Here is a 55,066-nt window from a genome sequence, read left to right as displayed (position 1 = left end):
CTCGCGGTGCGGACGCTCATGGAGGACGGCCCGCAGCTGCGCGGCATCGTCGACCGGATCGACGTCGCCCCCGACGGGGCGCTGCGGGTGGTCGACTACAAGACCGGGAAGTCGCCGAACCCCGGCTTCGAGGGCTCGGCGCTGTTCCAGATGCGGTTCTACGCCTACGTGCTCTGGCGCGAGCGCGGCGTGCTGCCCAAGCTGCTGCAGCTCGTCTACCTCGGCGACGGGCAGATCCTCCGGCACGCGCCGTCCGAGGCCGAGATGCGGACCCTGGAGCTGCGGCTGCGCTCGCTGTGGGCGCAGGTCGAGGAGGCGGCGCGCACGGGCGAGTGGCGGCCCCGGAAGTCCCGGCTGTGCGACTGGTGCGCGCACCGCGCGGTGTGCCCCGCCTGGGGCGGGACGCCGCCGGAGGTGCCCGAGGGCGCCGTGGAGCGGGCGATCGGGATCGCGCCGGCGGCGCAGGCGTCCTGACCCCCGTCGGGCGCGAGCGGGCCCGGCACCGCGATGCCCGGGGCCCCTGGCGCTGCGCTAGGGCTGGCGGCGCGCCGCCAGCACCGGGGCCAGCGCGGCGACCAGCCGGCGCGCTGACAGGCCATCGGGGTCGTGGTCCGGGTTGTGCTCGACGAGCGTCATCCCCGCGAACCGCGGGTCCGCCACGAGCGGCTCGAGCACCGCGACGAGCACGTCGAGCGTGAGCCCCCGGCCGTACTGCGGGACGTCGGCGCCGGGCAGCAGCAGCGCGTCGAGGACATCGACGTCCACGTGGACCAGGAACGGGCGACCGCCCGGCCCGGTGACCGCGGCGAGCGCGCGGGCGGCCGCTCCGTCGGGGTCGGCGGCCACGTCGGCGGCCGGGATCCGTGGGCTCGGCACGACGCCGTGCACGTCCTCGTCGTCGTCGGCGAACCCCACGAAGCACAGCGCGTCCGCGTCGAGCAGCGGCCGGCGCCCTCCCAGGCCGGCGAGCGCGTCGACCGTCCCCGGCAGGTCGAGCAGGTGCGCCACGCCCATCGAGTCGAGGATCGGCTCCTCGGGGTGGTCGGCGGGCAGCTGCAGGTCCTGACCGCCGTCGACGTACACCAGCCCGACGTCGCCGTGCGCCGCCACGGCCGCGGCGACGAGCGGGATCGCCAGCGTGCACTCGCCGCCGAGCACGAGCGGCGTCTCCCCCGCGGCCAGCACGCCGGCGAGCGCGTCGCGGGCGTCCCGGAGCACCGCGGCGACGCCGTCGACGTCGTGCGGCGCAGGGGGCCGCGGCGCGGTGGGGTCCGGTCGCGGCGTGCCCGACGCGCGCCACCGCGCGACCGGCCGGTCGCCGTGGTCGGTGACCGACGCGCCGGCGGAGGCCAGGGCGTCGACGAGGCCGGCGGCCCGCAGCGCGGCAGGACCCTTCTCGAGGCCGGGCCAGTGCGCCGCCCGGCTCGACGGCACGCCGAGGACGCCCCAGTGCCGGTCGCGGCCCGCCGTCATGGCACGACCGTAGGGCCGGGGGTCGCCGCCGGCCTGGTCGGGTCCCGTCGGCCGGCCGCGCAGCCCCGCGTGCGGGCGTCGCCGCCCCGCCGGATCAGCCCAGCAGGTCGAGCACCGCGCCCGAGCGGATCCGCGTGAAGTCGTCGATCGACACGTCGGCCAGCGACCCGGTCTTGTTCAGCCCGTCGATGTCGGGCAGCTCGCGGAACACCTCGACGGCGAGCACGCGCGCCCCGGCGGCCACGCCGGACGTGATGCCGGTCGGCGAGTCCTCCACGACCACGCAGTCCGCGATGTCGACGCCCAGCCGCTCGGCCGCGAGCAGGTACGGCTGCGGGTCCGGCTTGGGGCGCTCGACCTCGTCGCCGGCGACGACGGTGGCGAACACGCCCGCGACCCGCGCGAACGGCTCGGCGAGCTCGGTGTAGGACGAGGTCACCAGCGCCTGCGGGACACCGGCAGCGGCCAGCGCCGCGAGCAGCTCGCGGCCGCCCGCCTGCCACGGGGTGTCCTCGGCGACGGCCGCGGCGACCCGCTTGTTGAGGAAGTCGACGATCTCATCGACGCTCAGGCCGACGCCCCGGTCCTGCAGGATCTGGCCGGAGACCTTCATCGGGTTGCCGACGAGGGTCAGGCCGTCCTCGTGCGTCCAGGTGCCGCCCCAGGACTCGACCAGCTCGGTCTCGGCCGCCATCCAGAGGGGCTCGGTGTTGACCAGGGTGCCGTCCATGTCCCAGAGGACGGCGGCGGGCAGGGCGGGTCGGGCGTCGTTCACGGCGTGCGGCTCCGGGGTCGTGCGGGTGGTGTGCTGCCCTCGACGGTACCCGGGGTCGGTGAACGGGGGTGAACGGCGGGTGTCGCTACTCCCCGACCGCGCCGTCGACCGCCTCGCGCAGCAGGTCGGCGTGCCCGTTGTGCCGGGCGTACTCCTCGATCATGTGGGTGAGGATCCACCGCAGGTGCGGGGTGCGGCCGTCGGGCCAGGCGCGCGCGGCCGCCGCCGCGAGCCCGCCCGCCGCGAGGGCCGCCGCGACGTCCGCGCGGGACCGCTCGACGGCCGCGCGCCAGAGCGCGCGGAGCTCCTCCGGGTCGTCCTCCGCGGCGGGGTGCCACTCCCAGTCCCGGTCCGCCGACCAGTCGACGGAGGCCCACGGCTCGGCCCGGTCGCGCCCGTGCAGCGCCCGGGAGAACCAGTCGTCCTCGACGTACGCGAGGTGCTTGAGCAGGCCGCCGAGCGTCATGGTCGACGCGCCGACGGTGGCGGCCAGCCCGGCGGCGTCGAGCCCGCGGGTCTTCCACTCCAGGGTGGCGCGGTGGAAGTCGAGGAAGCCGAGCAGGGTCTGCACCTCGTCGCCGTCCGGGACGGGCTCGGTGCGGCCTTCCCCGTCCACCACCGGCGCGAGGTCCGCGACCGGCTCGGCCGGGATGTCGAGCTCGCGGGCCGCGGCGGAGATCCGCCGGGCGAGGTCGAGGTCGCGGTCGGTCAGCCCGGCGACGTCGTGCGAGACCAGGTGCACGCCGACGGCGGGGTACCGCAGGTCGACGTCCGGGTGGTGGTCGGCCGCGTCGGCGAGCTCGCCGATCGCGTCGACCAGCTCGACCCCGGCCGCGAACGACCCCGTGCGGAACCGCGCGTGCACGCCGTCCGGTCCGACCCGCCAGTCGGCGACGCCGTCGGCCGCCCGGAACTCCTCCGCCGTGATCCGCCCGCCCATGCGGCCCACGCTAGCGGCGCGGGGGTCGGCCGTCGCCCCCCGGCGGGACGGCCCGCCTGCGGCCCGTCCCACCGGGACCGCTGCCGGTCACCCCCAGTCGTCGACCCAGAGGTCGTGCGGCTGCGGCCGCCCTCGCCCGGTCTCGACGAGCTCGCGCAGGCTGAGCAGGAACGTCGCCCACTTGGTGCTGCAATGGTGCAGGAACTCGACCGGCTCGGCCCAGCCCTCGTGCGTGAACAGCACGACGGTCACGTCCCCGGACGCCCGCAGCCGGAAGTCGACGTGCGTGCCGACCCACTCCGCGGGGCCCTGCGCGACCCGCCAGCGCACCCGCGCCCCCGGGACGGCGTCGACGACCTCCACGACGTAGGGCTCGTCGGCGCCGCGGAAGGCGAGCTCCAGCCGCCCGCCGGGACCCCCGTCGCCGTGGGTGTCCGTGGTCCACCATCCCGCGACGCCCTCGGCCGTGGCCAGCGCCTCGTACACGTCCGCCGTCGCGGCGCGCACGCCGAGCCGGTGCCGGATGTCGACCATGTCAGTCCTCCTCCGTCGTCGCCGCCGGCGGCCGCGCGACCGCCGGTTCGTCCTGCTCCTGCGCGTCCCGCTCCCGCTGGATCGCCTCGGCGATCCCGGCGATCCGCCGCAGGCGCGCGTCCCAGGTGCGCCCGACCGCGTCGAGCTGCGCGGCCGCCCGGGCGAGCTGGGCGTCGTCCACGCGATACCGCCGCTCCCGGCCCTCGGTCACGCCGTGCACGAGGCCGGCGCGGTCGAGGACCGCGAGGTGCTTGGCGACTGCCTGCCGGGTGACCGGCACCGCCGCGCTGAGGCTCGTGGCGGTGCCGCCGCCGTCGGCGAGCAGCGCGTCGAGCAGCCGCCTCCGGGTCGGGTCGCCGACCGCGGACCACAGGGCGTCGTCGACGCTCACGGCGCGACCGCCAGCCGGTCGAGGTACGCCGCCAGCCGCGGGACGAAGTGGTCCCAGCCCTGGACGTGGTCCGCGTACCGCTCCTCCAGGACGGCGACCTCCCAGCCCCGCTCGCGGAACCCGGTCTCGGTCAGCGTGAGCCGCGTGCCGGTGGCGGTGGGCTCCAGGGCGAAGGTCACCAGCAGCGACGTCGCCGCCGTGGCCGCCTCGCCGGGACCGTGCGTCCAGCGGAACGAGAACGTGCGCGGCGGGTCGGCCTCGACGACGGTCAGCCGCTCGACGACGGCACCCGCCTCGCCGCGCCGCCCGAAGACGAGCTCGCCCTCGGCGCCGGCGACGGGCTCGCCGAGCACGGCGTCGTCCGGCCACCACTCCCGGAGGTGCTCGGGCCGGCTCACGACCTCGTACACGACCTCCGGGGTCGCGGCGACGTGGATCTTCCGCTCGATGGTGCCCGGCTCGGTGTCTCGGCGTTCCACGGTGCCTCCTCGCATCGGATGCAACATTTGGTTGCACGTCAGCGTAGGACCAGCGCGCACGACGCGCAACTCGTGGTTGCGGTCCGGCCAGCGCCGTGCGCGCTCCGAGGGGCATCGCGGCGCGGTCCCGGGGACGATGGGGCGATGGCCTCCCCCGCGCCGCGCCGCGCACCCCGCCTGCTCATCGCCCACGCGGCCGTCGTCGCCGTCGTGACCGTGCTGCTCGTCGTGCTCGCCTCGCGGCCGGTCGAGGACGCCAACATCGGCGCCGGGCTGGCGCTCCTCGCCACGCTGCCGTTCGGCCTGCCCTGGACCCTCGGCCTGCTGCTCGGTCCGACCACGTGGGCCACGGCCACGGTGGTGGCGCTGGCGGTCGGCTGCGCGTGGCTGAACGTCGTGCTGCACGCGCTGCTCCGGGTGCACCTGCGCCGGCGGGCCGCCGCCCGCACCGCCGGCGCGGACGCCGCCGCCTCGCGCTGAGCCCGGGCGGGCGGCCGACCGGTCCCCGCCGAGCCCCGCCCGCCGGGCGACGTCCCGGGTGCGTGGCGGCGCACCGCGGGCGACGCTGGGCACGATGACCGACCGCACCGCCCTCGACCCCGAGCCCGGACCGCCCCCCGCCGCCCGCCGCCTGCCCCGCTTCCGCGCCGTCGGCACGGCGACCTCGCGGTTCCTCGCCGCCCGGCCCTGGCTCACCCGCGCCGTCCGCACGACGGGTGCGGCGGTGATCGCCTGGGTCCTCGTGCGGTTCGTGCCCGGCCCGTGGAGCGACTACCCGTACTACGCCCCGCTGGGCGCGGTCATCGCCACCTCGGTGACGGTCCGGGGCACGACGCGGCGGTCGGTCCAGTCCGTCCTGGCCATCGCGCTGGGCGCGGTCGTCGCGCGGCTGGTCGACGCGCTCGACCTGCCGGGCGTCGCAGGGCTGGCGCTGGTGGTGCTCGTGGGGGTGCTGCTCTCCGGGTGGCGGCTGCTCGGCGACATGGGCTCGTGGGTCCCGACCGCGGCGCTGTTCGTGCTGATCATCGGGAACGCCGACCCGGTCGGGTACATCTCGGCCTACGTCGGGCTGACGCTGTTCGGCGCGCTCGTCGGCGTCGCTGTGAACCTCGTGGTCCCGCCGCTCCCGCTGACCCCGGCGGAGCGCTCGCTCGACCGGCTCCGGGCGGTCGCGAGCGAGCACCTCGACGCGCTCGCGGCGGCGGTCCGCGACGACGACGCGCCCCTGCCGCCGGACCGCCCGCTCCGGGCGGCGCGGGCCGATGCGCAGGCGGCGGTGGCCGACGCGCAGGAGGCGGCGCGCGGCAACTGGACCGCCCGGCACTACCGCTCCTGGCGGCAGCGGCAGGACCGGCACGCCGAGTCGATGGACGCCGCCGCCGTGGTGGCGCTGGACGTCCGGCGGGCTGTCGCGACGTCGCGGACCGTCGCCGCGACCGGTGCGACACCGCCCGAGGAGCGCGACGTGCACCTGCCGATCGCGGCGCACGCCGGCGACCAGGAGCGGGCCGACGCGGTCCGCGAGGGCACCGCGCGTGCGATCGAGGCCGGTGCAGCCCTCGTGCGGGCACTGCGGCCCGACGGCCCGGGTGCGGGCACGGAGGACGCCGACGACGCGGACCACGCGGCGGCGGAGCTCGCGCGGGCCCTCGACGACCTGCAGGAGGCGGTGGCGGCGGACCGCGCCACGGCCGCGGGCGCGACCCGGCCCGCCGACGGGGTCGTGGTGGCCCTGACGCCGCTGCTCACCGGCTGACGGCCGCCCACCGCCGCTGTCGCCCGTTCCCGGGTGGCCGACCGGGTCGGGTTCCCGGACGCGGGTGAACGGCGGGCGACGACTCGCCCACGGAACGGTGCCCCTGGTGCGTGACGGCGGGGTCGCGAGGACGGTGGGCGCCGTGGACGCTGCAACCGTCATCCTCGTGCTGGTGGTCGTCGTCGCGCTCGCGTTCGACTTCACGAACGGGTTCCACGACACGGCGAACGCGATGGCCACGTCCATCGCCACGCACGCGCTGCCCCCCAGGGCGGCCGTGACCCTCTCCGCGGTGCTCAACCTGGTGGGCGCCTTCCTCTCCGTCGAGGTGGCGCTGACCGTCACCAACGCCGTCGTGCGGATCCAGGAGCCCGACGGCGCCCCCAGCCCCGACCTCGTGCAGGACGGGGGCGAGGCGCTGCTGCTCATCGTGCTGACCGGGCTGGTCGGGGCGATCGTCTGGAACCTGCTGACCTGGCTGCTCGGCCTGCCGTCGAGCTCGTCGCACGCGCTGTTCGGCGGGCTGATCGGCGCGACGGTCGCCGGGCTCGGCTGGGGCGCGGTGCACTGGACGGGCGACGGCGGCGAGCCGGACGGGATCCTCGGCAAGGTCGTGGTCCCCGCGGTGGCGTCGCCCGTCATCGCGGGCGTGGTCGCGGCGACGGGCACCTGGTTCGTGTACCGGATCACCGTCGGCGTCGCCGCGCGGTACACCGAGCGCGGGTTCCGCTGGGGCCAGATCGGCTCCGCCTCGCTGGTGTCGCTCGCGCACGGCACGAACGACGCGCAGAAGACGATGGGCGTGATCACGCTCGCGCTCATCGCCTCCGGCCACTGGACCAGCACGACGGCGATCCCGCTGTGGGTCAAGGTCTGCTGCGCGCTCGCCATCGCGCTCGGCACCTACCTCGGCGGGTGGCGGATCATCCGCACGCTCGGCAAGGGCCTCATCGACATCGCCCCGCCGCAGGGCATGGCCGCCGAGACCGCCTCCGCCGCGACGATCCTGGTGTCCAGCCACCTCGGCCTGCCGCTGTCCACGACCCAGGTCACGACCGGGTCGGTGCTCGGCGCGGGCGTGGGCCGGCCGGGCGCCACCGTGCGGTGGCGCGTCGCGGGTCGGATGGGCGTCGCGTGGCTCATCACGATGCCCGCGGCCGGCCTGGTCGGTGCCGCGACGTGGTTCCTCGCGCACGTGCTGGGCGGCGGGGTGCTCGGAGCGGTCGCGGTGGTCCTGGTGCTGGTCGCGCTGAGCGCCGCGATGTACGTGCGGTCGCGGCGGGACGCCGTGCACGCGGGCAACGTCAACGACGACTGGCAGGAGCCGGCGCGCGAGCGCCGCCCGGCCACGACGGGAGGGGTGCGCTGATGCTGGCGACCGAGACGGGGATGCTCGGCCAGGTGCTGCTGGTGTCGCTGGTGCTGGGCGCCGGCCTGCCGATCCTGTTCGGGCTCGGCCTCCGGGCCTCGGCGTGGGGCGCGGGCGGCGACGCCGAGGAGCACGCCGCCGGGGAGGCGCCGCGTCCGCACCCGCTCGGGCGGCTCCTCGCGGTGCTGTGCTTCGCGCTCGCCGTGGCCGGGGTGGTGCTCGGCATCACCGTCGTCGTGGCGTCCGGGCTCGGCTACGAGGTGAGCCTCGGCGGCGGGCCGCTGCTGATCGAGAAGTCGTGAGGAGCGCGTCATGACCGGCACCGAGACGGGCGCCTGGCCCACGCGGGTGCTCCGCTGGCTGCGCGCGGGGTACCCCGCCGGCGTGCCCCAGCAGGACTACGTGGTGCTGCTGGGGCTGCTGCGGCGGTCCCTCACCGACGTCGAGGTGCACCAGATCGCGGGCGACCTCGCCGTGCTGGCCAGCCGCGGCGCGGAGATCACGACCGCCGACGTCGAGCGGATGGTCGGGGCGGCGACGCTCGACGCGGCGTCCGAGGAGGACGTGGCGCGGGTGTCGGCGCACCTCGCACGGGGCGGGTGGCCGCTCGCGGGGCCGGACGCACCCGGGTAGGTGCCCGCGCGACACCCCCGCCGAGCCGCGGCCGGAGGCCCACCCACCGGGCCGGAGGCGTCCGGTAGGTGGCAGCAGGAACCAGCCCGCGGGGGCTCCTCCCCCGGCTAGCGTGGCGGCATGTTCGAGCTCACGGCGACCTCGGTCGCGTTCGTCCTCGTCGCGTGGCTCGTGCCGGCCGCCGTCGTCGCGCTGGTCCTCTACGCGGTCGTGCGCCGCGGGGTGCGCGACGGGATGCTCGACGCGCGGCGGGTCGACGCGCAGGAGGCGGCGGAGCGCCGGGCGCGCGCGGCCGGCGACGGACCGGCCGGGGCTGCCCCGCCGCACCCCGGGACGCCGCCCGCCTGAGCCGGGTGCCGGGTCAGCCCGCCGCGACCTCGCGGACCAGGACCACGCTGTCGTAGGTCTTGTCCGGCCACCGGATGACGTCGCGCTCGGTGAAACCCCAGCGCCGGTACAGGTCGAGCAGGTCGCCGGCCGGCTCGGCCGTGTCGATGCCGATCGCCGTCACCCCGTGCGCGGCGGCGTGGGCCAGCGCCGCGTCCCGGAGCCGGCGGGCCAGCCCCCGCCCGCGGTGCGCGGGGTCGACGGCCATCTGGTTGAGCCAGCCCCGGCCGGGTGCGGCAGCCTCGGGCGTCAACCCCTGGAGGTACCGGGCGGGAGGCAGGGACAGCGTGAGGGTCCCGACCGGCGCCCCGCCGTCGGCCAGGACGAACGTCGGCCCCGCCGCGGCGCGCCACCGGGTCAGCTCGACGTCCTGGGTGGCCGCGGTGAAGTTGAGGCCGCGCTCGGCGAGCCCGGCGTACGAGCGGTGCAGCAGCTCGGTCAGCGCCTCGGCGTCGGACGGCACGTAGCGGCGCAGGTCGAGGGGCACGTCGGCCACGGTACCCAGGCGCGGGCCGGACTCCGGCACCGACGGACGGCACCTACGGACGCGGGTCGACGCGCCGCCACGGCTTCGCGTCGCGGCGGGCCCCCGTCCCGGCCGCGCACCGCGGGCAGACCCGCCCGACGGCGTCCGCGTGCCGACCCGTGGCGGGCTGCACGTCCGCCCACCGCACGTGCGGGAACCGCTCGAGCGCCGAGCGGTGCAGCGACAGCCCGCACACCGTCTCGTTGCGCCCGGGTTCCCAGGCGTGCACCTCCCCGGCGGGGACGCGGACGCCGTCAGGGTCGGTCCACCGGCTGGACGCGGCGACTGCCGCGGATCGCGGACGGGGCACCCGACCGACGCTAGCCCGGGGCGGGGGCGCCGGCACGTGGGCGGACCGGCGCCCCGAAGGCGGTACCGCGCGGGCGGGTGCGGCGCTGGCCCGCGCCCGGCCGGCCGGTGCCGTGCCGGCCGGTGCCGGAGGGCCGGACCCGCGCACCGCTGGTCGTCAGACCGCGGGCGTCGCCCCGTCCCGCACGAACCGCACCGTGCGGTCGGCGACGGACACCTCGTCGAGCCGCACCCGGACGTCGGTCCCGAGCGGCAGCGCGGCGCCCGCCACGCGCCCGCGCACGGCGGGGTCCCGGAGCTGCACGACGCCGGCTTCGCCGTCGTCCCGCACGTCGACGACCACGCCGTCGAACTCCTCGCCGACGCGGGAGGACAGCAGCGCCGCCTCGACGAGGTCGACGCAGCCCCGCTCGTAGGCGGACGCGCGCCGGTCTCCCGCCGCCATCAGCGCGGGCAGGTCCGGCAGCGCCTCCCGCGCCCACGCCGGCACCTCGACGCCGGCGGACACGGCCAGGCACACCTCACCGACGAACCGGTCGACCAGCCGCCGGAGCGGCGCCGTGGCGTGCGCGTAGGGGGCGCCGATCGCGGCGTGCAGCGGCTGCTCGGGCGGCGCACCGTCGAACGCGACGTACGCGGCGCCGCGGAGCAGCGTGGTCGCCTCGGTGAGCAGGGCGGCGTGCGCGGGGACGCCGGCGTCGAGCGCGCGGACGACCGTGGCGTGTTCGACGCCCGCGGGCCACGCGACCCCCAGCGCGCGGGCCGAGGACCGCAGGCGCTCCACGTCGCGCGGGTCGGCCGGCGGCAGGGTGCGCAGGACCCCGACCCGGGCGTCGAGCATCAGACCCGCCGCGCACATGCCGGTGAGCAGCGACACCTGGGCGTTCCACTCCTCGACCGGCAGGGTCGCCCGGCTGGTGAGGGTCCACCGCCCCCGGGCGTCGACCTCGACGACCTGCTCGGGCGTCGGCAGGGTCAGCCCGCCGCGCGCGACCTCGGCGGCCTGCCGCAGCCGGCCGACGGCGCGGAGCAGGACCAGGGTGTCGTCGGCGGTGCCGTCGTCGAGCGCCCGCTGCGCGCCCTCGTAGGTGAGCTGGGCGCGGCTGCGGACGGTCGCGCGGCGGACGTCGACGTCGGTCGCCGTGCCGTCGGCGTCCAGGTCGATCTGCCACAGCAGCGCGGGGGCGTCCTGGCCGGGGAGGAGGCTCGCGGCACCCTCGGACAGCTCCGGCGGGTGCAGCGGGGTGCGACCGTCGGGGGCGTACAGCGTGACGACGCGGCGGCGGGCCTCGGCGTCGACGGCGCCGCCCGGGCGGACCCAGGCGGCCACGTCGGCGATGGCGTACCGCACCCGGTAACCGGCCCCGCGGCGCTCGAGGTGCACGGCCTGGTCCAGGTCCCGGGAGCCCTCGGGGTCGACGGTGACGAAGGGGACGTCGGTCGCGTCGACGCGGGCGGGCGCACCGGCGGGGGCCGCGTCCGGGCCGGCGGCGAGCACGGCGTCGACCTCGGCGCGCACGTCGGCCGGGAACGAGGCGGGGACGTCGAGCTCGGCGCGCAGGGCGTCGAGGCCGGCGCGGACGTCGGCGTCGACCCGGCGGGTGTCGTCGGCGGCGGTCGGCGCGGGGCGGAGGCGGACGTGGCGTCGGGGCACGCGGCGAGCCTAGGGCGGGACGCAGCCGGGTGCTCGGGCTGCTGGGGTCGGCGTCGGCGTCGGCGTCGAGGGCACCACGTGATCAGGCGTCGCCCGCTCCCGTCAGCCCGAGCGCGGCCAGCATCGCGGGTACACGCACGGCCAGAGCCGCCCACATCACGTCGTCGTTGACCTTGTCGTAGTGGTGCGCGACCAGGTTCCGCATCCGCGAGATGGCGACCCACGGGACCTCGTCGTGGGTCGCCTTGTACGACTCGGGCAGCTTCTCGACCACGGTCGCGACCTTGATCAGCACACGTTCCCCGGCGTTGCGCAGCATCCTGCCCTCCGGTGTGTCGGCGAGGTACGCGTCGCGTCCCCGGTCGACCACGTACCGCGCCTCCAGCCCGAACGTCCGGAGGTCGGCGAGACGTCGGGCGACCCGCTCCTGGTCCGTCACAGGGCGACCGACTCGCCGCGGGCGCGGTCGGCCACCGCTCCGCTCGATCCCGCCGAGACGACGTCGACCGGAACGGTGAGCAGCTCCTCGAGGTCCGACTGCAGCGCGAGCAGGTCGACGATGTCCCGCCCGTCCTCGAACGCGACCATCAGGTCCAGGTCGGACCCCGGCGCGTCGGTGCCGTGAGCCACCGACCCGAAGACCGCCGCGTCGCTGCCGCCGTGCTTGCGGACAGCCGCTGCGACCGCGGCGCGCCTGCGCTCCAGCGCCACGGACGGCCGGAGCGGCAGCGCGGCGAGCAGTGCCGCTGCCGACGCCTCGGTGGCAGGTCTGCGTCCGGACTCGATGGCCGAGATGAGCGGTTGCGCCACGCCGGACGACTGCGACAACGCGCGCTGCGACAGGCCCAGCAGCGCCCGCCGCGCTCGGACCAGGTCACCGACCGGTCGATCGCTCATGCCCCCACGATAACAACGACGTGATCACGCGTCATCGCCCTGCGGACGCCACCGCGCCGAGGCCCTGGAGCTCCAGGACCGCGGAGCGGACGGCCGCCGCCGGCACCGCGTCGCCCGCCGCCAGCGCGGCCGCGACGGCGGGTGGGACGTCCGGGTCGGAGCACAGCACGACGGGAGCGTCGGCCACGGACGTCGGCAGCCGTCCGTGGCTGCCGGCGACGCGCGCCGGGTCGAGCGGGGTGGTCGACATGGTGTACCGCAGCCCGAGCTTCTTCTTCACCAGGTTCAGCCCCGCACGGGCCTTCGCGGCGCCGTCGGCGAAGAACAGCTCGGCGGGGTCGTAGCCCGGCTTGCGGTGGATGTCGACGCCGCGGGCGTAGTCGGGCGCCCGGTCGTCGTCGAGCCAGAAGGAGTACGTGAACCACGCCCCCGGCTCGGCCACGACGACGAGCTCGCCGGACCGCTCGTGGTCGAGGCCGTACCGCGCCTGCGCCGCGCGGTCGAGCACCTCGTCGACCCCCGGGACTCCCCGGAGCAGCGCCGCGACCCGGGGGACGTCGGCGGGGTCGGCGACGTAGACGTGCGCGACCTGGTGGTCGGCGACGGCGAACGCGCGCGAGGTCCACGGGTCGAGCTGCTCGCCGTTGGCCTGGGTGTAGACGTGCAGCAGCCCCTCCTCGCGGAGCAGCCGGTTGAGGTGCACCGGCCGGGACGCCGGCTCGATGCCGTACTCCGACACCGCGAGCACCGTGGTGCCGCGCGCCTCGGCGTCGTCCAGCAGCGGGGTCAGGGCGCGGTCGAGCTCGGCCGCCGCGGCGTCGGCTCGCGGGTCCAGCGGCCCGAACCGCTGCAGGTCGTAGTCGAGGTGCGGGACGTACGCCAGGGTGAGGTCCGTGGACCGGGTCGCCATGAGGTGCCGGGTGGCGGCCACGATCCACTCCGTCGACGCGATCGACGCGGTGGGCCCCCAGTACTGGAACAGCGGGAAGTCGCCGAGCCGCTCCACGAGCTCGTCGTGCAGGGCGGGCGGTCGCACGTAGGCGTCCGGCGACTTGCGGCCGTCCGCGTGGTAGACCGGCCGGGGCGTGACGGTCACGTCGGTGGACATCCCCATCGCGTACCACCAGCAGACGTTGGCCGCGGTGTACCCGGGCTCGGCCCGCCGCGCGGTCTCCCAGACCTTCTCCCCCGCGACCAGCCGGTTGTGCTGCCGCCAGAGGTGCACCTCCCCGAGGTCGCGGAAGTACCAGCCGTTGCCGACGATCCCGTGCCCCGAGGGCGCGAGGCCGGTGAGCATCGTCGACTGCACGGAGCAGGTGACGGCGGGGAGCACGGTGCGCAGGCCGGCGCGCCAGCCGCCGTCGGCGAGCCGGGACAGCCGCGGCATGTGCGCGAGGGCGCGCGGGGTGAGCCCGACGACGTCGAGCAGGAGCAGGGGCCTCATGCGGTCCTCCGGGTGGTGAGGTCGTGGCCGGCCGCGTCCGAGCCGGTGCCCGCGTCCGCGTCCCACCACGACGCGAGGTCGAGGTGGTCGACGGCCCAGCGCAGCTCGGCGGCGATGCCGGCCACGAGGTCGTCGGCGGCGCGTGCCGCGAGGTCGTCGGGGAGGACGGCCCAGGTGTAGGTCTCGACGTCCAGGTGGGCGGCGTCGCCGTGCGGGCCGCGCAGGACGGCGGTGACGGCGTCGCGCAGGACGTCGGTGGTGGCCTGGAGGGGGGCCGCGGGCCGGGCGTGCAGCGGGACGTGCACGTGCACCCGCCAGGGACCGGCGCCGGGCAGGCCGCGGTCGGGGTCGAGCGCGTCCGGCAGGTCGTCGGCGGGGTGCACGGCTCCCCCGCTGCGCTCGCGCACCTGGTGCAGGTACCGCGGCTCGGCGAACCGGGCGACGGCGGCCCGCGTCGCCGGGTCGGCGGGGTCCGCCACGTGCAGGGCGGCCGACGCCTGCACCTTGACCACCCGGAGCCCGGCCTGCCGGATGCGCCGCACGGCGGCGACCGGGTCGGCGAACGACACGGCGAGGTGGCAGGTGTCGAGGCAGACGCCGACGTGCTCGGGGTCGATCATCCCGGGGCCGGTGCCGAGGCGGGGCTCGAGCCAGCCCACGACGTCGGCGACGGTGTCGAGGACGCAGCCGGGCTCGGGCTCGACCGCGAGCCGCACGGTGCGGCCGGTCCGGGCGGCCAGGTCGCGCAGCCCCGCGGAGACCGCGGCGAGGGCGGCGGTGGCCGCGGCGTCGTCGACGGCGGACCACGGCTCGCGCCAGGCGAGCGGGAGGGTCGAGATGGAGCCGTCGACGCCGTCGGGGAGCAGGTCGGCCAGCACCTCCGCGCACGCCAGCGTGTACGCGGCGCGGGCCGGGTCCGCCCAGGTCGGGGCGTACACGGCGTGCTTGACCACCTCGGCGTGGAAGCCGCCGTACGGGAAGGCGTTGAGGGTGTGCACGGTCAGCCGGTGCGCGGCGAGCGCGGACCGGAGCCGGTCGCGGTCGTCGCGGCTCGCGGCCAGCCGGTGCGCGAGGTCGGCGGGCAGCCACAGGCCGACGCCGAGCGTGTCGAGCCCGGCGGCCTCGCGCACGGGCCCGGCGTACCGGTCGAGCTGGGCCAGGACGCCGTCGAGGTCCTCGGCCGGGTGGACGTTGGTGCAGTACGACAGCGGCATCGTCACGCGCGCACCCCCCGCAGCACGGAGGAGCCCTCGAAGGTCGCCGGCGCCGGGACCTCCCCCGCGACGAACCCGGGGACGGGGTCGAGCACGAGGTTGCCGGACTGCCCGTAGAACTCAACCGGGTTGCGCCAGAGCACGCGGTCGACGTCGTCCTCGGTGAAGCCCTGCTCCAGCATGGTCATGCCGGTGCGCCACGTCTTGAGCGGGTCGGACCGGCCCCAGTCGGCCGCGGAGTTCACGATCATCCGCTCGGTGCCGTACTCCCGCAGGATCGCGACCATGCGGGTCTCGTCCATCTTGGTGTCGGGGTAGATCGAGAACCCGGCCCAGGCGCCCGCGTCGCGCACGGCGGCGACGGTCGTCTCGTTGAGGTGGTCGACGAGGACGCGCTCCGCGGGCAGGCCCGACTCGCGGACGACGTCGAGGGTGCGCCGGGTGCCGGCCTGCTTGTCCCGGTGCGGGGTGTGCACGAGGACCGGCAGGTCCGCGTCGAGCGCGAGGGCCAGCTGCCGGGTGAACGCCTCGTCCTCGGCCGGGGTCATCGCGTCGTAGCCGACCTCGCCGACCGCGACGACCCCGTCCTTCGCGAGGTACCGCGGGATGAGGTCGAGGACCTCGGTGCACCGCGGGTCGTTCGCCTCCTTCGGGTTGAGCGCGATGGTCGCGTGGTGCCGGATGCCGAACTGCGCGGCCCGGAACCGCTCCCAGCCGAGCAGCGCGTCGAAGTAGTCGACGAACGAGCCGACGCTGGTACGCGGCTGGCCCAGCCAGAAGGCCGGCTCGACGAGCGCGCGGACGCCGGCGGCGTACATGGCCTCGTAGTCGTCGGTGGTGCGGCTGGTCATGTGGACGTGCGGGTCGAAGATGCGCATCACGGCTCCTCGGTCTCGGTGGTGCGTGCGGGGGCGCCGGGCTCCGCCGGCGTGGTCAGACGGGCCAGGTCCCCGGGCACGGCGCGCCCGGCGGCGCGACGCTCGGCGGCGAGGTCGCGGGCCATGCGGGCGAGCTCGGCGTCGGCGCGGTCGTCCAGCCCGGCGACCGCGTCGAGGCTGGTGCCCTGGAAGACGAGCTTCACCACGGCGTGCCGCCAGGTGTGCTGGTCCAGGTGCGCCGCGGCGAACGGACCGACGGCGGCGGCCACGAGCGAGGTGTCGTTGGCCCGCAGCGCGTCGGCGGCCAGGTCGCGGCCGAGGGCGACGACGGGTCCCGGCAGGGCGCCGGACGTCGACACCGCCAGGGCGTCGAGGCCGCGGAGGACGCCGCGCCGCTCGGCGGTGTCGCCCTCGCGGTACAGGTCGGCGAGGTGCGCGGCCAGCCGGTCGGCGTCGCCGCGGTGCGCGTCGGCGAGGGCCAGGACGACGGCGGCGCGGCCGGCGTCGTCGACGGTCCCGTGCACGACGCCGGCCGGGTCGGTCGCGGGACGCAGCGGGGTCCGGCCGACCCGCCGGCCCACCAGCGGGAACACCCGGTCGGCGGTCCGGGGGTCGCGGCGCAGCTCGGCGAGGGCGTCGGCGAGCCACCCCGCGTGCGGGGCCCGGGCCGCGGCGACGACCGCGGTGACCGGCGGCGGGGCGGCCGGGGGTGCGGGGTCGGGGGCGGTCGCGCCGGCTGACCCGGGCGGGGCGGCGGTCGGTGCGGCGGGGTCGGACGACGTCGTCGGCGTCACGGTGTCACTCCCTCTCAGCGAGCGGGTCGGGGCTGGGGTGCGGGGTCGGGCAGGGGTGCGGAGTCGGACGCGAAGCCGAGGGCGCCGAGCCGCGCCCACGCCCCCCGGATCGCGGCGGCCGCGTCGGCGACCTGCCGCGGCGCGTCCCACGAGTGCCGGGGCAGCTCGACGGCGACCACCCCGCCGTACCCGGCCGGGTCCACGGCGGCCGCGGCGAGCGCCGACAGCGCTGCGGGCAGGTCGAGGTCGCCCTCGCCGAACGGCCGGTGGTCGTGGTGGGTGCGCGGCATGTCGTCGATCTGCACGTGGGCCAGGGCCGGGCCGGCGGCGGCGAGAGCCCCGGCGACGCCGGCCGGCTCGACGACGAGGCAGTGCCCGACGTCGACCGTCAGGCCCAGCGCGGCCGGGTCCCCGAGGTCGGCGCGCAGCCGCAGGGCGTCGGCGACGGTCTCGACGTGCATCCCGGGCTCGGGCTCGAGGGCCAGCCGGACGCCGTGCTCCGCGGCGTGCCGCAGGAGGCCGGGCAGGCGGTCGTGCAGCCGGTCGTCCGCCTCGGCCGACGTCACCCCGGCCGAGCGCACGCCGGAGAACAGCTGGACGACGGGCGCACCGAGCGCGGCGGCGACCTCGACCGCCCGGCGCAGGTAGGCGAGCCGCGGCGCCGCGTCGGCGTCGACGAGGGCGGGCGCGTGCTTCCGGCGGGGGTCGAGCAGGTACCGGGTGCCGGTCTCGATGACGACCCGCATCCCCCTGCCGTCCTGCGCGCGGGCGAGCCGGTGCCGGAGCGCGGCGAGGCCGGCGGCGGGCGCCCAGGGGTCGAGGTGCGGGAAGCCGAGGGTGAGCGCGACGGCGTCGTAGCCGTGCTCCTCCAGCAGGTCGAGCGCCACGGGCAGGGGGTGGTCGCCGAGGCCGTTCGTGCCGTAGCCGAGCGCGAACGGCAGAGGCGCCAGGTCTTCGGCACCCGGTCCGGGGCCCGAGCTCACGTCTCGCTCACCGCCCGCGGGCCCGTCGCCCGGCGGAGCAGCGCGCCCGCCGCGGCGACGGCGCCGAGCGCGAGCGCCGCGCCGGGGTGGCCGGCACGAGCGGTCCACGCGGCCTGCAGCGGGATCATCGCGCGGATGCCGGCGCCGGTCGCCGCGCGGGCGGCCGGGGCGGTCGGGGTCCGCGCGGCCTGCGCCTGCGCGGGGACGCACTGGGCGAGGTAGGCGGCGATGGCCACCCAGGTCACCCAGCCCGCGCCCCGCCCGGCGGACCTCCCGCCCTTTCCGGTGGAAGGTTGTGCCGGACTCGCCCTGGGCGTGTCGGTCAGGAGTCTCCACTCGACGGGGACGGAGGCGCCCGCGAGGGCCGCCCCGGCCACTCCGAGCGAGCCCGCGGCCACCGTGGCCGCCGTCGCGCGGGTGCTGCCGTGCACCTCGCCGCGGGACAGCACCGTGACCCCCGCGGTGTGCGCGGCCACCGCCGCCGCGGCCGGGGCGGCGGCCCGCAGGCGCCCCACCCCCGCGCCGAGCAGCACGTCGAGGCCCCGGCACGCCGCCATCGCGGCCGGGCCGGCGATGGTGTCCTTGAGCCGGGCGTCGTAGAGCCAGACGGCCACGGCGAGCGGCACGGCCACCGCCAGGGCGCGTCGCCCGCCACCCGCCGCGGCGAGGGCGAGCCCGGCCGCGCCGAGCCCCCCGGCCACCGTCAGCGCGTGCCGCGGGGCGATCCGACCCGACGGGATCGGGCGCTCGGGGCGCTCCACGGCGTCGACCCCATGGTCCGCCCAGTCGTTCAGCGCCATGCCGCCCGCGTACAGGCACGCCGAGGCGAGCGGCAGCACCGCGCGGCGGCCGGTCAGCGGGTGCCCGGCAGCCGAGGCCCCCGCCACCGTGTCCCCGAGCACCGTCAGGACGGCGGGCGCGCGCACCAGCTCGAGGTGGTCGCGCACGCGGGCGGGCAGCCCGGACCGCGCGGACGGGGACGGCTGCGGGCCCGGGTCGTCCGCCGCGGGCCGGCCGTCGAGCGAGCGGACCACCGGCACGGCGGTCGCCACGCCCGCGCTGGCCGGCGCAGGCTCCCCCGGCACGCTCTCCCCCGGCGCGGCCGCCCCCAGCACGGCCACACCCCCGGCGCCCGCCCGCACCGACCCGGCCGGCACGCCCGCCGTCACGCCGCCAGCCCCTGGGCCCAGCGCACGAGGTCGCCGGCCTGGTCCGCGGCCGCGTGCCGGTCGGAGCCCCACGGGTCCTTGAAGAAGAACCCGAGCTCCGGCACCACCCCGGCCGCACCGCCGGCGTGTGCCAGGGCGAGCAGCCGGGCGAGGTCGAGCACCATCGGTGCCGCGAGCATGGAGTCGTACGCGGACCACGTGGTCTGCAGGGTGATCCGCGAGCCGAGGAACCCCTCGGCGTGCACGTGGTCCCAGGCCACCTTGACGTCCCCGAGGTCGGGCACGTGGTCGATGTGCAGCGGCGTCACGTCGGAGCCGGTGAGGTCGCGCAGCCCGCGGGTCTTGGAGGCGAGCTTGGACCGCACGGCCTCGGGGTCGGCGAGGGTGGCGCCGTCGCCGCCGCCGAGCAGGTTGGTCCCGGCCCAGGACAGCACCCGCAGGCCCCGGTCGGCGAACGCCGGCGCGAGCACCGTGCGCAGCCAGGTCTGCCCGGTCTTGCCGTCCTGCCCCGCGACGGGCACGCCGGCCTCGGCGGCGAGGGCCTGCAGGGCGGGCAGCCCCAGGCCGGCGGACGGCGTGAACCCGGCGTAGGACGCGCCCGCGAGCACGGCGGCGTACGCGGCGACGGACGACGGCGGCAGCACGACGCGCCCGGGCTCCTGCACCGCCGCGACGAGGGCCGCCGGGTCGTCGTGGGCGGGGGTCGGGTGCGCGGGCGGCTCGGTGGACGACACGTCGACGACCACGACCCGCGCGAGGTCGTGCCGCGCGGCGAACCCGGTGATGTCCCCGGCCAGCCGCTCGGCGACCTGCTGCTGCGACCCGCCCGGGACCAGGGGGCCGCGGTGCCCGGGCCTGACCTCCGCGTCGGCGGCGTCGAGGGCGTGCGCGGTGGCGGCGAGCAGCGCCGCCGGGATCATCCCGGCGTCGACGAGCGCCTCGGCGCGCTTGGCCAGCGACACGTCGCTGACGTCGTGCCCGCCGACGACGAGGTCGCCCCACCCGGGCAGCGGCAGGCCGTCGAAGGCCGGCGCCGCCGTGACGCAGCCCGCGGCCCCGGCGTGCCCGGCGGCGAGCGCGGCGAGGCCGAGCGCGGCGGTCGTGCCGACCGACCCGCGCGCGCCCACGAGCCAGAGCCCGGTGCGCGCGCGGGCGTCGGCGGTCACGCGTCGCCCTTGGTCGAGAACGCCGCGTCGAAGGCGGCCTCCGGGGCGTCGAACGCGAGCCGCTTGACGAACGCCAGGGCCTCCGGCGCGCCGAGCAGCCGGTCCATGCCGGCGTCCTCCCACTCGACGGAGATCGGGCCGGTGTAGCCGATGGTGTTGAGCACCCGGAACGCGTCCTCCCAGGGGACGTCGCCGTGGCCGGTCGAGATGAAGTCCCAGCCGCGCCGCGGGTCCGCCCACGGCAGGTGCGAGCCGAGCCGGCCGTTGCGGCCGTTGCCCATCCGCTTCTTCGTGTCCTTGCAGTCGACGTGGTAGATCCGGTCCCGGAAGTCCCAGAGGAACGCGACCGGGTCGAGGTCCTGCCAGACCATGTGGCTCGGGTCCCAGTTCAGGCCGAACGCCTCGCGGTGCCCGATCGCCTCCAGGGTGCGGACCGTCGTCCAGTAGTCGTACGCGATCTCGCTCGGGTGCACCTCGTGTGCGAACCGCACGCCGACCTCGTCGAACACGTCGAGGATCGGGTTCCACCGGTCGGCGAAGTCCTGGTACCCCGCCTCGATCACCGCGGCCGGCACGGGCGGGAACATCGCCACGTACTTCCAGATCGACGACCCGGTGAAGCCGACGACCGTGTCGACGCCGAGCTTCGCCGCGATCCGCGCGGTGTGCTGGAGCTCCTCGGCGGCGCGCTGCCGAACGCCCTCGGGGTCGCCGTCGCCCCACACCCGCGCGGACAGCATGTCCTGGTGCCGCAGGTCGATGGGGTCGTCGCAGACGGCCTGGCCCTTGAGGTGGTTGGAGATGGCCCAGACCTTGAGGCCGTACCGGTCCAGGATCTCCAGCCGGGAGGCGACGTACGCCTCGTCGTCCCAGCGCCACGGGTCGAGGTGGTCGCCCCAGCAGGCGATCTCGAGGCCGTCGTAGCCCCACTCGGACGCGAGCCGGGCCACCTCCTCGAACGGCAGGTCGGCCCACTGGCCGGTGAACAGGGTGATCGGGCGGGTCATGTCGGTCTCCTCGTCGAGAGCGGAACGTCGATGCTGCGGGGCGCCGGGGCGCGGCGTCCAGGGGTGGGGGCGGCTCAGGTCATGTCGTGGCCCCCTGGCGGGCGAGGGCGTCGGCGACGGCGGCGTCGACCGCGCGCTGGTGCCGCGCCTTCCGCCGGCGGCCGGCGAGGACGCGCAGGGCGACGAGCGCGACGACCAGCGCGAGCGCGCCGATCAGGGCCCACGGGACGGCCCACGCGGCGGCGGACGCCGTGACGCCGGGGACGGCGGGCGCTGCGTCGGCGGCCGCGGCGCCGGGCAGCGCGACCACCTCGCCGCCGAGGGCGATCGTGGCGGTGGTCCGCACCAGCGGCCACACGCCGTCGACCCGGACGCTGCGCTGCACGGACGCGCCGGGGATGAGCTCGGGGACGTCGACGGCGGCGGCACGGGCCCGGCCGAGGCCGAACAGCCCCGCGACCTGCACCTGCTCGGTCGGCGCGACGCGCGAGTTGCCGGTGTTCGTCACGGTGAACGTCACGGTCGCGGCGCCCGGGGCGACCGGGTTGCCGCCGGCGTCGTAGTCGACGCGCAGGCCCGAGACCGCCAGCGCCGGCGCCAGGTCGCCCTGCACCCGCAGGTGCACGCGGGAACCCAGCCGCCGGTCGACCGAGACGCCCGCGGCGTTCTCGACCAGCAGGCTGGACACGATGCCCGCGGCGTAGTCGCCGGGCTGGGCGTCCTCGGGGACGGTCAGGGTGAACGGGACCTCGGCGGCGGCGCCGGGCTCGAGGACGATCTCGGGCGTCTCGACCTGCACCCAGGCGCCGAGCGCGGTCGACTCCTCCCCCGCGCCCAGCACGTCGAGGGTGCCGTCGGCGGTGAGGAAGCCGTCGGCGGCGTACACGTCGAGGGCGAGCGGGGCGTCGCCCTTGTTCGTCACGACGAGGGCGTCGGCGAGGGTCCCGCCGGGCGGCAGGGAGTACGCGAAGTTCGGGCGGGCGGCGCCGTGCACGGTGTCGGCCGGGCGCACGCCCCAGGTGACCTGGGTGCTCGCGGCGGCGGGGTCCGCGGCGGCGGGGTCGGCGGCCGGGTCGGCCGGGGCCGGGTCCGCGGCGGCGGGCGCCACCAACGGGACCGTGCGCGCGGCCGGGGCTGCACCGACGGCGGGCAGCGCGCCGCCCAGCGCGAGGGCGACGGCGGCCGCCAGCGCGGCGAGGGCGGCGGGGACGCGGGTCGGGGTCACGGCGGGGCCTCCGGGTCGACGGTGACGACGGGTGCGGGGGTGGTGCGGGGCGGAGCGGCCGGCGCGGGCCGGCGGGTGGTCCGGCCGGGTGGTGCCGCCCCCGCCCGCCCGGGACGAGGACCGGGCGGGCGGGGACGGGGACTGCGGGTCGGCGTCAGCTGAGCGCGGTGAGCGTCAGCGTGGCCGTGTAGGTGCCCTGCGGGGCGTCGAGCGGGAGCTGCAGGTCGAGGTCGGCCCCGACCAGGGACGAGCCGCGGGCGTGCCCGGTCTCGGCCTCGGCGAGGGTGCGGGCCACGGACAGGCCGTCGCCCTCCTCGAACCCGGACGGCACCGCGGGCCCGGCCACAGCGTCGCCGCCGTTCTCGAGCACCTCGGGCGTCCAGCCCAGGTACTTCGACGACAGGGTCTCGCCCCCGGCGACGAAGTCGCTGACCTGCGCGGTGATGGACCACTCCGGGTCGCCCGCGCGGGTGTCCTGCACGCGCACCGGGACGATCTCGCCGGTGGCCCGGTACCGGTCCTCGAGCTCCTCGGCGACGCCGAGGTTGACGAGGCCGGAGGTGCCCTCGAGCGACCAGACGAGCTCGCCCGCCCGCTGCTCCGGCACGGTGACGGCCAGGGCCTGGTCGCCGGCGGCCACGGAGCCCGGCGCCTCGCCGGTGTGGTCGCCGTCGACGCCGCCCGCGGTGTTGCCCGGGCCGAACGCGGCGGCCGGGTCGTTGTCCGCGAGCCGGATGGTGCCGAGGACCGTGGTGCCGGCGACCCGCAGGTTCGCGGTGTTGCCGGTGAGCACCAGGTCGCCGCCCACGGTGTTGCCGAACGTGTCGGCCGCGCCGTCGGCGGTGGCGCCGACCAGGACGTCCCGGCTGGAGCCGGTGACCGACAGGGTGCCGCCGACGACGGCCCCGGCCACGTTCACGCCCCAGTCGGAGTCGGCGATCGCCACCTCGCCCTTCACGCCGGTCTGCAGCAGGTCGACGTAGGTCGCCGCCTGCGTGGTCAGACCGCCCCCGATGGACGAGCCGGTCACCTCGACGTCGAGACCGCCGGCCGCCACGCTGCCGCCGACCTCGAGGTCGTTGAGGTAGAGGAAACCGACGCGCGAGCCCGTCGTGTAGGCGCTGACGTCGCCGTCGACCCGGGTGCCGTCCAGCAGGACGCCGTACGCGTCGGTGGCGACGACGTCGCCGGTGACGGTCACCGACGTGGCGTCGAGCCAGGCGTCGGCGCCGACGGTGATGGAGCCCTCGACGGTGGCACCGGCGAGGACGCAGTCCGCGCCGGCCGGGACGACGAGGTCGCCGGTGATGGTCTGGTCCCCCAGGTCGGTGGTGCAGTCGGTCGAGGCCGCCTGCGCCACCGTGCTGCCGAGGGCCACGAGCCCGAACGCGCCCACCAGCGCGGCGGGCACCGAGTAGATCCGCTTCATGTCCGTGTCTCCTTCTCGCTCAGCCGCGCAGGCCGGCGATGGCGTCGTAGCTGCGGTCCGCGTTGCCGAGGGAGTTCAGCGGGTTCGGCGGCTCGGCGACCGTCGAGGCGTTGTCCTGCTCGTACAGCCCGAAGTGCTGGCCGCGCGTGCGGAGCTGGGACAGGAACTGCTGGTACGGCAGGTCGCCGGCGCCGAACTCGATGATGTCGTAGCCGTTGGCGCTGGCCTCGTTGGCCTTGCCGTCCTTGAGGTGCAGCAGCGGGTAGCGCCGCGGGTTGCGCAGGACGTAGTCGACCGGCTCGAACCCCGGGTACTTGTGCTGCCCGACGTACGCCCAGTAGATGTCCATCTCCAGGTAGACCAGGTCCGGGTCGGTGTTGTCGTAGAACACGTCGTAGAGCCGGACCGACGGGTCGACCGGGTCGAACCGGAACTCGCCGTCGTGGTTGTGCTGGTAGATCTTCATGCCCGCGGCCTTGACCTGCTCGCCCCAGCCGTTCCACTCCTCCGCGGCGGCGAGGTAGCCCTCCTTCGTCGCGGTGTTGGTGGGCGCGTTGCCGGTGCCGAGGTGCGGCATGCCGAGGGTGTGCGCGATGTCGATCTGGTTGGCCAGGTCGGTGCGCAGCAGCTGGGTGCTGACGTGCGAGCCGACGGCCTTGAGGCCGTTGTCGTCGAGCAGCTGGCGGATCTCCGCCGGGGTGATGGCGCCGACGTTGCCCTGCGTGTAGCCGGCGAACTCCACCTCCGCGTACCCGATCCGGCCGAGCTCCTCGAACACGGCCCGGAAGCCGAGCGAGCTGACCTTGTCGCGGATCGTGAACAGCTGGATGCCGATGCGGTTGGCCGGGACCAGGCGGGTCCGCCCGGTCGTCGGCGCAGCCGCGGGCGCGAGGCCGGCGGCCGAGGCCCCGGAGGCGCCGAGGGCGGTCCCGAGCCCCACGGCCACCGTGGAGGCGCCGAGCGCCTTCATCAGGGACCGCCGGCTCATCGGCCGGTTCGGGATCGAGGCGTGCTGGTGCGTGCTCATGTCTCTCCTTCGAGACGGCCGGGCCCCGGGCGGGGCTGCTCGCGCAACCCCGCCCGGGCACCGGCGCGCGGTCAGCTGCGGACGGTGAGGGTGGTGCTGGTGGTGGAGCCGGAGATGCCGGCCGTGCCGCCGTAGGCGACGTCGACCTTGTAGGTGCCCTCGGGCAGGCGCCCGAGGGAGACGACGCTCGCGCCGGAGGCGTCGAGGGTCCCGGTGAGCGTGGCGACGGTCTGGTTGTTGCGCTTGACCGTCACCGTGACGTCCCCGGCGGCGACGACGCCGCTGCCGGTGGTCACCTGGACGGTGGCCTTGGCGGCGACGGCGGGCTTGACCGGGTTCGGCGACACCGTCGCGGCCACCGTGGAGGTGGTGCGCGCCACCGTGAGGCGCACGGTGCCGGACGAGGGCTTGAAGACCTCGCCGCCGACGAAGGACGCGGTCACCGTGTGGGTGCCGACGCCCAGGGCCGGGTCGAGGGCGACGACGGCGGTGCCGTCCTCGCCGAGGGTGCCCCGCCCGACCTCGGTCTCGCCGACGGTCAGCACGACCTCGCCGGAGGCGACGCCCTCGGCCGCGGAGACCGCGACCGTGACCTCGCCGGGGGCGCCGAACGGCACCCGCCCCGCGGCCACGGCGGCCGTGGTGGTGGTGTCGACGGTGGGCTCCTCCGGGGCCTCGAGGTCGATCGTGAACTGCACGGACCCGGCCTCGGAGACCAGACCCTGGGTGTCGGTGGCCCGGTACCGCAGGTCGTACGTGCCGCTCTCGGAGAACGTCACGCCGTACTGCTGGTTCGCCGCGAGGTTCGTCCAGGTGGCCCCGCCGTCGCGCGAGTACTGCACGCTGGCCAGCGCCCCGTTGTCCGCGGCCTGCACGGCGAACCGCACCGGCTCGGTGAAGACGCCGCCGGCGCCGGTGGGCGCCGCCGGGGTCAGGGTGTGCGCCACGGTGGGGGCGGCGGTGTCCGCGACACCGGGGCCGACCATCGTGATCGCGTCCACGGCCAGGTCGTCGGCCGAGGTGACGACCAGGTCGCCGGTGCCCTCGGGGGCGTCGAAGGCGATCTCGACGTCCTTCCAGCCGGCGCCCGCCGGGATCGTGGCGGTGGCGAACGGCGCCGCGTCGGCGGCACCCCAGCGGAGCTGGACCTCGCCGCCGCCGTTGGCCCGGACGACCGCGCCGGTGATCCCGCTGAAGCTCACCGGGGTGAACGTCAGGGAGTCGCCGGTGCCGAGGCCGCGGACCGCGTTGCCGGCCGAGGCCGTCTCGTCCGCGTACACGGTGACGCCGGTGCGCGCGGCGTGCTCCGCCTGCTGCTCGCGCGGGTTGAGGCGCAGCGTGGCCTCGCCCGACGCGGCCGGCAGGCCGTTGGCGCCCGCGTCGCGGTACGTCACCACGACCGCGCCGTACAGCAGCGCGCCCGGGCCGTGCTCCGGCGAGTTCGGGTCGGTCTTGAACGCGCCCTGGCAGCCCGTGCCCGAGACCTCGGGGTGGGCGTGCTCGTCGTGGCCCAGGCCGTACGTCCAGGACACGCGGGTGCAGTCCGTGGCCGTGCCGTCCTCGGCGTCCTGGGTGGTGACCCGGAACGGCACCGCGTCGCCCCAGGTGAAGAAGCCGCCGTTCTCCGGGTAGGTGAGCGTGACCTCGGGCGCCTGGTTGCCGACCGAGATCGGGTGCGAGGTGAGCGTGAACTTGCCCTCGGGGTCCGTCACCTTGAGCCGCGCCGTGTAGGCCGCGATCTCGGTGTAGGTGTGCTCCGCATCGACGCCGGTGGCGTCGAAGGTGCCGTCACCGTCGAAGTCCCAGTCGTAGCGGAGCGCGCCGCCCTCGGGGTCGCTCGACGCGGACGCGTCGAACTGCACGGTGAGCGGCGCGGTGGACGAGGACGTCGGCGTGGCGGTGAACTCGGCGCGCGGCGCCTTGTTCCCCTCGGCGTAGGCGATCCGGTGCAGGCCCGCGTCGGGGTTGGCCCGGAAGAAGCCGTCGCCGTAGTCGAGGACGTACATCGACCCGTCCGGGCCGAACTCGATGTCCATCGGGTTGTCGATCGGCGGCCAGCCCTCGGCCGTGATCGCCGCGTTCGGCGTGACGTCCTCGATGTGGGTGACCTCGAAGGTGTCCCAGTCGACGGTGAACGCCGCGATGTAGTCCTGCGAGAACTCGCCGAAGAACGCCTTGCCCTCCCAGTAGGCGGGCCACGCGTCCGGGCCCGCGTCGGCCGGGCGGTGGTACACCGGGCCGCCCATCGGGCCCTGGCCGTTGCCCGTGCCGAAGTTCACCAGCTCGTCCCAGGGCTGGTCCCCCGGGTTGTCGCCGTAGTAGACCGTGGCCGGGCGAGCAGGGGGCAGGTTCGTCAGGCCGGTGTTCCAGCGCGAGTCGTTGACCAGGTTCTCCGGGTCGAAGAACGCGCCGGGCGTCGCCGTGGCGAAGTCCCAGTCGTTGTAGGCGAAGTTGTCGCCCGTGACGAAGGGCCAGCCGGCGTTGTGCGGGTCGTCGAGGCCGACGACGTTCCACTCGACGAGGCCCATCGGGCCGCGGCCCGCGGTCTCCGCGACCGCCTTGGTGGCGTCCGGGCCGTAGTCGCCCCAGGACAGCGAGTTCGTCTCGGGGTCGACGTCCAGCTTGAACGGGTTGCGGACGCCCATGACGAAGATCTCGGGCCGGGTGTCCTCGGTGCCCTCGGGGAACAGGTTGCCCTCGGGGATCGTGTACGACCCGTCCTCCTCGACGTGGATCCGCAGGATCTTGCCGCGCAGGTCGTTGGTGTTCCCCGCGCCGCGGCGCGAGTCGAAGCCGGGGTTCATGCCGGGGGCGTCGTTGTTGGGCACGAAGCCGTTGGCGCCCGGCGTGCCGGCCGGGGTGTTGTCGCCGGTGCCGAGGTACAGGTTGCCGTCGGCGTCCCAGTCGAAGTCGGCGCCCACGTGGCAGCACTGCCCGCGCTGGACCTCGACGTCGAGGATCTGCTGCTCCGAGGCCAGGTCCAGCCCCTCGCCGGTCCACTGGAACCGGGACAGCCGGTTCACGCCGACCCACTGGTCCCAGTAGGACTCGTCGGCGCCGGCCGGCAGCGTGTTCGGCGCCGAGCCGGCGGGGGTGTTCCCGGGCGGGGCGTACACGAGGTACACCCAGTTGTTCTCCTCGAAGTCCGGGTCGATGCCGATGGACTGGAGGCCGTCCTCCGAGTTCGCGTACACGGGGATCGTGTTGGTGATCCGGGTGACGCCGGTGGCCGGGTCGGTCAGGCGGACGTCGCCGTTGCGGGCCGTGTGCAGCACGCGGCCGTCGGGCAGCACCGCGAGGTCGATCGGCTCGCCGACGTCCTTGGTGAGGGTGGTCTTCTCGTAGTTGTCCCAGTCGAGCGCGGCGTCGCCGCCGGGCTCGGCCCCGTGGTCCACGCCGTCGTGGGCCACCACGGGTCCGGCGCCCAGCGCCAGCCCCGTCACGGTGAGCACCCCGGCCAGGGTGAAACCCACCAGTTTCCTGCCGCGCTGCGAGCGCGGCTGCGTACGATCCATGAGTGATGCAGCTCCTTACGGGATCTCGTCACAGAGGTCGGGCTCCTGAGTCGTCCCCACGGTTCGCCGAGCCCGGCCTCCTCAACCGACCGGCGGCTCTGCCGGTCGTGGCGCGGTCCCACCTCCTCCCCCTCGAGCGGTGAGCTGATCGTCGTCTGACGGGTGGTGCTGGTGCGGGCGGGGTGCCCGCGGGGCGGGTCGCCCCCGGGCGGTCAGCCCAGGGCGACCCACCGGCTGCCGTCGGCCGCGCTGCGCTCGACGGCGTCGAGCACGCGCTGCACGGCGAGTCCCTCGGCGAACGACGGCGACGGGTCCTGCCCCGCCGCGATCGCGCCGACCAGGTCGACGACCTGGTGGGTGAAGGCGTGCTCGTAGCCGAGACCGTGCCCCGCCGGCCACCAGTGGCCGACGTACGCGTGCTGCGGCTCGGTGACCACGATCCGCCGGAACCCCGCCACGGCGGCGTCCTCGGTCGCGTCGTGGAAGTGCAGGACGTTCATGTCCTCGAAGTCGAACGACAGCGAGCCGCGCTCGCCGTTGACCTCGAGGCGGATGGCGTTCTTACGGCCGGTGGCGAACCGGGTCGCCTCGAACACGCCCAGGCCGCCGCCGGAGAGCCGGGCGAGGAACACCGCGGCGTCGTCGACGGTGACGGGGCCGCGCGCGGCGTCCGGGCCGGCCGCGGAGCCGTGCAGGCCCGCGAACTCGGCCGCCACGGGGCGCTCGTGCACGAAGGTCTCCATCAGCCCCGACACCCCGGTCAGGCGCTCGCCGGTGATGAACTGCGCCAGGTCGACGGCGTGCGAGCCGATGTCGCCGAGCGCTCCGGAGCCGGCCTGCTGCTTGTCGAGCCGCCAGGACAGCGGCGCCTCGGGGTCGGCGAGCCAGTCCTGGAGGTACTGCACGCGCACGTGCCGCACCGCGCCGATCCGGCCGTCCGCGACCAGCTGCCGCGCGAGCTGCACCGCCGGCACCCGGCGGTACGTGTAGCCGACCATCGAGCGGACGCCGCGGGCGGCGGCGGCCTCGGCCGCGGCGACCATGGCCTCGGCCTCCTCGATCGTGTTGGCCAGCGGCTTCTCGCACAGCACGTGCTTGCCCGCCTCGAGCGCGGCGACCGCGATCTCCGCGTGCGTGCGGCCCGGCGTGCAGATGTCGACCAGTTCGACGTCGTCCCGCGCCACGAGCTCCTGCCACGACCCGGCCGTGTCCTGCCAGCCGAGCCGGTCCGCCGCGGCCTTCACCGCGGTGGCGTCCCGGCCGCCCAGCACCCGCATGGCCGGGGTGCGGGGCAGGTCGAAGAACCGCGGGGCGGTGCGCCACGCCTGCGAGTGCGCGGCGCCCATGAACGCGTACCCCACCATGCCGACGCCGAGCGGCGCGGCCGTCGTCCCGTCCATCACGAGACCTCCTTGCCTGGGCGCGGGGGGCGCCGGGCGGCGCCCCCCGCGGTCCGGATCAGGACTCGAAGGCCGAGTCGATGTACTGGTCGACGTTGTCCGCCGTGACGACGGGCGCGAACAGCTGGACGGTGCGCGGCACGCCCGAGGACGCCAGGTCGCTGAGCGACTTCTCGTGCGCGACGAGCCGGGCGAGCTTGATGCCGTCCGCCGCCTGGGTCGACGGGTAGATGACCGTGGCCTCGACCACGGAGGCGTCGTCCTGGATCTCGCGCATCATGTTCGCCGAGCCGGCGCCGCCGACGAGGAAGAACTCGTCGCGGCCGGCGTTCTCGATCGCGGCCAGGACGCCGACGCCCTGGTCGTCGTCGTGGTTCCAGATCGCGTCGATCTGCGGCGCGGCCTGCAGCAGGTTCGCGGCCGCCTGCTCGCCGCCCTGGACGGTGAAGTCCGCGGCGACGCGGTTGTCGACGTCCAGGCCGCAGTCGTCCAGCGCGTCGGCGAAGCCCTGGCTGCGGTCCTGGGTGAGCGGCAGCGAGTCGATGCCGGCGATCTCGGCCACCACGGCGTCCGGGTTGTCGCCGAGCCGCTCGCAGATGTACGTGCCGGCCGACACGCCCATGCCGTAGTTGTCGCCGAGCACGGTGGCCCGGGACGCGAACGGGCTGGAGAACTCGCGGTCGACGTTGATGACCGGGATGCCGGCCTCCATCGCCTTCGTCGCGACGTCGGTGAGGGCGCCGCCGTCGAACGGCAGCAGGACGATGGCGTCGACGCCGTCGTTGATGAAGCCCTCGATCTGGCTGATCTGCACGTTGACGTCGTTCGTGCCCTCGGCGACCCGGAGCTCGACGTCCTCGTAGTTCTCGGCCTCCCTCTGGGCGGCCGTGGTGATGGCGCCCATCCAGCCGTGGTCGGCGGCGGGGGCCGAGAAGCCGATGACGACCGTCTCGCCGGCCTCGTCGTTGTCGGACACGGCGACCGGGGCGGCCTCCGCGCCGGTGTCCTCCTCCTCCGCGGGGGCGTTGGAGGTGCAGGCGGCGAGGAACGCGACGGACAGCACGGCGACCGGCGCGAGGACGCGGCCGCGGCGGCGCGTGGTGCGGGTGGTGGACATGGGATCTCCTTCGACGATGTCCGGGGTCGTGCGGGCAGGGTGGGGCGTGCGAGCGGGTCGGACCCGGTCGCGGTGGGGGTCGTGCGCTGGTGCGTCGGTGGCGCGGGACGGGGCGCCGCGGGGGCGCCCCCGGCTAGGTCCGTGCGGTCCGCGGGGTGCGCGAGGTGAAGCGCTGCTGCAGGAGGACGGCGACGACGATGATCGCGCCCTTGATCACCTGCTGGACCGAGGAGTCGAGGTTGTTCTGGATGAAGATGTTCGTCAGCGTCTGGAAGATCAGGACGCCGAGCACGGTGCCGACGATCGTCCCCCGGCCGCCGGCGAGCAGGGTCCCGCCGACGACGACCGCGGCGATCGCGTCCAGCTCGTAGAGCAGGCCGTTCGTGGACGAGCCCGCGCCGGTGCGGGCGAGCATCATGACCGCGGCGATGCCGGCGGCCAGGCCGGCGAGGCCGTACAGGTACATCGTGTGCCGCTTGACCGCGATGCCGGCCAGGCGGGCCGCCTCGGGGTTGCCGCCCACCGCGACGGTACGGCGGCCGAACGTGGTGCGGTTGAGCAGGAACCAGCCCGCGACGGCGACGATCGCGAAGATCCACACGATCTTGGGCACCCCGAGCAGGTTGCCCCGGAAGGTGTCCTCGAACGACTGCACCGAGACCAGCTGCGTCCGGCGCTGGGCGATCAGCTCGGCGAGGCCGCGGGCGGCGACCAGCATGGCGAGCGTCGCGATGAACGCGACCACCCGGCCGTAGGCGATCAGCACGCCGTTGACCAGGCCGGCGCCGAGGCCGACCGCGAGGGCGCAGCCCACCATGACGATCCAGCCGTACTGGTCGGCCATCGACTGGGTGGCCACCGTGGTCGCCCACACCGAGGCGAGGCCGAGCACCGACCCGACGGACAGGTCGATGCCGCCCGCGGTGATCACGAAGGTCATCCCGATGGCCAGCACGCCGACGATGGCGGCGGAGCTGAGGATGACCAGGACGTTGTCGATGCTCGCGAACCGGCTGCCGGCGGTGATGTACCCGACGACGCAGATCAGCGCGAGCGCGATGACCAGGCCGAGGATCCGGGCCGAACCGGCGCCGGCGGGGCCGCGCCGGGAGCGGCCGTGCTCCCGGGCGACGCCCTCGACGCGGGCGGACTCGTCCGCGGCGGGCGGCGCGGGGGTCGCACCGGCGGAGCCGGGCGCGGAGGTCGGGCCCGAGGGGGCGCCCGGCGTGCCCGGGGGCGGGGCGGAGAGCTGGTGCTCGCTCACGCGGCACTTCCTTCCATGACGAGGTCGAGCACGGCGTGCTCGTCGATGGCGGTGGCGGGGCCCTCGTGGACGACCCGGCCTTCGGACACGACCAGCACCCGGTCCGACAGACCGAGCACCTCGGGGATCTCGCTCGAGACGACGACGACGGCGGCGCCCTCGTCGGCGAGACGGCGGACGAGCGCGTAGATCTCGGCGCGCGCGCCGACGTCGACGCCGCGGGTCGGCTCGTCGAGCAGCAGCACCCGGCAGCCGTGCACCAGCCACCGGGCGAGCATCGCCTTCTGCTGGTTGCCGCCCGACAGGGTGCGGATGGCACGGTCGACGCCGGCGGGGCGCAGGTCGAGGGCCTCGGCCTGCTCCTCGGCGATCCGGCGCTCGGTGCGCTCGTCCAGGAGGCCGCCCTTGGCGAACCGCCCGAACGTCGACAGCGTGATGTTGCGGTACACCGGCTCGTCCAGCAGCAGGCCCTGGGCCTTGCGCTCCTCGGGGGCGAGGCCGATCCCGGCGCGCACGGCGGCCGTGACGTCGCCGGCGCGCAGCCGCCGGCCCGCGACCTCGACGGTGCCGGCGCTCGCCCGGCGGGCGCCGTAGATCGTCTCCAGGATCTCGGACCGCCCCGAGCCGACCAGCCCGGCGAGGCCGACGATCTCCCCCGCGCGCACCCGGAGGTCCACGCCGGTGAAGGCCCCGCGCAGCGCCAGGCCCTGGACGTCCAGCACGACCGGCGCGTCCGGCGCCAGGTCCTGGCTCGGCGGGAACGCGTACTCGACGTTGCGGCCGGTCATCAGGCGGATCAGCTCGCGCGTCGGGGTGTCCCGGGCGGGCAGGTCGCGGGCGACCGTGCGGCCGTCCTTGAGCACCGTGATCCGATCGCCGATCGCGCGGATCTCCTCCATGCGGTGCGAGATGTAGACGATCGCGACGCCCGCGGCCGTGAGCTGGTGCACGACGCGGAACAGGTTCTCGACCTCGTCCGAGTCGAGCACCGCGGACGGCTCGTCCATGACGATCACGCGGGCGTCGTGCGAGAGCGCGCGCGCCATCGAGACGATCTGCTGCGCGGCGGCCGGCAGCGAGCCGACCTCGCGGTGCGGGGAGATCTCCGGATGCCCGAGCCGGGCCAGGATCTCCTTGGTCCGCCGGCGGGCCTCGCGGCGGCGGGAGACGCCGGCGGTCGCGAGCTCGTGGCCGAGGAACACGTTCTCGGCGACGGTGAGGCCGCCGACGACGTCGAGCTCCTGGTACATCGTGGCGACGCCGAGCTTCAGCGCGGCGACCGGGTTGGCGATCGTGACCACCTCGCCGTCGACCAGCACCTCGCCCTCGGTGGGCTGGTGGGCGCCGGCGAGCACCTTGATGAGGGTCGACTTGCCGGCCCCGTTCTGCCCGAGCAGGCAGTGCACCTCTCCCGGCAGGACGTCGAGGTCGACGCCGTCCAGGGCGCGCGCTCCGGGGAACTGCTTGACGATGCCCCGCATCTGGAGGAGCGGGGGCCGGTTCGGTGGGTCCACGGTGACCATGTGAGGAACCTATGAGGGACTTTCGTCCCGGGTCAAGCAAAAGTTGATCCGGGTTTGTCCGAGTTACCCGATCGTGACGAACACAAGTAGGGGGACTTTCTGGTTCACTAGGCGCCATGCAGGACGTCGTGAAGCTCCCACCGCGGCACTCAGGGGCCGGAGACCTCTTCCAGCTCCTCCGCGACGGGCGGCCGCGCACCCGCGCCGACCTGGCGGCGGCGACCGGTCAGGGACGCTCCACGATCAGCGCTCGCGTCGAGGCCCTCATGTCCGCCGGGCTCATCGCGCCCGCCGGCGAGGCCTCCTCCACCGGCGGCCGCCCGCCCGCGACCTTCGCCTTCGAGCCCAGCGCGCGCGTCGTGCTCGCCGTCGACCTCGGCGCCACGCACGTCCGGCTCGCCATCACCGACCTCGCCTCGAACGTCCTCGTCGAGGGCGAGGCGCCGCTCGCCATCGCCGACGGGCCGGACGTCGTGCTCCCCTGGGTCGCCGAGCACGGGCGCAAGCTCGTCGCCGAGGCCGGGCGCCAGCTCGACGACCTCGTGTCCGTCGGCGTGGGCCTGCCCGGGCCCGTCGAGCACGCCACCGGCCGGCCGATCAACCCGCCGATCATGCCGTCCTGGGACGACGCCGACGTCCGCGGCCTCCTCTCGGCCGAGCTCGGCGGCGCCGACGTCCTGGTCGACAACGACGTGAACCTCATGGCGCTGGGCGAGCACCGCTCCGCCTGGCCCGACGTCGACGACATGCTGTTCGTCAAGGTCGCCACGGGTATCGGCTCCGGGATCATCTCCGACGGCGAGCTCCGGCGCGGGGCCCAGGGCGCCGCGGGCGACATCGGCCACATCGCCGTGCCGGGCGCCGAGGACGTCCCGTGCCGGTGCGGCAACCTCGGCTGCCTCGAGGCCGTGGCGTCCGGCCGGGCGCTCGCCGAGCAGCTCAGCCGGGACGGGGCCGACGCCCGCGGGGGTGCCGACGTCGTCGCGCTCGTGCGGTCCGGCGACCTCGCCGCGGGGCGCGCCGTCCGGCAGGCCGGGCGCGAGATCGGCGGCGTGCTCGCCGCCTGCGTGAGCCTGCTCAACCCGTCGCTGGTCGTGATCGGCGGGGTGGTCGCCGAGGCCGGCGAGCACCTGATCGCCGGCATCCGCGAGGTCGTGTACCAGCGGTCGCTGCCCCTGGCGACGCAGCACCTGCGGATCGTCACGTCGCAGGCGCGGTCGGAGGTCGGGATCCTCGGGGCGTCGGCGATGGCGGTCGACCACGTGCTGTCGCCGGTGGCGATCGACGCGCTGCTGGAGGCGCGGATCGCCTGAGGCCGGCGGGGCTCGCAGGGCCGGCGGGGCTCGCAGGGCCGGTGCCGCTCGGCGGGCGGGCGCCGAGTCCGCCACAGGAGGGCGCGCGTGCGCCGTCCCCAGAACCGGGGGTCTGTGCCGTCGTCCGGGGTCGACGTCGCCCTAGCGTCCCGGCATGCCTCCCGACCTCCACGACGTCCCGCCGCCCACGTCGCTCCACGGTGCCGCCCACGACCCCGCCGTCCCGACGCGTCCGCCCGCGCGGCGGGCTACCGGGCGGGTGCGTCGTGCCTGAGACCTGGGCGCAGGCCGTCGTCGTCCTCACGCTGGTCGTCCCGGGGTTCGTGTACCGCGCGTCCTGGCAGTCGGTGGCCGGGCCGGACCCGGCGCGGCCGGACTTCGGGACGCGCGTGCTGCACGCGATGGTGGCGACCGGGATGTTCGCCGGGGCGTACGCGGCGGTGCTGGGGCCGGTCGGCGCCGGCTACGCCCGCTCGCCCGACCGGGCGCTCGACGACGTGCGCGGGCTCGCCCTCGCGTTCGTCGTGCTGGCCATAGCCGTCCCGTGGGCCAGCGCACGAGTCGGCTTCTCCGTGGTGACCAGCACGCGCTACCGCCGCGCGGCGGCACGGACCCTCGGGATCCTCCGGATCCGCAGCCCGCACCAGGCCGCTCCACGTCCCTGGGACCACGCGTTCGGCCGCGTGGGCGACGGGTGGGTCCGCGTGCAGCTCGCGGACGGCCGGTGGCTGGGCGGCTGGTACGGCGCGCGGTCGTTCGCCAGCTCTCACCCGGATCCGCGCGAGCTCTACGTCGAGGAGGCGTGGGTCCTCGACGAGAACGGCGCCTTCACCGGCCGGCTGCACGCGCCCGGTGGCACGGTGATCTCGTGCGCCGACGCGATCGCCGTCGACTTCCTCCCCAGCACCCGGGATGATCGTCCTGGGGCCCGGCACGACCGCGAGGACGAGAGATGATGCGCAGGCGCAAGGAACGGCGCCCCGATCCCCCGATGCGCTGGGTGCGACCCGAGGGTGGCTTCTACCGGGGTACGGGACCTCGGGTGGGTCTTCCCCCGACCACCCCCGCCACCGCCGAGGGCTTTCGTCGGCAGGAGCGAGAGGCGGCCGAGGCGCAGAGCGCCGAGGCGGAGCGCGCCGCACGAACCGGACCCACCGGGCACTGACCGGCTGGGGCGGGTGCTGTCACGGCCTCAGGACGACGTCGCACCGGAGGTCACGCGTTCGAGCACCGCGTCGCACGCCGCCACCAGCCGCTCCCTGAGCACCTGCGAGGCCGCGGCGAACCCGCGCTGCCGCCGGACGTACTCGGCCTTGCCCTCGGCCGTCTCGATCGCGATCGGCGCCAGGCCGTAGGACGACACGTCGTACGGCGACGCCTGCATGTCGACGGTGCGGATCTCCCGCGCGAGTGCGAACGCGTCGAGCAGCAGGTCCCCGGGGACCGCGGGGCCGAGCTTCAGCGCCCACTTGTAGAGGTCCATGTTCGCGTGCAGGCAGCCCGGCTGCTCCATCGCCACCTGGGTCTCGCGGGTCGGCTGCAGGGTGTTCCGCGGGACGGCGTCCGGCGTGAAGAACCGGAAGGCGTCGATGTGGGTGCACCGGATGCGGTGCCGCTCGACGACCTCGTCGGTGCCGGCGCCGCCGAGCCGCAGCGGCAGCGGGTGCCGGTGGTCGCCGTCGCCCTCCCGGTAGACCATCGCCCACTCGTGCAGCCCGAAGCAGCCGGTGGCGGCGGGGCGGGAGGCCGTGGCGGACAGCAGCGCGCGGGCGTACCGGACTGTGTCGCCGCGGTCGGCGAGGAACGCCGCGGCGTCGAGACCGACGGTGCCGTCCGCCTCCGCGCGGTACCACCGCCAGCCGGCGTGCGGCGCGTCGGCGGCGTCCCCCAGGACGGTGCCGACGCCCGGGTGCCAGCGACGGAGCTGGGCGGGCTTGGCCGGGTAGTACTCGAAGAGGAAGTCCTCGATCGCGTGCCGCTCGCCGCCGCGGGCCCGACGGTCGCGGTGGCCGGCGGTGAGGTCGTCCGCGCGGGCGGCGTGCGCCTCGGCGCGGGCGCGCCAGGTGGACGCGTCGAGCAGCACGTGGCCGGGCACCGTCCCGTCGACGCCCGGCTCGTCGGCGGGCGTGGCCGCGCGGGGGGCGGCACCGGCGGTGACGGTCATGGCGTCCAGGGTAGGCGGCGGCGGGCGCGCAGCCGCCGCTCGGCCCGGCCCGCCGACCGCGCCGGCACGGACAGCACGCCCAGGCACACGACGACCAGTCCCACCCCGGCCCAGCCGGCGAGCGGCAGCCGCTCCCCGACGACCAGCACCGCGAGCACGGCCGCGACCGCCGGCTCGAGGAGGGTCAGGGTGGTCGCCGTGCTGACCGGCACGCGCGCGAGCCCCCACCCGAACAGCACGTACCCGGTGAACATCGGGACCAGCGCCATGTACGCGCCCACCGCCGCGTTCCCCCACGACGCGACGAGCGCCCCGCCCGTGACCGCGAGCACCGGGAGGAGCAGCACGCCGCCGACGCCGAACACGGCGCCCATCGCCGCGCGCGACGGCACGCCGCCCTGCATCAGCCGGTGCGCGACCCAGGAGTACAGGGCGTAGGTGGCGCCCGCGAGGAGCCCGAGCAGCACCCCGCCGAGCGCGCCGGCGGGCGACGCGGCACCCGGGACGTCCGCCCCGTGCCCGCCGCCGAGCGCCTGCGCCGCGCACAGCAGCACCATGCCGAGCAGCCCGACCGCCGCGCCGGCGAGCCAGCGCCGCGACAGCCGCCGCCGGTCGACCAGGCGCTCGACGAGCGCGGCTGCGAGCGGCGCCGACCCCAGCGAGACGACGGTCCCGACGGCGACACCCGCGAGCCGCATCGACGTGTAGAACGCGAGCGGGTAGACGGCCACGGCTGCGGCCCCGAGCAGCACCAGCCCGGCCCGGGCTCGCAGGGCGGCGGCGTGCGCGGCGATCACCCGGCCGGCGACGGCCGCCTGCAGCAGCCCGCCGATGCCCATCGCCGCGGCGCCGATCGCGAGGGGACCGACCTCCGGGGCGAACGTCGCGGCCGTGCCGGTGGTGCCCCACAAGACGGAGGCCGCGAGCACGGAGAAGGTCCCGACCCCGGCGCCCCGCACCGTCGCGTCCAGCCGGCCGGACGCGCCGCGCCCGGTGGCGTCGGGCTCCGCGGACCCGTGGTCCACGGCGTCGGCGAGCGGCGCGGTGCGCCCGGCGGTCACACCGCGTCCAGCAGGTCGGCGGCCAGCGCGCGGGCGCGGCGCAGGCGGGCGTCGTCCCCCTCGAGCCCCGCGCGCGCCATGGACCCCTCCAGCAGGAACGCCAGGTGCTCGGCGAGCGCGGCGGCCCGGGACGGGTCACCCGGCAGGTCCGCGAGGTGGCCGGCCACGATCGCCTCGACCTCCTCCTTGTGGCCGCGGACGACAGCGCGCCCCGGGTCCCCGGCGGGCAGCTCGGCGGCGGCGTTGAGCAGGCCGCAGCCGCGGAACCCGTGGGCGTAGCCGGCGTTCGCGTGGTCGGCGTACGCGTCGAACACGGCGAGCACCCGGGCCCGGGGGTCGTCGCCGGCCGCGGCGAGCCGCGCGGCGTACAGCCCGAGCCACTCCTCGTGCCGGGCGACGAGGTACGCCGCGACGAGGTCGGCCTTGGACGCGAAGTTGTTGTAGAGGCTCATCTTGGCGACGCCGGCGTCGGCGGTGACGGTGTCGATGCCGGTCGCGGCGATGCCGTCGGCGTAGAACCGCGCCGCGGCGGCCGCCAGCAGCCGGTCGCGCGCCGGTCGCCGTCGCCCGGCCGCGCCGCCGGACCGCGCGCCACCAGGCCCGGCACCGCCGGGCGCTGCACCGCCGCGCCTCGCACCCCCGGGTTTCGGGTCCCGTGCCTCCGCCATGCCCGCTCCCGCCGCCTCGACCCGCCCGACTAGGTAGACCGGTCTACCCACCGAGCGGCAGCATCACACGGCGTCGGCGTAGCTGTCCACCACCGAGACGTCGAGCGCGAACTCGACCGGCGTCGCGCCGAACAGCAGCCGACCCGCCTCGACCGCCGACTCCCGCACGGCGTCGGCGACCCGGTCGGCGACGTCGGCGGGCGCGTGCACCACGATCTCGTCGTGCAGGAAGAACGCCAGGTGCGGCCGATCCGGCAGGTCCAGCAGCCGGCGGCGCAGGACGGCCATCCAGCACAGCGCCCACTCGGCCGCGGTGCCCTGGACGACGAAGTTCCGGGTGAACCGCCCCCAGTCGCGGGACCGGCGGCGGGCGTCGCGGGCGTCCTCCGGCGCGGCGCCCTCGGCGGACGCGGCCTGCCGCGCGGCGAGCCACGCCGCGCTCGGGGCGGGCGAGGACCGGCCGAGCCAGGTCGTCACCTGCTCGCCGCGCTCCCCCGCCCGCGCGGCCTCCTCGACGAGCGCGACGGCCCGCGGGTAGGCGCGCCCGAGCTGCGGCATGAGGACGGCGCTGGCGCCGGTGGTGGCCCCGTAGATGGCGCCGAGCATGGCGTACTTGGCCTGCTGCCGGTCGGCCACGATGCCGGCCGCGACGACGGCGGCGTACAGGTCGGCCTGCCGCCCTGCCGCGGCCATCGCGCCGTCGCCGGACATGGCGGCCAGCACGCGCGGCTCCAGCTGCGCGGCGTCGGCGACGACCAGCCGCCGCCCCGGGTCGGCCCGCACGGCGTCGCGGATGACCCCGGGGAGCTGCAGCGCGCCGCCGCCGCTGCTCGCCCACCGCCCGGTGACGACGCCGCCCGGGACGTAGTCGGGCCGGAACCGGCCCTCGTGCACCCAGCGGTCCATCCAGGCCCAGCCGTTCGCGGACAGCAGGCGGGCGAGCTTCTTGTACTCGAGCAGCGGCTCGCGCACGGGGTGGTCGAGCGCGCGGATCTCGGACGTCCGGGTCGAGGTGACCTCGAGGCCGGCGGCACGCAGGGCGCGCAGGAGCTCGGGCTGGGAGTCCGGGTTGAGGCCGGGCCGGTCCAGCGCCGCAGCCACCCGCTCGGCCAGCGCCGCCAGCCGCTCGGGACGGGCGCCCTCGCGCGGGCGCGGCCCGAGCAGCCCGGTCAGCAGCGCGTCGTGCAGGTCGGGCCGGAACGGCAGCCCGTCGTGCCGCATCTCGGCGGCGATGAGGGCGCCGGTCGACTCCGCGGCGAGCAGCAGCCGGAGCCGGCCGTCGTCGCCCGCCTCGGTCAGGGCCCCGAGCTGGCGCGCGAGCTCGGCGGCGACGTCGGGCGCGGCGTCGGGCACCGCGGCAGGGAGGTCGTCGAACAGGCTCGGCGCGTCTGCCTCGTGCGGTCCGGTCCCGCCCGCCGCTGCGGCGCGGTCCCACGGCCCCTCCGGCTCGCGCGCGAGGGCGGTCCCGGCGCACCGGGTCGACCCGCGCAGGATGGTCCGGCACAGCCGCAGGTCGTGCGCGCGCTCCACGCGGACGCCCGCGGCCAGCAGGTCGGGGTACCAGTGCTCGGTGTCGTCCCAGACCCACCGCGGGTGGTCGGCGGCCTCCCGCTCGGCGACCGCGCGCGCCAGGTCGTCCCCGGCGATCGGCACCGGCGGGCCGACGGCGCCGGCCTCCGCGGCGGCGGCGTCCCGGGCCTCGCGCAGCACGACGCCGCCCGGTCGGTCCGGGTCGACGGCGACGAGGACGAGCGGCACGCGTCCCATTCTCCCCGCCCGGTCCGACATCGGGCGCCGCGGGGTCCTACGCTGGCCCGATGACCGAGCAGGCAGACGCACCGGCGGGGCTCCCGGAGCGCGAGACCATCCTCCTGGCGGCCTTCGAGGGCTGGAACGACGCCGGGTCGGCGGCCAGCCAGGCGCTGGAGCACCTGCACGAGGCCTGGGGCGCGGAGCAGGTCGACGAGCTGGACCCCGAGGAGTACCACGACTTCCAGGTGAACCGCCCCGTGGTCGGCGCGGGCGACGACGGGCGCCGCGAGATCACCTGGCCGACCACGGCGGTGGCCGTCGCCACGACCCCGAACGCGCGCCGCCAGGTGGTGCTGGTGCACGGCATCGAGCCGTCGATGCGCTGGCGCCGGTACTGCGGCGAGCTGCTGGACATCGCGGCCACGCTGCGGGTGACGACCGTCGTCACGCTGGGCGCGCTGCTGGCCGACGTGCCGCACACCCGGCCGATCCCGGTGACCGCGACCAGCGAGGACGAGGCGGTCCGCGCGGCCCTCGACGTGGAGCCGAACTCCTACGAGGGCCCGACGGGCATCGTCGGCGTCCTCCAGCACGAGGCGGCCGCGCGCGGGCTGCGCACGGTGTCGCTGTGGGCCGCGGTGCCGCACTACGTGGCGCACCCGCCGTCGCCCAAGGCCACGCTGGCGCTGCTGCACCGCATCGAGGCCCTGACCGGCGAGCCGATCCCCCTGGGCGACCTGCCCGAGGACGCCGCGGCGTGGCAGGACGGCGTCGACGAGCTCGCGAGCGAGGACTCCGAGATCGCCGAGTACGTGCACCAGCTCGAGGAGGCGAAGGACACCGCGGAGCTCCCCGAGGCGTCCGGCGAGGCCATCGCGCAGGAGTTCGAGCGGTACCTGCGTCGGCGGGACAAGGGCACGGGCGGCTGACGGGGCCGTCCGCCGGGACGGTCGACCGGGGTGCGCGCCCAGGCGGCTGTGCGCCGCCTGTGCAGGTCCGGCGCGCATCCGCGGGCGGTGCGGTGGACCACCCGCGCGCGGACGGGCGGCGGCCCTAGCGTCCCGGGCATGCCCGACCGCACGCCACCGCCCGCGCCCGCCCGCCGGGATCCCGCCCCGCCCGTCCCCCGGCAGCGACGCCACCCGGTCGCGGCCCTGGCGACCGCCGCGCTGGTGCTCACGGTCGCCGCGCTCGCCGGGTGCGACGACGCCCGAGACCCCGCCCCGGACGCAGCGGCGGCCACCGCGCTCGCCGCGACGATCGCCGGGCTCGACGGCGTGGCGGAGGCGACGGCGACCGACCTCGCCCTGCCCGGCGGGTCCGGCGACCGGGGGAAGGCGGTCGCCGTCCAGGTCGACGTCCGCACGGCCGCAGAGGACGCGGACGGCTTCGTCGCGGTCGCGGCGGCGGTCGCCGCGGAGCTGCCCGCCACGGCGCGGGTGGCCGCCCGGGTCTGGCAGCGGGACGTGCCGGGGGTCCCCGACCTCGCGGCGGAGCTCTCCGGGGCCGGGGACCGCGGTGCGGGGACACTCGGCATCCTCGGCGGGGTGGCCGACGCCGCGGGACCGACCGGGCTGACGGACCTCCAGGTGTCGGGCGGGACGGTGAGTGCGTCCGCGGCCGACGCCCGTGCGCTCGGGCGGCTCGCGGGCGCCGTCCGGTCGACCCGCGCCGCCGTCGCCGCGCTCGCCACCGACGACGGCCGGGTCAGCACGTACCTGGAGGCGTCGCTGCTCGACGCCCGGCTCTCCGGGCTCGTCGCCCGGGTCGACGGGTGGCCGGGGGTGACGTCGCAGCTCGTCGGCACCGAGGGCACGGCCGACGTGTGGCTCCGGGTCCAGGTCGAGGGCGACGACACGGTCGCCGCGCTCACGGCCGCGCTCACCTCGGCCGCGTGGCCCGCGGACGGCCCGGTCGTGCACGCCGTGGTGTCCTCGTCGTTCCGCTCCGAGGCGGGCGTCGTGGGCCGCCCCGACCCCGCGGACCCCGCCGCCCCGCCGGACCCCGCCGGGGCGGCCACCTCGCCCTGGCCCGACGACCCCCACGCGCCCGCGTGCGGCGGAGCCGATCTCGACGTCTCCCTCGGCGGCTTCGACGCCGCGCTGGGCCGCCGCTACCTGCTCCTGACGGCCACCAACACCTCGGACGCGTCGTGCGCGGTCCAGAGCCGGCCGGCCATCGCGTTCGTCCGAGCGTCGGGCACGCCGGCCCCGGACGTCGAGACCGGCACCCCGAGCGGGACGCCGGAGCCGGGCCGGTACGTCCTGCCGCCCGGCGAGCGCCTGCACGCCGGGCTCACCTGGCGCGGGATGTCGACGGCCCTGGACCCGGACGTGACGGTCGCTCTGCGTGTCACGGCGGCGCCGGGCGCCGACCCCGTGGACGTGCCCGCCGGCGAGCACACGCTCGACGTGCTCGCCGGCGCGGCGGTCGAGATCGGGGCGTGGGAGCCCGCGCCGGAGGGCTGGGCCCTCGACGGCGGGGACGGGTAGGCACCCGCCTGGTCCGTGGGCGGCATGCCCGCGCCCGCAACCGGCCCCGCCGGTGCCGCGGACCCGCTAGCGTCCGGACATGCGAACGAGACGCCGCGGCGTGCTGTCGACGACGGTGCTGGTCGCCGCCCTGGTCGGTGCGTGCGGCCCTGGGGGCGGGAGCGGCCCGGGCGGGGCCGACGAACCTCCGCCGAGTGCCGCGGCCGAGCGGCCGGCACCGACGACCGCCGACGAGGCGACGGGCGACGACGACGCCGCGTGCACCGTCTTCGGTGACGTGCTGACCATCGTCGAGAACGCCGACGTCGCCCTGGCCGAGGGCCGGATGGCGGCGCAGGAGCAGCACGGCTGGTACCAGCTGGCGACCCGCGTGCTCGGGCGCATCCCCGCCGACGGGGGCACCGACGTGCAGGCCGCGATCGGCGCGCTGCAGGCGGCCGCGCCGGCCGTGCCGTCCGGGGCGTTCGCGGAGTCCACCGGGGTGGGCTCGCCCGCGTGGTCTCACGCCGTGAACGACCTCGGCACGGCGTGCGACGCGGTCGGCGCGCCGCTGGCGATCAGCGCGTTCACCGGCGGGTAGCCCGCCGCCAGCGTCCACCGGGGCCGGGCGGACTCGCTAGAGCCGCACGCCCAGCAGCGCGTTGACGGCGCGGGCCACGATCCCCGGCGCGCCCTCCTCGGCCTCGGCCGCCGGGCCCCCGGCCAGCGAAGCGTCGGCCCAGGCGTCCACGGCGCGCAGGGCACGGGGGGCGTCGAGGTCGTCGGCCAGGGCGGCGCGCACCTCCGCCAGCAGGGCGGCGGACGCCGGCCCGCCGTTGCCGGACACCGCCGACCGCCACCGGTCCAGCCGGGACTGGGCGGCGTGCAGGACCTCGTCGGTCCACTCCCAGTCGGCCGCGTAGTGGTGGTCGAGGATGGCGAGCCGGACGGCCATGGCGTCGACGCCCTCGGCGCGCAGCTGCGACACCAGGACGAGGTTGCCGAGGGACTTGCTCATCTTCTGCCCGTGCAGCCCGACCATGCCGGTGTGCACGTGGGTGCGGGCGCCCTCGCCGGCGTCGAGCAGCCGGGCGTGCGAGGTGCTCATCTCGTGGTGCGGGAACCGCAGGTCGGACCCGCCGCCCTGGACGTCGAAGGGCAGGCCGATCCCGTCGCGGGCGATCACGGCGCACTCGATGTGCCAGCCGGGGCGGCCCGGGCCGAGCGCGTTGCCGTCCCACGACGGCTCACCCGGGCGCGCGGACCGCCAGAGCAGCGGGTCGAGGGCGTCGCGCTTGCCGGGGCGGGCGGGGTCGCCGCCGCGCTCGCCGAACAGCGCGAGCATCTCGGTGCGGTCGAGGCGGGCGACCTGCCCGAACGCCGGGTCCGCGGACAGGTCGGCGTACACGTCGCCGGCACCCTGGCCGTGCGCGTCCGGCGTGCCGATCACGTAGGCGGTCCCGGCTGCCAGCATCGCCTCGACAGCCTTGACCACGTCCGGGACGGACTCGACGGCGCCGGTGTACACGTCCGGCGGCACGACGCCCAGGGCGGTCATGTCCTCGAGGTAGAGCGCGGTCTGGTCGGCCGCGAGCTCCCGCCAGTCCACGCCGGTGGCCTCGGCGCGCTCGAGCAGCGGGTCGTCGACGTCGGTGACGTTGGACGCGTACCGGACGCGCTTGCCCTCGTCGAGCCAGCCGCGCACCAGCAGGTCGAACGCGACGTAGGTGGCGGCGTGGCCCATGTGCGTGGCGTCGTACGGGGTGATGCCGCAGACGTAGACGGTGGCGTCCGGCCCCGGCGCCGCCACGACGAGCTCGCCGGTCGAGGTGTCGCGCACGCGCACCGGACCCCCCTGGCCGGGGAGCTGCGGGATCTGCGGGGCGGGCCAGGTGAGCACGGCGTCGAGCGTACCGGCCGCCGCGGGGACGGGCGCCCGCGTCCGGGCCGGGGTGACGGACGCCACCGCTCCCCCGTCCGGGTCGCCCGAGCGGCGCGGCGGCGCGTCGGACGCCCGGCCCGCGCGCGGCCCCGGGACAATGCCCGCGTGGAGAGAGCGTGGGTGCACCAGGGCGACGGCTGGGCCGAGACGGACCCCGACGGGCTGCTGGCCCTGCTGGCGGCGCCCGAGCCGCCCGTGGCGTGGGTGCACGTCGACTCGCTGGACCTGCTGGCCGACGCGGCGCGGCAGGCCGGCGTCCCGGAGTCGGTGGTGCACCGCGCGGTCGCGGACCACGGACCCGCCGCGCCCGGCGACCCCCGGCGCCCGCAGCTCCGCCGGCTCCCCGGCGGCGGCCGGTACCTGGTGAGCCCGACGCTGGCCTACGACGGGCGCACCCGCGACGTCACGACCGGCGTCTGGGCGTCGCTCGAGGTCGAGGGCGTGACGATCACCGCCGAGGAGGGCCCCGGCGCCCTGCTCGACGACGTGCGGGAGCACCTGGCCGAGGGCGACCACCTGCCGCAGGACCGCGAGAGCCACGTGTTCGCCGCGGTGCTCATGGCGCTCGTCCGGCGGGCCGGCGACGTCGAGATGGGCATCGGCGAGGCGGTCGCCGACGTCGAGCAGCTGGTGTTCAGCCCGCAGGCCGACGACCCCGCCGAGGTGGTCTACGACCTCAAGCGCGAGATCGGCGAGGCGCGCCGCGCGCTGGTGCCGCTGCTGTCGGCGTTCCCGGACCTGGTCGCGGAGCAGGAGGACGCGCAGCGGGAGACGCGCACCATGCGCTGGCTGCGCCGCCTGGACACCGTGCTGACGAAGGTCGACCGGCACCTCGACGCCCACGACGCGCTGCTGGGCGACATGCTGTCCGTGCACCTGTCCCGGGTGTCGGTGCGGCAGAACGAGGACATGCGGAAGATTTCGGCGTGGGCGGCGATCATCGCGGTGCCGACGCTCATCGCCGGGGTGTACGGCATGAACTTCGACCACATGCCCGAGCTGCACTGGCTCGTCGGCTACCCCGCGTCGATCGTGCTCATGGGCGCGGCCGCCGGCCTGCTGTTCCGGCTGTTCAAGCGGTCCGGCTGGCTGTGACCCCGGGCCGGTCGGCCGCGCGTCAGGCGCCGGCCAGCGGGTCCAGCACCCCGGTCAGCAGCAGCAGCGACACGACCACCGCGAGCCCGATCCGGTAGATCACGAACGGCCGGTACGAGTACGTCGACACGATCTTCAGGAACCCGATGATCACGACGTAGCCCACGACGAACGCGATGACCGTCGCGATCAGGGTCGGCAGGACGCCGGGGGTGCCGGCCTCGCCGAAGGTGCCGACGCTCTTGCCGAGCTGGTAGAGCCCCGACCCGAGGACGGCCGGGATGGCGAGCAGGAACGAGTACCGGGCGGCCGCCGTCCGGCTGTAGCCCATGAGGCGGCCGGCGGTGATCGTGCCGCCCGAGCGGGACACGCCCGGCACGAGAGCCATCGCCTGCGCGAGCCCGAAGTACAGCGCGTGCCGCGGCGTCAGGTCGGTGAGCTCCCGGCGGCTGCTCGACCGCCGGTCGGCCCAGTCCAGGATCAGCGCGAAGACGGTCAGCGTCAGCACGATCAGCCACAGGTTGCGGAACGGCGCCTCGATCGCGTCCTGGAACAGCAGGCCCAGCACGACGATCGGCACCGAGCCGAGCGCGATGAACCACGCCATCTGCGCGTCGCGGTCCGGGGTGCCGCCCACGGGCGCGCCCGCGCGGGACCGCCAGTCGGTGCCGAGGTCGCCGCGGACGGCGCGCCACCAGTGGGTGCAGATCCGGGCGATGTCGCGCCGGAAGTACAGCAGGACGGCGGTCTCCGTCCCGATCTGCGTGATCGCCGTGAACGCCGCGCCCGGGTCGCCCGAGCCGATCAGCTCGCCCACGATCCGCAGGTGCGCGCTCGACGACACGGGCAGGAACTCGGTGAGGCCCTGGACGAGTCCGAGGACGATCGCCTCCCAGACGCTCATGCGCCGGTGCCGATCCGGGACGGGGTGCTCGGGTGCGCTGCCACGAGGCGCCACGATAGCCGCTGGTCACCCCCGTGCCCGGACGACCCGGCGGCACGGATACCCTCACAGCATGGAACAGCGCCAGCTCGGACGGACCGGCCTGCGGGTCTCGCACCTCGGACTCGGGACGCTGACCTGGAGCAGGGACACCGACGAGCACGACGCCGCCGAGCAGCTGCGCGACTTCGCCGACGCCGGCGGGACGCTCGTCGACACCTCCGCCTCGTACGCCGACGGCGGCGCCGAGGAGCTGCTGGGCTCGCTCCTCGGGCACGTGGTCCCCCGCGACGAGGTCGTGCTCTGCACCAAGGCGGGCGTGCGGCGCACGCCGCAGGGCGGGGTGGTCGACGCGTCGCGCGGCGCGCTGCTCGACGGCCTGGACGCGTCGCTGCGCCGGCTCGGCACCGACCACGTCGACCTGTTCCTGGTGCAGACCCCGGACCCGCGCACGCCGCTGACCGAGACGGTGAGCGCGCTGCGCCGGGCCGTCGACTCCGGGCGCGCCCGCTACGTCGGGCTGTCGAACCACGCCGGCTGGCAGGTCGCGCGCGCCGCCACGCTCCTCGGCGACGACCCCGGCCTCGCCGCGGTCGAGGCCGAGTACTCGCTGCTGCAGCGCGGGATCGAGCGGGAGGTGCTGCCCGCGGCGGCGGACCTCGGCGTCGGCGTGCTCGCCTGGTCGCCGCTCGGGCGGGGCGTGCTGACCGGGAAGTACCGGCGCACGGTGCCCGCCGACTCCCGGGCGGCGTCGCCGCACCTCGCGGGCTTCGTCGAGCCGTACCTCGGGTCGGTGGCGGCGGCGGTCGTCGAGGCGGTCGTGATCGCCGCGGACGGGCTCGGCCGCGCGCCGCTGGAGGTCGCGCTCGCCTGGCTGCGGGTGCGCGCGCAGGTCGCCTCGGCGGTCGTGGGCGCGCGGACGCCCGCCCAGCTCCGCGCGTCGCTCGCGGCGGAGGACGTGGAGCTGCCGCCGGAGATCCTGCGGGCGCTCGACGAGGTCAGCGCGCCCGCGACCGGGTACCCCGAGCGCCGCTGACCGGCCCCCGCGCACCCGGACGCGGCACGACGGGGGCGCGCGGCGTCAGCGGCTCAGCGCGCCGTCGTCCTCGTCGTCGTCCTCGTACGACTCCTCGGGCAGGTCGTCCGCGTCGTACTCGTCGTCCTGCTCGTCGTCGTCCTCGTGCTCGTCGTCCTCGTCGTCCTCCTCCGCGAGGTAGAACGGCGTGGCCTCCCCGTGCACGGTCCCGAGGGCGTCGTCGTAGACCTCGAACGCGTCCGCGAGCACGTCGTACGCGTCGTCGACGGCCGGGTCGTCCTCGCCCCGCCGGGTCGACACGGCGGTGTAGTGCGCCTCGAGAGCTGCGATGAGGCGGTCCAGTGCCGCGCGCGGGTCGATAGCCATGCGATGACCGTAGCGCCGCACCAGGCACAATGGCACCACGACCCGATCGACAAGGCGGTGGGCATGGCAGGCACGACGCGCTCGCGACGCCCGGGCGGCCCGGAGCAGGCGCGGCAGTACGAGTACCGCGTCCTCACGATCCCCCGGACGACCAGCCGCGGCGACGCCCGCCGGCTGCTCACGGAGCAGGCGGAGTACGGCCGGTGGGAGCTGGCCCGGACCCTCCTGTACGCGGGCGGCGAGCGGAAGGTGTGGCTGCGGCGCCGGATCATCCGGGTCCGGTCCACGCTCGGCGCGCTGGGCGACTGAACGACAGCAGGGCGGCACCCGCGGGTGCCGCCCTGCCGTCGTCGCGGGTGCCCGTCCGCCGTCGCGCGCGGGCACGCCCGCCCTGCGGTCAGGTCCCGCTCACGCCTCGCGCAGCAGCCCGTCCAGCACGCGGACGCCGAACCGCAGGGAGTCCGCGGGGACCCGCTCGTCGACGCCGTGGAACAGCGCCGTGAAGTCGAGGTCGGCCGGCAGCCGGAGCGGCGCGAAGCCGTAGCCCTCGATGCCGAGGCGGGCGAGCGACTTGTTGTCCGTCCCCGCGGACAGCATGTACGGCAGCACGACGGCCTCGGGGTCCTGGGCGCGCAGCACGTCGGTCATCGTGTCGACGAGCGCTCCCGTCGCGGGCACCTCGAGGCCGATGTCGAGGTGCTCGGGCTCGACCCGGACGTGCGGGCCGGCGAGCTCGCGGACCTTCGCCAGCACGTCCTCGTGGTCGCCGGGCAGCGGCCGGACGTCGACCGTCGCCGTGGCGCGGCCCGGGATGACGTTCGTCTTGTACCCGGCGTGCAGCTGCGTCGGGTTGGCGAGCGTGCGGATCGACGACCCGACGAACCGCCGCGCCGGGCCGAGCGCGCCGATCAGCCGGTCGATCGCCAGCGGGTCGTCCACGTCGAGCGGCAGGCCGGTGAGGTCGGCGACGCCCTCCAGCAGCGCGAGCACCGTCGGCGTGAGCCGGGTGTCCCACTGGTAGGCGCCGATGCGGGCGATTGCGCCGGCCAGCTCGGTCACCGCGTTGTCGGGGTTGACCGCCGAGCCGTGGCCCGCGGTGCCGTCCGCGACCAGCCGGAGCCAGGCGATGCCCTTCTCGGCGGTCTGCAGCAGGTAGGCACGCCGGCCCTGCACGTCGACGGAGAACCCGCCGACCTCGGAGACGGCCTCGGTGGCGCCCTCGAACAGGTCGGGGCGGTGGTCGACGAGGTGCCGGGCGCCGAACCTCCCGCCGGCCTCCTCGTCGGCGAACATGGCCACGACGACGTCCCGGGCGGGCCGGCGCCCCTCGCGGACCATCTGGCGGACGACCGCCAGGATCATCGCGTCCATGCCCTTCATGTCCACGGCGCCGCGGCCCCAGACCATGCCGTCGAACTCCTCGCCGGCGAACGGGTCGACCTTCCAGTCCTTCGCCTCCGCGGGGACGACGTCGGTGTGCCCGTGCAGCACCAGCGCCGGGCGGCTGCTGTCCTCCCCCGCCAGGCGCACGACGACGTTCGCGCGGCCCGGGGCGGACTCGATCAGCTCGGGGTCGAGGCCGACCTCGTGCAGCAGCGTCATCACGTGCTCGGCGGCGGAGCGCTCGCCGGGGCCGGAGCCGTCGCCGTAGTTCGACGTGTCGAACCGGATGAGCTCCTGCGCGATCCGCACGACCTCGCCCTCGGCCGCCGAGGTGTCGTGCTGGCCGGCGGGCGGGGTGGCGGGTGCGTCGCTCATGCCCCCACGCTACCGGCCGCGCCGGCACGCCGAGGCCGGGGGTCCAGACCCCCGCACCGTCCACCCACGCCGAGATAGGGCCGCCCCGCCGAGATAGGGCCGCGCACGGTCCTATCTCGGCGGGCAGGCCCTATCTCGGCCCGACGGCGGGGTGCTCAGGCCGAGGTCAGGCCCCGGCGCGCCAGCAGCGGGGCGATCTCCGGGTCGCGGCCGCGCAGGTCGCGGAACGCGGCCATCGGGTCGACCGAGCCGCCGCGCGAGAGCAGCTTCGCGCGGAAGGTGTCGCCGTTCTCCCGGCGCAGGCCGCCGTTCTCCTCGAACCAGGTCACGGTGTCGGCGTCGAGGACCTCGGACCAGATGTATGAGTAGTACCCGGCCGAGTAGCCGCCGCCGAAGACGTGGTTGAAGTACGTGGTCCGGTACCGCGGCGGGACCGGCGCGAACGCGATGCCCGCGCGCTCCAGCGCGGCGGCCTCGAACGGCTCCACCTCGGCGACGTCGGTCGGGACGTCCTCGGGCGCGAGCCGGTACCAGGCCTGGTCGAGCAGCGCCGCCGCCAGGTACTCGGTCGTGGCGAAGCCCTCGCCGTCCTGGCGCGCGGCGATGAGGGTGTCCACCCACTCCTGCGGCATCGGCTCGCCGGTGACGTGGTGCACGGCGTACGCGCGCAGGACCGACGGCTCCCAGGCCCACATCTCGTTGACCTGCGACGGGTACTCGACGAAGTCGCGCGGCACGTCGGTGCCGGACTGCGACGGGTACCGGACCGCGGAGAACAGGCCGTGCAGCGCGTGGCCGAACTCGTGGAACAGCGTGATGACCTCGTCCCAGGTCAGCAGCGTCGGCTGACCCGCCGGCGGCTTCGGGATGTTGAGGTTGTTCACCACGACCGGCGCCTCGTCGAGCAGCGTCGACTGGTCGACCAGGTTGTTCATCCACGCGCCGCCGCGCTTCGAGTCGCGGGTCCAGTAGTCGCCGAGGAACAGGCCGAGGCCGGTGCCGTCGGCGTCGGTCACCTCGAAGACCCGGACGTCCGGGTGGTAGCCGACGAGGTCGGCGCGCTCGGTGAAGGTCAGGCCGTAGAGCTCGCCCGCGGCGCGGAACACGCCGTCGTGCAGCACGCGGTCGAGCTCCAGGTAGGGGCGCAGCGACGAGTCGTCGAGCGAGCGGCGCTCCTTGCGGACCTGCTCGGCGTAGTACGCCCAGTCCCAGGCCTCCAGTGTCGCGCCGGGGACGTCGCGGCGCAGCGCCTCCTCGAGGTCGGCGGCCTCGGCGCGGGCGTTCGCGACGGCGGCGGGCGCCAGGCGTCCGAGGATGTCGGCGACGGCCTCCGGGGTCTTCGCGGTCGCGTCCTCGGCGATGTACGCCGCGTGGTGCGGGTAGCCGAGCAGGCGGGCGCGCTCGGCGCGCAGCCGGGCCAGCTCCAGCAGCGTGGCGCGGGTGTCGTGCTCGCCCCCGCGGCCGCCCCGGCGCACCGACGCGGTGTGCAGCCGCTCGCGCAGGGCGCGGTCGGACAGCTGGGCCAGCGCGGGCTGCTGGGTCGGCAGGATGAGGTCGATGAGCCAGGCGCCCTCGTGGCCGCGGCGGGCGGCGGCCTCGGCGGCGGCGGCCCGGGTGTCCTCGGGCAGCCCGGCGAGCTCGGCGGCGTCGGTGACGAGCACCGCGGAGTCGTTGGTCTCGGCGAGCAGCAGCCGGCCGAACACGGTCTCCAGCCGGGTGATCTCGGCGTTGAGCTCGCGGAGCCGGGCCTGGGCGTCGTCGTCGAGCCGCACGCCCGCGCGGACGAACTGGGTGTGCTGGCGGTGCAGCAGCCACGCGGTGTCGGGGGCGAGCTCGAGGTCCCCGGCCTCGGCCGCCTCGCGCAGCGCCTCCAGGCGCGCGAACAGCCGCCGGTCCAGGTAGATGGCGTCGCTGTGCGCGGCGAGCAGCGGCGCGACCTCCTCCTCGAGCGCCTCGAGCCCGGGGGTCGAGTCGGCCGAGGACTGGTTGAAGAACACGGTGGCCGCGCGGTGCAGCAGCCGGCCGGAGCGCTCCAGCGCGTCCAGGGTGTTCTCGACGGTGGGCGCGTCGGTCGACGCGGCGATGGCCTCGACCTCCGCCCGCTGCTCCGCCATGCCGGCGAGCAGCGCGGGGCGGTGGTGCTCCTCGCGGATCGCGGCGAAGTCGGGCAGGCCGTACGGCAGCGAGGACGGGGCGGCGAACGGGTTGTCCGCGTCCAGGGTGGGGGTGCTCATGCCCGCCATCATCTCCCGTTGCCCGAGGCAGCCGCCTCAGAGCGCTCGCCGACACGCCGGGGCCGGGCGTCGGTGGCGAGCAGGCTGCCCACCCAGTCGTCGCGCCGGACGCCGCGCTGCACGCCGCCCAGCCGCAGCTCCCCCTCCACCCGGAACCCGGCCCGCTCGGCGACCGCGCGCGACGGGCCGTTGCCCACGAACGCGCGCCAGAACACCCGGACCAGCCCCAGACGGCCGAACGCCGCGTCGAGCACCAGCTCGACGGACCGGGACATCAGGCCGCGGCCCCGCGCCTCGGGCGCGAGCCAGTAGCCGATCTCGGCCGAGCCGGTGCCCTCCATGCCGAGGCCGACCATGCCGAGCAGCGTGTCGTCGGCGGCGTCGCGCACCGCCCAGTTGAGCGTCGTCCCGCGGGCCCAGCCGTCGGCGACGTACCCGGTGACGAAGGACTCGGCGTCCTCGCGCGTGTACGGGCTCGGCACGGTCGTCCACTCCTGGATGGCCGGGTCCTGGCAGAGGGCGTCGATCCGGTCGACGTCCGCGGGGCCCGGCGCGCGCAGGACGACGACGCCGTCGGTCAGCTCGAAGGTCTCCATCGGCCCACCCTGCCACGGGCGGACCCCTCGGGTCGCGGCCTTTCGCCCGTCGCCGCTGGTCACGCCGCCAGCACGACGACGGGGTCCGCGACGGGGAGGTCGTGGGCCGCGCCCACCCCCGCGTGGTAGAGCCGTCCCGCGTGCGTCGCGAGCCCCGCCGCCAGGGCCGGGTCGGCCGCCAGCGCCTCCCGCCAGCCGCGCGTCGCGAGGGCGGTCAGGTACGGCAGCGTGGCGTTCGTCAGCGCCTGCGTGGACGTGACCGGCACAGCGCCGGGCATGTTCGCGACGCAGTAGAACACCGCGTCGTGCACGGCGAACGTCGGGTCGTCGTGCGTGGTCGGCCGGGTGGACTCGAAGCAGCCGCCCTGGTCGACCGCCACGTCGACGAGCACCGAGCCCGGGCGCATCGCGGCGACCATGTCGTCGGTGACCAGCTTCGGCGCGCGGGCGCCCGGGACCAGCACGGCCCCGACGACCAGGTCGGCGTCGGCCACCGCCTCCCGCACCGCGTAGGCGGACGACGCGAGGGTCCGGACCCGCCCGCCGAACGCCGTGTCGAGCTCGCGCAGCCGCGGGACCGACACGTCGAGCACGGTGACGTCCGCGCGCATGCCCAGCGCGACCTCCGCCGCGTGCTGCCCCGCGACGCCGCCGCCGATGACGACGACCCGCCCCGGGGCGACGCCGGGGACGCCGCCGAGCAGCCGGCCGGACCCGCCGGCGCTGCGCATGAGGTGGTAGGCGCCGACCTGGGCGGCGAGCCGGCCCGCCACCTCGCTCATGGGCGCGAGCAGCGGCAGCGAGCGGTCCGGCAGCTGGACCGTCTCGTAGGCGACCGCCGTGGTGCCGGCCGCGAGCAGCGCGTCGGTCTGCCGGCGGTCGGCCGCGAGGTGCAGGTAGGTGAACAGCACCAGGTCGTCGCGGAGGTGCCCGTACTCGGACGGCACGGGCTCCTTGACCTTGCACACCAGGTCGGCCTCGCCCCAGACGCGCGCCGCCTCGGTGACCACGGTCGCGCCGGCGGCGGCGTACTGCTCGTCGGTGATCGCGGAGCCGCGCCCGGCGCCGGCCTGCACCAGCACCTCGTGCCCGGCCGCGGCCAGCTGGTGCACCCCGGCGGGCGTGATGGCGACCCGGTACTCGTGGTTCTTGACCTCGGCGGGGATCCCGACCCTCATCGCAGCCTCCTGGGGCGTCGCGCGGCGTGCGGGGCCGGTACGGCGCCCGTCGGGTTCCAGCGTGAACTTCGCGGTGTTTCCGCGGCGTGACGGCACATGTCGGTTCGTTACGCTCAGCATATGGCCGAACATCCTGCGGTGCCCGGTGCGGCGTCGGTCACACCGTCGAACGATCTTCGAGCCGCTCCGCTCGACGCGGTCGACCGGCAGCTGGTCCGGCTGCTCCAGGAGGACGGGCGGATGGCCAACAACGCGCTCGCCGCCGCCGTGGGCATCGCGCCGTCGACCTGCCTGGCGCGGGTCCGGGCGCTGCGCCGGGCCGGCGTGATCCGCGGGTTCCACGCGGACGTCGACCCCGAGGCCCTCGGCCGGGGCCTGCGGGCGATGGTCGCGGTGCGGATGGCGGCCGGATCCCGAGCCACGCTCGAGCCGTTCGCCCGGGCCGTGGCGGCGCGGCCGGAGGTGCTGGACGTGTACTTCCTCGCCGGCGCCGACGACTTCCTGCTGCACGTCGCGGTGCGCGACACCGACGAGCTGCGCCGGTTCGTCGTGGAGCGCCTGAGCGACCGGCCGGACGTCGCCTCGACCGAGACGAGCCTGGTGTTCGACCACCTCCGGGGCGCGGTGGGCTGACCGCCCGCCGCGGCCGCTCAGCCGCCGAGCAGGTCCGCGACCCGGGCCCAGTCGCGCACGCGCGCCAGCGCGCGGTCGAGCTCGCGGGCGGCGCCCCGCCGCCCGCCGCCGTGGTGCCAGGACCACAGCGCGGACTCCGCGCCGCGGGCGACCGCCCACCGCGCGGTGCCCGCGGCGTCCAGCCCGGCGCGGTCGGCGATGACGAGCAGGCGGTCGCGCAGGACGCGCACCGGGTCGGCGGTGCGCCAGGGGTCCGCGACCTGCTCGAGCAGCGGCCAGGCGTCGTAGGCCGGGTCGCCCGTGAGCGCCTTGGGGTCGATCGCGACCCACCGGGCTCCCCCGCCGGTCCCGGTCAGCAGCAGGTTGCCCGGGTTGTAGTCGCCGTGCAGCGTGACGGGCGCCGGTGCGGCGGAGGCCCCGACCCCGCGCAGGGTCGCGTCCGCCGCGCGCAGCAGGCCCGGGTCGAGCGGCAGCCCGGCCCGCGCCGCGCGGACCGCCCGCTCGTCCGCCACGTCCGCCAGCCCGCGCGCGACGTCCGCCAGCGCGGGCAGCCCCGCCGGGACCGGCGCGGCGTGCAG

The 55,066-nt window shown here is 76.5% G+C and carries 55 protein-coding genes (1 of these 55 cut by a window edge); 16 read left to right on the top strand and 39 right to left on the bottom strand.

Translation table 11 applies throughout. The features are described 5' to 3' along the window. Positions 1-474, top strand: the 3' portion of a protein-coding gene (locus tag J5O08_RS01510; RefSeq protein ID WP_374225905.1) for a RecB family exonuclease. 441 nt of this gene lie to the left of the window's left edge; only the last 474 of its 915 coding nucleotides appear in the window; its start codon lies off the left edge, out of view; its stop codon occupies positions 472-474. Positions 475-531: 57 nt separating this feature from the next. On the opposite strand, the gene J5O08_RS01505 is transcribed toward J5O08_RS01510, so the two are convergent. From J5O08_RS01505 to J5O08_RS01475, 6 genes are all read right to left on the bottom strand, one after another. Then, positions 532-1,473: an arginase family protein gene (locus J5O08_RS01505; RefSeq protein ID WP_218705077.1), complete on the bottom strand. Its 942-nt coding sequence runs from the start codon at positions 1,471-1,473 to the stop codon at positions 532-534. Positions 1,474-1,567: 94 nt separating this feature from the next. Further along, the gene (locus tag J5O08_RS01500; RefSeq protein WP_308281235.1) at positions 1,568-2,248 is read right to left on the bottom strand and encodes an HAD family phosphatase; all 681 of its coding nucleotides are present in this window, start codon (positions 2,246-2,248) and stop codon (positions 1,568-1,570) included. Positions 2,249-2,333: 85 nt separating this feature from the next. Then, positions 2,334-3,188: a DinB family protein gene (locus J5O08_RS21485; protein ID WP_308281234.1), complete on the bottom strand. Its 855-nt coding sequence runs from the start codon at positions 3,186-3,188 to the stop codon at positions 2,334-2,336. Positions 3,189-3,275: 87 nt separating this feature from the next. Then, a complete protein-coding gene (locus tag J5O08_RS01485; protein WP_218705076.1) occupies positions 3,276-3,722 on the bottom strand; it encodes an SRPBCC domain-containing protein in 447 nt (148 codons plus the stop codon). A gap of 1 nt (position 3,723) precedes the next feature. Further along, positions 3,724-4,113 carry a metalloregulator ArsR/SmtB family transcription factor gene (locus J5O08_RS01480; RefSeq protein WP_218705075.1) on the bottom strand — a complete coding sequence of 130 codons (390 nt, stop codon included), beginning with the start codon at positions 4,111-4,113 and terminating at the stop codon, positions 3,724-3,726. After that, entirely contained in the window at positions 4,110-4,592 is a 483-nt protein-coding gene (locus J5O08_RS01475) for an SRPBCC domain-containing protein (protein ID WP_308281233.1), read from the bottom strand. Before J5O08_RS01475 ends, J5O08_RS01480 begins: the two co-directional genes overlap by 4 nt. 144 nt (positions 4,593-4,736) lie before the next feature. Between J5O08_RS01475 and J5O08_RS01470 the strand changes: the two genes are divergently transcribed. The 6 genes from J5O08_RS01470 to J5O08_RS01445 all read left to right on the top strand — a co-directional run bounded on the left by J5O08_RS01470 (position 4,737) and on the right by J5O08_RS01445 (position 8,698). Then, complete coding sequence (locus J5O08_RS01470) at positions 4,737-5,072, top strand: hypothetical protein (RefSeq protein ID WP_218705073.1); 336 nt, start codon at positions 4,737-4,739, stop codon at positions 5,070-5,072. 94 nt (positions 5,073-5,166) lie between these two features. Next, entirely contained in the window at positions 5,167-6,348 is a 1,182-nt protein-coding gene (locus J5O08_RS01465; protein WP_218705072.1) for an aromatic acid exporter family protein, read from the top strand. Between the two features lie 142 nt (positions 6,349-6,490). Beyond that, the gene (locus J5O08_RS01460) at positions 6,491-7,717 is read left to right on the top strand and encodes an inorganic phosphate transporter (RefSeq protein WP_218705071.1); all 1,227 of its coding nucleotides are present in this window, start codon (positions 6,491-6,493) and stop codon (positions 7,715-7,717) included. Continuing rightward, the gene (locus tag J5O08_RS01455) at positions 7,717-8,019 is read left to right on the top strand and encodes a hypothetical protein (protein WP_218705070.1); all 303 of its coding nucleotides are present in this window, start codon (positions 7,717-7,719) and stop codon (positions 8,017-8,019) included. The genes J5O08_RS01460 and J5O08_RS01455 overlap by 1 nt, the downstream gene beginning before the upstream one ends. Positions 8,020-8,029: 10 nt before the next feature. After that, complete coding sequence (locus J5O08_RS01450) at positions 8,030-8,350, top strand: DUF3349 domain-containing protein (protein ID WP_218705069.1); 321 nt, start codon at positions 8,030-8,032, stop codon at positions 8,348-8,350. A gap of 120 nt (positions 8,351-8,470) precedes the next feature. Further along, positions 8,471-8,698 (top strand): hypothetical protein, encoded by a 228-nt coding sequence (locus tag J5O08_RS01445; protein WP_218705068.1) that lies wholly within the window; start codon positions 8,471-8,473, stop codon positions 8,696-8,698. A gap of 13 nt (positions 8,699-8,711) precedes the next feature. Here J5O08_RS01445 and J5O08_RS01440 read toward each other — a convergent pair whose 3' ends face one another. The 21 genes from J5O08_RS01440 to J5O08_RS01340 all read right to left on the bottom strand — a co-directional run bounded on the left by J5O08_RS01440 (position 8,712) and on the right by J5O08_RS01340 (position 33,278). Further along, positions 8,712-9,224, bottom strand: a complete 513-nt coding sequence (locus J5O08_RS01440; protein ID WP_218705067.1) for a GNAT family N-acetyltransferase — start codon at positions 9,222-9,224, stop codon at positions 8,712-8,714. Between the two features lie 52 nt (positions 9,225-9,276). Further along, positions 9,277-9,573 (bottom strand): hypothetical protein, encoded by a 297-nt coding sequence (locus J5O08_RS01435; RefSeq protein ID WP_218705066.1) that lies wholly within the window; start codon positions 9,571-9,573, stop codon positions 9,277-9,279. Between the two features lie 156 nt (positions 9,574-9,729). After that, entirely contained in the window at positions 9,730-11,226 is a 1,497-nt protein-coding gene (locus J5O08_RS01430; protein ID WP_218705065.1) for an RNB domain-containing ribonuclease, read from the bottom strand. Between the two features lie 82 nt (positions 11,227-11,308). After that, complete coding sequence (locus tag J5O08_RS01425; protein WP_218705064.1) at positions 11,309-11,665, bottom strand: HepT-like ribonuclease domain-containing protein; 357 nt, start codon at positions 11,663-11,665, stop codon at positions 11,309-11,311. Continuing rightward, the gene (locus tag J5O08_RS01420) at positions 11,662-12,123 is read right to left on the bottom strand and encodes a nucleotidyltransferase domain-containing protein (RefSeq protein ID WP_218705063.1); all 462 of its coding nucleotides are present in this window, start codon (positions 12,121-12,123) and stop codon (positions 11,662-11,664) included. Before J5O08_RS01420 ends, J5O08_RS01425 begins: the two co-directional genes overlap by 4 nt. Positions 12,124-12,154: 31 nt before the next feature. Next, positions 12,155-13,567 carry an alkaline phosphatase family protein gene (locus tag J5O08_RS01415; protein WP_218705062.1) on the bottom strand — a complete coding sequence of 471 codons (1,413 nt, stop codon included), beginning with the start codon at positions 13,565-13,567 and terminating at the stop codon, positions 12,155-12,157. Further along, the gene (gene eboE / locus J5O08_RS01410) at positions 13,564-14,781 is read right to left on the bottom strand and encodes a metabolite traffic protein EboE (protein ID WP_218705219.1); all 1,218 of its coding nucleotides are present in this window, start codon (positions 14,779-14,781) and stop codon (positions 13,564-13,566) included. Before eboE ends, J5O08_RS01415 begins: the two co-directional genes overlap by 4 nt. 2 nt (positions 14,782-14,783) lie before the next feature. Beyond that, on the bottom strand, positions 14,784-15,659 hold the full coding sequence (locus J5O08_RS01405; protein ID WP_218705061.1) for a TatD family hydrolase: 876 nt from the start codon (positions 15,657-15,659) through the stop codon (positions 14,784-14,786). Beyond that, a complete protein-coding gene (locus J5O08_RS01400; protein WP_308281231.1) occupies positions 15,659-16,453 on the bottom strand; it encodes an EboA domain-containing protein in 795 nt (264 codons plus the stop codon). The genes J5O08_RS01405 and J5O08_RS01400 overlap by 1 nt, the downstream gene beginning before the upstream one ends. Positions 16,454-16,467: 14 nt before the next feature. Beyond that, positions 16,468-17,436 (bottom strand): sugar phosphate isomerase/epimerase, encoded by a 969-nt coding sequence (locus J5O08_RS01395; protein WP_218705060.1) that lies wholly within the window; start codon positions 17,434-17,436, stop codon positions 16,468-16,470. Then, positions 17,433-18,605, bottom strand: coding sequence for an SCO3242 family prenyltransferase (locus tag J5O08_RS01390; RefSeq protein ID WP_308281230.1), 1,173 nt, complete (start codon positions 18,603-18,605; stop codon positions 17,433-17,435). Before J5O08_RS01390 ends, J5O08_RS01395 begins: the two co-directional genes overlap by 4 nt. Next, a complete protein-coding gene (locus J5O08_RS01385; protein WP_218705059.1) occupies positions 18,602-19,771 on the bottom strand; it encodes an inositol-3-phosphate synthase in 1,170 nt (389 codons plus the stop codon). The genes J5O08_RS01390 and J5O08_RS01385 overlap by 4 nt, the downstream gene beginning before the upstream one ends. After that, entirely contained in the window at positions 19,768-20,778 is a 1,011-nt protein-coding gene (locus J5O08_RS01380; RefSeq protein WP_218705058.1) for a sugar phosphate isomerase/epimerase, read from the bottom strand. The genes J5O08_RS01385 and J5O08_RS01380 overlap by 4 nt, the downstream gene beginning before the upstream one ends. Before the next feature lie 79 nt (positions 20,779-20,857). Next, on the bottom strand, positions 20,858-22,003 hold the full coding sequence (locus tag J5O08_RS01375) for a DUF916 domain-containing protein (RefSeq protein WP_218705247.1): 1,146 nt from the start codon (positions 22,001-22,003) through the stop codon (positions 20,858-20,860). Between the two features lie 154 nt (positions 22,004-22,157). Then, positions 22,158-23,432, bottom strand: coding sequence for a hypothetical protein (locus J5O08_RS01370; protein WP_218705057.1), 1,275 nt, complete (start codon positions 23,430-23,432; stop codon positions 22,158-22,160). A gap of 19 nt (positions 23,433-23,451) precedes the next feature. Further along, positions 23,452-24,459 (bottom strand): sugar phosphate isomerase/epimerase, encoded by a 1,008-nt coding sequence (locus tag J5O08_RS01365; RefSeq protein WP_246855081.1) that lies wholly within the window; start codon positions 24,457-24,459, stop codon positions 23,452-23,454. A 71-nt stretch (positions 24,460-24,530) separates the two neighbouring features. After that, positions 24,531-27,932 carry a PQQ-dependent sugar dehydrogenase gene (locus J5O08_RS01360; protein ID WP_308281228.1) on the bottom strand — a complete coding sequence of 1,134 codons (3,402 nt, stop codon included), beginning with the start codon at positions 27,930-27,932 and terminating at the stop codon, positions 24,531-24,533. Between the two features lie 254 nt (positions 27,933-28,186). Further along, positions 28,187-29,374: a Gfo/Idh/MocA family protein gene (locus J5O08_RS01355; RefSeq protein WP_255589088.1), complete on the bottom strand. Its 1,188-nt coding sequence runs from the start codon at positions 29,372-29,374 to the stop codon at positions 28,187-28,189. A gap of 58 nt (positions 29,375-29,432) precedes the next feature. After that, on the bottom strand, positions 29,433-30,491 hold the full coding sequence (locus J5O08_RS01350; protein ID WP_218705055.1) for a substrate-binding domain-containing protein: 1,059 nt from the start codon (positions 30,489-30,491) through the stop codon (positions 29,433-29,435). A 133-nt stretch (positions 30,492-30,624) separates the two neighbouring features. Further along, positions 30,625-31,755 (bottom strand): ABC transporter permease, encoded by a 1,131-nt coding sequence (locus tag J5O08_RS01345; protein WP_308281227.1) that lies wholly within the window; start codon positions 31,753-31,755, stop codon positions 30,625-30,627. Beyond that, positions 31,752-33,278: a sugar ABC transporter ATP-binding protein gene (locus J5O08_RS01340; protein WP_218705054.1), complete on the bottom strand. Its 1,527-nt coding sequence runs from the start codon at positions 33,276-33,278 to the stop codon at positions 31,752-31,754. The genes J5O08_RS01345 and J5O08_RS01340 overlap by 4 nt, the downstream gene beginning before the upstream one ends. A 116-nt stretch (positions 33,279-33,394) precedes the next feature. On the opposite strand from J5O08_RS01340, the gene J5O08_RS01335 reads away from it, so the two are divergent. Continuing rightward, positions 33,395-34,591 carry an ROK family transcriptional regulator gene (locus J5O08_RS01335; RefSeq protein WP_218705053.1) on the top strand — a complete coding sequence of 399 codons (1,197 nt, stop codon included), beginning with the start codon at positions 33,395-33,397 and terminating at the stop codon, positions 34,589-34,591. A gap of 266 nt (positions 34,592-34,857) precedes the next feature. Continuing rightward, positions 34,858-35,547, top strand: coding sequence for a DUF6338 family protein (locus J5O08_RS01330; RefSeq protein WP_218705052.1), 690 nt, complete (start codon positions 34,858-34,860; stop codon positions 35,545-35,547). A gap of 236 nt (positions 35,548-35,783) precedes the next feature. Here the strand turns inward: J5O08_RS01330 and J5O08_RS01325 are convergent, their stop codons facing one another. The 4 genes from J5O08_RS01325 to J5O08_RS01310 form a co-directional block, all read right to left on the bottom strand. Further along, on the bottom strand, positions 35,784-36,755 hold the full coding sequence (locus J5O08_RS01325; protein ID WP_255589087.1) for a 3-methyladenine DNA glycosylase: 972 nt from the start codon (positions 36,753-36,755) through the stop codon (positions 35,784-35,786). Further along, on the bottom strand, positions 36,752-37,816 hold the full coding sequence (locus tag J5O08_RS01320; RefSeq protein WP_374225904.1) for a DMT family transporter: 1,065 nt from the start codon (positions 37,814-37,816) through the stop codon (positions 36,752-36,754). Before J5O08_RS01320 ends, J5O08_RS01325 begins: the two co-directional genes overlap by 4 nt. Beyond that, positions 37,813-38,484: a TetR/AcrR family transcriptional regulator gene (locus J5O08_RS01315; protein WP_218705051.1), complete on the bottom strand. Its 672-nt coding sequence runs from the start codon at positions 38,482-38,484 to the stop codon at positions 37,813-37,815. Before J5O08_RS01315 ends, J5O08_RS01320 begins: the two co-directional genes overlap by 4 nt. Positions 38,485-38,547: 63 nt before the next feature. Then, entirely contained in the window at positions 38,548-40,251 is a 1,704-nt protein-coding gene (locus tag J5O08_RS01310; RefSeq protein WP_218705050.1) for a bifunctional 3'-5' exonuclease/DNA polymerase, read from the bottom strand. A 50-nt stretch (positions 40,252-40,301) separates the two neighbouring features. Between J5O08_RS01310 and J5O08_RS01305 the strand changes: the two genes are divergently transcribed. The 3 genes from J5O08_RS01305 (at position 40,302) to J5O08_RS01295 (ending at position 43,308) form a co-directional block, all read left to right on the top strand. Further along, positions 40,302-41,165, top strand: coding sequence for a PAC2 family protein (locus J5O08_RS01305; protein ID WP_147796577.1), 864 nt, complete (start codon positions 40,302-40,304; stop codon positions 41,163-41,165). Positions 41,166-41,303: 138 nt separating this feature from the next. Continuing rightward, positions 41,304-42,728, top strand: a complete 1,425-nt coding sequence (locus J5O08_RS01300) for a DUF4232 domain-containing protein (RefSeq protein WP_218705049.1) — start codon at positions 41,304-41,306, stop codon at positions 42,726-42,728. A gap of 79 nt (positions 42,729-42,807) precedes the next feature. Then, positions 42,808-43,308, top strand: a complete 501-nt coding sequence (locus tag J5O08_RS01295) for a hypothetical protein (protein ID WP_218705048.1) — start codon at positions 42,808-42,810, stop codon at positions 43,306-43,308. 36 nt (positions 43,309-43,344) lie between these two features. Here J5O08_RS01295 and mshC read toward each other — a convergent pair whose 3' ends face one another. After that, entirely contained in the window at positions 43,345-44,607 is a 1,263-nt protein-coding gene (mshC, locus tag J5O08_RS01290) for a cysteine--1-D-myo-inosityl 2-amino-2-deoxy-alpha-D-glucopyranoside ligase (protein WP_218705047.1), read from the bottom strand. Positions 44,608-44,754: 147 nt separating this feature from the next. On the opposite strand from mshC, the gene J5O08_RS01285 reads away from it, so the two are divergent. After that, positions 44,755-45,744 carry a CorA family divalent cation transporter gene (locus tag J5O08_RS01285; RefSeq protein WP_218705046.1) on the top strand — a complete coding sequence of 330 codons (990 nt, stop codon included), beginning with the start codon at positions 44,755-44,757 and terminating at the stop codon, positions 45,742-45,744. Positions 45,745-45,766: 22 nt separating this feature from the next. Here the strand turns inward: J5O08_RS01285 and J5O08_RS01280 are convergent, their stop codons facing one another. Further along, on the bottom strand, positions 45,767-46,648 hold the full coding sequence (locus J5O08_RS01280; RefSeq protein WP_218705045.1) for an undecaprenyl-diphosphate phosphatase: 882 nt from the start codon (positions 46,646-46,648) through the stop codon (positions 45,767-45,769). Between the two features lie 112 nt (positions 46,649-46,760). Here J5O08_RS01280 and J5O08_RS01275 point away from each other — a divergent pair, with 112 nt between their 5' ends. After that, positions 46,761-47,723, top strand: a complete 963-nt coding sequence (locus J5O08_RS01275; RefSeq protein ID WP_218705044.1) for an aldo/keto reductase — start codon at positions 46,761-46,763, stop codon at positions 47,721-47,723. Positions 47,724-47,768: 45 nt separating this feature from the next. Here J5O08_RS01275 and J5O08_RS01270 read toward each other — a convergent pair whose 3' ends face one another. Further along, positions 47,769-48,089 (bottom strand): primosomal protein, encoded by a 321-nt coding sequence (locus J5O08_RS01270; protein ID WP_168217050.1) that lies wholly within the window; start codon positions 48,087-48,089, stop codon positions 47,769-47,771. Positions 48,090-48,152: 63 nt separating this feature from the next. On the opposite strand from J5O08_RS01270, the gene J5O08_RS01265 reads away from it, so the two are divergent. After that, positions 48,153-48,398, top strand: a complete 246-nt coding sequence (locus J5O08_RS01265; protein ID WP_218705043.1) for a DUF5703 family protein — start codon at positions 48,153-48,155, stop codon at positions 48,396-48,398. Between the two features lie 99 nt (positions 48,399-48,497). Here J5O08_RS01265 and J5O08_RS01260 read toward each other — a convergent pair whose 3' ends face one another. From J5O08_RS01260 to ald, 4 genes are all read right to left on the bottom strand, one after another. Beyond that, entirely contained in the window at positions 48,498-49,847 is a 1,350-nt protein-coding gene (locus J5O08_RS01260) for a M20/M25/M40 family metallo-hydrolase (RefSeq protein WP_218705042.1), read from the bottom strand. Positions 49,848-50,002: 155 nt separating this feature from the next. Continuing rightward, positions 50,003-52,081, bottom strand: a complete 2,079-nt coding sequence (locus J5O08_RS01255; protein WP_218705041.1) for a M3 family metallopeptidase — start codon at positions 52,079-52,081, stop codon at positions 50,003-50,005. An 8-nt stretch (positions 52,082-52,089) separates the two neighbouring features. After that, positions 52,090-52,677, bottom strand: coding sequence for a GNAT family N-acetyltransferase (locus tag J5O08_RS01250; protein WP_218705039.1), 588 nt, complete (start codon positions 52,675-52,677; stop codon positions 52,090-52,092). Between the two features lie 59 nt (positions 52,678-52,736). Next, the gene (ald, locus tag J5O08_RS01245; RefSeq protein WP_218705037.1) at positions 52,737-53,855 is read right to left on the bottom strand and encodes an alanine dehydrogenase; all 1,119 of its coding nucleotides are present in this window, start codon (positions 53,853-53,855) and stop codon (positions 52,737-52,739) included. 120 nt (positions 53,856-53,975) lie between these two features. Between ald and J5O08_RS01240 the strand changes: the two genes are divergently transcribed. Continuing rightward, the gene (locus J5O08_RS01240) at positions 53,976-54,488 is read left to right on the top strand and encodes an Lrp/AsnC family transcriptional regulator (protein WP_218705033.1); all 513 of its coding nucleotides are present in this window, start codon (positions 53,976-53,978) and stop codon (positions 54,486-54,488) included. Between the two features lie 17 nt (positions 54,489-54,505). On the opposite strand, the gene J5O08_RS01235 is transcribed toward J5O08_RS01240, so the two are convergent. After that, positions 54,506-55,066, bottom strand: a 561-nt coding sequence (locus tag J5O08_RS01235) for an aminoglycoside phosphotransferase family protein (protein WP_218705032.1), incomplete at its 5' end; no start/stop codon positions are given.

Source organism: Cellulomonas sp. PS-H5, from assembly GCF_019265565.1.
Lineage (GTDB): Bacteria > Actinomycetota > Actinomycetes > Actinomycetales > Cellulomonadaceae > Cellulomonas.
This window is presented reverse-complemented; position numbering and strand designations above follow the sequence as displayed.

What these genes read in the sequence shown, in the direction of transcription:
- J5O08_RS01505 (WP_218705077.1), bottom strand. Translation starts at nt 1,473, where the DNA reads ATGACGGCGGGCCGCGACCGGCACTGGGGCGTCCTCGGCGTGCCGTCG.
- J5O08_RS21485 (WP_308281234.1), bottom strand. Translation starts at nt 3,188, where the DNA reads ATGGGCGGGCGGATCACGGCGGAGGAGTTCCGGGCGGCCGACGGCGTC.
- J5O08_RS01485 (WP_218705076.1), bottom strand. Translation starts at nt 3,722, where the DNA reads ATGGTCGACATCCGGCACCGGCTCGGCGTGCGCGCCGCGACGGCGGAC.
- J5O08_RS01470 (WP_218705073.1), top strand. Translation starts at nt 4,737, where the DNA reads ATGGCCTCCCCCGCGCCGCGCCGCGCACCCCGCCTGCTCATCGCCCAC.
- J5O08_RS01465 (WP_218705072.1), top strand. Translation starts at nt 5,167, where the DNA reads ATGACCGACCGCACCGCCCTCGACCCCGAGCCCGGACCGCCCCCCGCC.
- J5O08_RS01455 (WP_218705070.1), top strand. Translation starts at nt 7,717, where the DNA reads ATGCTGGCGACCGAGACGGGGATGCTCGGCCAGGTGCTGCTGGTGTCG.
- J5O08_RS01450 (WP_218705069.1), top strand. Translation starts at nt 8,030, where the DNA reads ATGACCGGCACCGAGACGGGCGCCTGGCCCACGCGGGTGCTCCGCTGG.
- J5O08_RS01445 (WP_218705068.1), top strand. Translation starts at nt 8,471, where the DNA reads ATGTTCGAGCTCACGGCGACCTCGGTCGCGTTCGTCCTCGTCGCGTGG.
- J5O08_RS01420 (WP_218705063.1), bottom strand. Translation starts at nt 12,123, where the DNA reads ATGAGCGATCGACCGGTCGGTGACCTGGTCCGAGCGCGGCGGGCGCTG.
- J5O08_RS01415 (WP_218705062.1), bottom strand. Translation starts at nt 13,567, where the DNA reads ATGAGGCCCCTGCTCCTGCTCGACGTCGTCGGGCTCACCCCGCGCGCC.
- eboE (WP_218705219.1), bottom strand. Translation starts at nt 14,781, where the DNA reads ATGCCGCTGTCGTACTGCACCAACGTCCACCCGGCCGAGGACCTCGAC.
- J5O08_RS01405 (WP_218705061.1), bottom strand. Translation starts at nt 15,659, where the DNA reads ATGCGCATCTTCGACCCGCACGTCCACATGACCAGCCGCACCACCGAC.
- J5O08_RS01380 (WP_218705058.1), bottom strand. Translation starts at nt 20,778, where the DNA reads ATGACCCGCCCGATCACCCTGTTCACCGGCCAGTGGGCCGACCTGCCG.
- J5O08_RS01370 (WP_218705057.1), bottom strand. Translation starts at nt 23,432, where the DNA reads ATGAAGCGGATCTACTCGGTGCCCGCCGCGCTGGTGGGCGCGTTCGGG.
- J5O08_RS01365 (WP_246855081.1), bottom strand. Translation starts at nt 24,459, where the DNA reads ATGAGCACGCACCAGCACGCCTCGATCCCGAACCGGCCGATGAGCCGG.
- J5O08_RS01355 (WP_255589088.1), bottom strand. Translation starts at nt 29,374, where the DNA reads ATGGACGGGACGACGGCCGCGCCGCTCGGCGTCGGCATGGTGGGGTAC.
- J5O08_RS01350 (WP_218705055.1), bottom strand. Translation starts at nt 30,491, where the DNA reads ATGTCCACCACCCGCACCACGCGCCGCCGCGGCCGCGTCCTCGCGCCG.
- J5O08_RS01340 (WP_218705054.1), bottom strand. Translation starts at nt 33,278, where the DNA reads ATGGTCACCGTGGACCCACCGAACCGGCCCCCGCTCCTCCAGATGCGG.
- J5O08_RS01335 (WP_218705053.1), top strand. Translation starts at nt 33,395, where the DNA reads ATGCAGGACGTCGTGAAGCTCCCACCGCGGCACTCAGGGGCCGGAGAC.
- J5O08_RS01325 (WP_255589087.1), bottom strand. Translation starts at nt 36,755, where the DNA reads ATGACCGTCACCGCCGGTGCCGCCCCCCGCGCGGCCACGCCCGCCGAC.
- J5O08_RS01315 (WP_218705051.1), bottom strand. Translation starts at nt 38,484, where the DNA reads ATGGCGGAGGCACGGGACCCGAAACCCGGGGGTGCGAGGCGCGGCGGT.
- J5O08_RS01310 (WP_218705050.1), bottom strand. Translation starts at nt 40,251, where the DNA reads ATGGGACGCGTGCCGCTCGTCCTCGTCGCCGTCGACCCGGACCGACCG.
- J5O08_RS01305 (WP_147796577.1), top strand. Translation starts at nt 40,302, where the DNA reads ATGACCGAGCAGGCAGACGCACCGGCGGGGCTCCCGGAGCGCGAGACC.
- J5O08_RS01300 (WP_218705049.1), top strand. Translation starts at nt 41,304, where the DNA reads ATGCCCGACCGCACGCCACCGCCCGCGCCCGCCCGCCGGGATCCCGCC.
- J5O08_RS01295 (WP_218705048.1), top strand. Translation starts at nt 42,808, where the DNA reads ATGCGAACGAGACGCCGCGGCGTGCTGTCGACGACGGTGCTGGTCGCC.
- J5O08_RS01280 (WP_218705045.1), bottom strand. Translation starts at nt 46,648, where the DNA reads ATGAGCGTCTGGGAGGCGATCGTCCTCGGACTCGTCCAGGGCCTCACC.
- J5O08_RS01275 (WP_218705044.1), top strand. Translation starts at nt 46,761, where the DNA reads ATGGAACAGCGCCAGCTCGGACGGACCGGCCTGCGGGTCTCGCACCTC.
- J5O08_RS01270 (WP_168217050.1), bottom strand. Translation starts at nt 48,089, where the DNA reads ATGGCTATCGACCCGCGCGCGGCACTGGACCGCCTCATCGCAGCTCTC.
- J5O08_RS01265 (WP_218705043.1), top strand. Translation starts at nt 48,153, where the DNA reads ATGGCAGGCACGACGCGCTCGCGACGCCCGGGCGGCCCGGAGCAGGCG.
- J5O08_RS01260 (WP_218705042.1), bottom strand. Translation starts at nt 49,847, where the DNA reads ATGAGCGACGCACCCGCCACCCCGCCCGCCGGCCAGCACGACACCTCG.
- J5O08_RS01255 (WP_218705041.1), bottom strand. Translation starts at nt 52,081, where the DNA reads ATGAGCACCCCCACCCTGGACGCGGACAACCCGTTCGCCGCCCCGTCC.
- J5O08_RS01250 (WP_218705039.1), bottom strand. Translation starts at nt 52,677, where the DNA reads ATGGAGACCTTCGAGCTGACCGACGGCGTCGTCGTCCTGCGCGCGCCG.
- ald (WP_218705037.1), bottom strand. Translation starts at nt 53,855, where the DNA reads ATGAGGGTCGGGATCCCCGCCGAGGTCAAGAACCACGAGTACCGGGTC.
- J5O08_RS01240 (WP_218705033.1), top strand. Translation starts at nt 53,976, where the DNA reads ATGGCCGAACATCCTGCGGTGCCCGGTGCGGCGTCGGTCACACCGTCG.